Annotated in this window: 64 protein-coding genes, 5 tRNA genes and 1 pseudogene (1 of these 70 running past the window's edge); 20 read left to right on the top strand and 50 right to left on the bottom strand. The window is 27.2% G+C overall.

Features of this window, described 5'->3' with window-relative positions:
* Together BUA62_RS04185 and BUA62_RS04180 are read right to left on the bottom strand one after the other, a co-directional pair.
* Nucleotides 1–683: the 5' portion of a hypothetical protein gene (locus BUA62_RS04185; RefSeq protein WP_072863757.1), read on the bottom strand. It extends 184 nt beyond the left edge of the window; the window shows 683 of its 867 coding nt (coding positions 1–683); it begins with the start codon at nt 681–683; the stop codon falls past the left edge of the window.
* Nucleotides 684–695: 12 nt separating this feature from the next.
* On the bottom strand, nt 696–2,108 hold the full coding sequence (locus BUA62_RS04180) for an Rne/Rng family ribonuclease (protein ID WP_072863755.1): 1,413 nt from the start codon (nt 2,106–2,108) through the stop codon (nt 696–698).
* A 124-nt stretch (nt 2,109–2,232) separates the two neighbouring features.
* On the opposite strand from BUA62_RS04180, the gene BUA62_RS04175 reads away from it, so the two are divergent.
* The 15 genes and pseudogenes from BUA62_RS04175 (at nt 2,233) to BUA62_RS04105 (ending at nt 16,041) form a co-directional block, all read left to right on the top strand.
* On the top strand, nt 2,233–3,105 hold the full coding sequence (locus BUA62_RS04175) for a hypothetical protein (RefSeq protein ID WP_072863753.1): 873 nt from the start codon (nt 2,233–2,235) through the stop codon (nt 3,103–3,105).
* An 88-nt stretch (nt 3,106–3,193) separates the two neighbouring features.
* Nucleotides 3,194–3,853, top strand: coding sequence for a fructose-6-phosphate aldolase (fsa, locus tag BUA62_RS04170; RefSeq protein WP_072863751.1), 660 nt, complete (start codon nt 3,194–3,196; stop codon nt 3,851–3,853).
* A gap of 1 nt (nt 3,854) precedes the next feature.
* Nucleotides 3,855–4,769 (top strand): methyltransferase domain-containing protein, encoded by a 915-nt coding sequence (locus tag BUA62_RS04165; RefSeq protein ID WP_072863749.1) that lies wholly within the window; start codon nt 3,855–3,857, stop codon nt 4,767–4,769.
* A 13-nt stretch (nt 4,770–4,782) separates the two neighbouring features.
* Nucleotides 4,783–5,361, top strand: a complete 579-nt coding sequence (locus BUA62_RS04160; protein WP_072863747.1) for a hypothetical protein — start codon at nt 4,783–4,785, stop codon at nt 5,359–5,361.
* A 2-nt stretch (nt 5,362–5,363) separates the two neighbouring features.
* Complete coding sequence (locus BUA62_RS04155) at nt 5,364–6,185, top strand: hypothetical protein (protein ID WP_072863745.1); 822 nt, start codon at nt 5,364–5,366, stop codon at nt 6,183–6,185.
* On the top strand, nt 6,154–7,170 hold the full coding sequence (gene pheS / locus BUA62_RS04150) for a phenylalanine--tRNA ligase subunit alpha (RefSeq protein ID WP_143148320.1): 1,017 nt from the start codon (nt 6,154–6,156) through the stop codon (nt 7,168–7,170). The genes BUA62_RS04155 and pheS overlap by 32 nt, the downstream gene beginning before the upstream one ends.
* 13 nt (nt 7,171–7,183) lie before the next feature.
* On the top strand, nt 7,184–9,544 hold the full coding sequence (gene pheT, locus BUA62_RS04145; protein ID WP_072863740.1) for a phenylalanine--tRNA ligase subunit beta: 2,361 nt from the start codon (nt 7,184–7,186) through the stop codon (nt 9,542–9,544).
* Between the two features lie 62 nt (nt 9,545–9,606).
* Nucleotides 9,607–9,897, top strand: coding sequence for a flagellar biosynthesis anti-sigma factor FlgM (flgM, locus tag BUA62_RS04140; protein WP_072863738.1), 291 nt, complete (start codon nt 9,607–9,609; stop codon nt 9,895–9,897).
* Between the two features lies 1 nt (nt 9,898).
* Nucleotides 9,899–10,381 (top strand): flagellar export chaperone FlgN, encoded by a 483-nt coding sequence (flgN, locus tag BUA62_RS04135; protein WP_072863736.1) that lies wholly within the window; start codon nt 9,899–9,901, stop codon nt 10,379–10,381.
* 12 nt (nt 10,382–10,393) lie between these two features.
* Nucleotides 10,394–13,318, top strand: a complete 2,925-nt coding sequence (flgK, locus tag BUA62_RS04130) for a flagellar hook-associated protein FlgK (RefSeq protein WP_072863734.1) — start codon at nt 10,394–10,396, stop codon at nt 13,316–13,318.
* A gap of 5 nt (nt 13,319–13,323) precedes the next feature.
* Complete coding sequence (gene flgL, locus BUA62_RS04125; RefSeq protein ID WP_072863732.1) at nt 13,324–14,220, top strand: flagellar hook-associated protein FlgL; 897 nt, start codon at nt 13,324–13,326, stop codon at nt 14,218–14,220.
* Between the two features lie 14 nt (nt 14,221–14,234).
* A pseudogene (fliW, locus tag BUA62_RS11920) lies at nt 14,235–14,645 on the top strand (flagellar assembly protein FliW); the annotation flags it as partial.
* 72 nt (nt 14,646–14,717) lie between these two features.
* On the top strand, nt 14,718–15,215 hold the full coding sequence (gene fliW, locus BUA62_RS11915) for a flagellar assembly protein FliW (RefSeq protein WP_072863772.1): 498 nt from the start codon (nt 14,718–14,720) through the stop codon (nt 15,213–15,215).
* A gap of 2 nt (nt 15,216–15,217) precedes the next feature.
* Nucleotides 15,218–15,451 carry a carbon storage regulator gene (locus tag BUA62_RS04110; protein WP_072863729.1) on the top strand — a complete coding sequence of 78 codons (234 nt, stop codon included), beginning with the start codon at nt 15,218–15,220 and terminating at the stop codon, nt 15,449–15,451.
* A gap of 50 nt (nt 15,452–15,501) precedes the next feature.
* Nucleotides 15,502–16,041, top strand: coding sequence for a metal-dependent hydrolase (locus tag BUA62_RS04105; RefSeq protein ID WP_072863727.1), 540 nt, complete (start codon nt 15,502–15,504; stop codon nt 16,039–16,041).
* A gap of 22 nt (nt 16,042–16,063) precedes the next feature.
* Here the strand turns inward: BUA62_RS04105 and tsaB are convergent, their stop codons facing one another.
* From tsaB to rsmG, 8 genes are all read right to left on the bottom strand, one after another.
* The gene (gene tsaB / locus BUA62_RS04100; protein WP_072863725.1) at nt 16,064–16,741 is read right to left on the bottom strand and encodes a tRNA (adenosine(37)-N6)-threonylcarbamoyltransferase complex dimerization subunit type 1 TsaB; all 678 of its coding nucleotides are present in this window, start codon (nt 16,739–16,741) and stop codon (nt 16,064–16,066) included.
* A 27-nt stretch (nt 16,742–16,768) separates the two neighbouring features.
* Nucleotides 16,769–18,133, bottom strand: coding sequence for a tetratricopeptide repeat protein (locus BUA62_RS04095; RefSeq protein ID WP_072863723.1), 1,365 nt, complete (start codon nt 18,131–18,133; stop codon nt 16,769–16,771).
* A gap of 2 nt (nt 18,134–18,135) precedes the next feature.
* Entirely contained in the window at nt 18,136–19,149 is a 1,014-nt protein-coding gene (locus BUA62_RS04090) for an AI-2E family transporter (RefSeq protein WP_072863721.1), read from the bottom strand.
* A 1-nt stretch (nt 19,150) separates the two neighbouring features.
* Nucleotides 19,151–20,137, bottom strand: coding sequence for an asparaginase (locus tag BUA62_RS04085; protein ID WP_072863718.1), 987 nt, complete (start codon nt 20,135–20,137; stop codon nt 19,151–19,153).
* Nucleotides 20,138–20,187: 50 nt separating this feature from the next.
* Nucleotides 20,188–21,456, bottom strand: coding sequence for a transcription antitermination factor NusB (locus tag BUA62_RS04080; protein WP_072863716.1), 1,269 nt, complete (start codon nt 21,454–21,456; stop codon nt 20,188–20,190).
* 81 nt (nt 21,457–21,537) lie between these two features.
* Nucleotides 21,538–22,677 carry a type III PLP-dependent enzyme gene (locus BUA62_RS04075; RefSeq protein WP_072863714.1) on the bottom strand — a complete coding sequence of 380 codons (1,140 nt, stop codon included), beginning with the start codon at nt 22,675–22,677 and terminating at the stop codon, nt 21,538–21,540.
* A gap of 102 nt (nt 22,678–22,779) precedes the next feature.
* The gene (locus tag BUA62_RS04070) at nt 22,780–23,565 is read right to left on the bottom strand and encodes a lipoate--protein ligase family protein (RefSeq protein WP_072863712.1); all 786 of its coding nucleotides are present in this window, start codon (nt 23,563–23,565) and stop codon (nt 22,780–22,782) included.
* On the bottom strand, nt 23,565–24,269 hold the full coding sequence (rsmG, locus tag BUA62_RS04065; RefSeq protein WP_084670686.1) for a 16S rRNA (guanine(527)-N(7))-methyltransferase RsmG: 705 nt from the start codon (nt 24,267–24,269) through the stop codon (nt 23,565–23,567). The genes BUA62_RS04070 and rsmG overlap by 1 nt, the downstream gene beginning before the upstream one ends.
* A 35-nt stretch (nt 24,270–24,304) precedes the next feature.
* Here rsmG and BUA62_RS04060 point away from each other — a divergent pair.
* Nucleotides 24,305–24,393: transfer RNA gene (locus tag BUA62_RS04060), tRNA-Ser, on the top strand.
* Between the two features lie 36 nt (nt 24,394–24,429).
* Here the strand turns inward: BUA62_RS04060 and lepB are convergent.
* Genes lepB through ffh form a run of 8 tightly spaced genes read right to left on the bottom strand, consistent with a single transcriptional unit; the run spans nt 24,430 to nt 29,511 of the window.
* A complete protein-coding gene (lepB, locus tag BUA62_RS04055; RefSeq protein ID WP_072863709.1) occupies nt 24,430–25,365 on the bottom strand; it encodes a signal peptidase I in 936 nt (311 codons plus the stop codon).
* A gap of 2 nt (nt 25,366–25,367) precedes the next feature.
* On the bottom strand, nt 25,368–25,715 hold the full coding sequence (rplS, locus tag BUA62_RS04050; protein ID WP_072863707.1) for a 50S ribosomal protein L19: 348 nt from the start codon (nt 25,713–25,715) through the stop codon (nt 25,368–25,370).
* 34 nt (nt 25,716–25,749) lie between these two features.
* A complete protein-coding gene (locus BUA62_RS04045) occupies nt 25,750–26,313 on the bottom strand; it encodes an RNA methyltransferase (protein ID WP_072863705.1) in 564 nt (187 codons plus the stop codon).
* A complete protein-coding gene (gene trmD / locus BUA62_RS04040; RefSeq protein WP_072863768.1) occupies nt 26,303–27,049 on the bottom strand; it encodes a tRNA (guanosine(37)-N1)-methyltransferase TrmD in 747 nt (248 codons plus the stop codon). Before trmD ends, BUA62_RS04045 begins: the two co-directional genes overlap by 11 nt.
* Nucleotides 27,039–27,605: a ribosome maturation factor RimM gene (gene rimM / locus BUA62_RS04035; RefSeq protein WP_084670684.1), complete on the bottom strand. Its 567-nt coding sequence runs from the start codon at nt 27,603–27,605 to the stop codon at nt 27,039–27,041. The genes trmD and rimM overlap by 11 nt, the downstream gene beginning before the upstream one ends.
* Nucleotides 27,606–27,609: 4 nt before the next feature.
* A complete protein-coding gene (locus BUA62_RS04030) occupies nt 27,610–27,840 on the bottom strand; it encodes a KH domain-containing protein (protein ID WP_072863701.1) in 231 nt (76 codons plus the stop codon).
* 20 nt (nt 27,841–27,860) lie between these two features.
* Nucleotides 27,861–28,136: a 30S ribosomal protein S16 gene (gene rpsP / locus BUA62_RS04025; RefSeq protein ID WP_072863699.1), complete on the bottom strand. Its 276-nt coding sequence runs from the start codon at nt 28,134–28,136 to the stop codon at nt 27,861–27,863.
* 46 nt (nt 28,137–28,182) lie between these two features.
* Complete coding sequence (gene ffh, locus BUA62_RS04020) at nt 28,183–29,511, bottom strand: signal recognition particle protein (RefSeq protein WP_072863697.1); 1,329 nt, start codon at nt 29,509–29,511, stop codon at nt 28,183–28,185.
* A 318-nt stretch (nt 29,512–29,829) separates the two neighbouring features.
* On the opposite strand from ffh, the gene BUA62_RS04015 reads away from it, so the two are divergent.
* Nucleotides 29,830–30,249, top strand: coding sequence for a hypothetical protein (locus BUA62_RS04015; RefSeq protein ID WP_072863695.1), 420 nt, complete (start codon nt 29,830–29,832; stop codon nt 30,247–30,249).
* Here the strand turns inward: BUA62_RS04015 and BUA62_RS04010 are convergent.
* Complete coding sequence (locus tag BUA62_RS04010; protein ID WP_072863693.1) at nt 30,229–31,377, bottom strand: CD0519/CD1768 family membrane protein; 1,149 nt, start codon at nt 31,375–31,377, stop codon at nt 30,229–30,231. The genes BUA62_RS04015 and BUA62_RS04010 overlap by 21 nt on opposite strands.
* A 191-nt stretch (nt 31,378–31,568) precedes the next feature.
* Between BUA62_RS04010 and BUA62_RS04005 the strand changes: the two genes are divergently transcribed.
* Together BUA62_RS04005 and BUA62_RS04000 are read left to right on the top strand one after the other, a co-directional pair.
* A tRNA-Ser gene (locus tag BUA62_RS04005) sits at nt 31,569–31,658 on the top strand.
* Between the two features lie 31 nt (nt 31,659–31,689).
* On the top strand, nt 31,690–33,720 hold the full coding sequence (locus tag BUA62_RS04000) for an alpha-amylase family glycosyl hydrolase (protein WP_072863691.1): 2,031 nt from the start codon (nt 31,690–31,692) through the stop codon (nt 33,718–33,720).
* A 119-nt stretch (nt 33,721–33,839) separates the two neighbouring features.
* Here BUA62_RS04000 and BUA62_RS03995 read toward each other — a convergent pair whose 3' ends face one another.
* The 30 genes from BUA62_RS03995 to flgB all read right to left on the bottom strand — a co-directional run bounded on the left by BUA62_RS03995 (nt 33,840) and on the right by flgB (nt 55,401).
* Entirely contained in the window at nt 33,840–35,507 is a 1,668-nt protein-coding gene (locus tag BUA62_RS03995) for an AAA family ATPase (protein WP_072863689.1), read from the bottom strand.
* Between the two features lie 330 nt (nt 35,508–35,837).
* A tRNA-Phe gene (locus tag BUA62_RS03990) sits at nt 35,838–35,913 on the bottom strand.
* 10 nt (nt 35,914–35,923) lie between these two features.
* Nucleotides 35,924–35,999 (bottom strand) — tRNA-Val (locus tag BUA62_RS03985).
* Between the two features lie 15 nt (nt 36,000–36,014).
* Nucleotides 36,015–36,090, bottom strand: a tRNA-Glu gene (locus BUA62_RS03980).
* A gap of 69 nt (nt 36,091–36,159) precedes the next feature.
* Nucleotides 36,160–36,765, bottom strand: a complete 606-nt coding sequence (gene rdgB, locus BUA62_RS03975; protein WP_072863687.1) for an RdgB/HAM1 family non-canonical purine NTP pyrophosphatase — start codon at nt 36,763–36,765, stop codon at nt 36,160–36,162.
* The gene (gene rpe / locus BUA62_RS03970; RefSeq protein ID WP_072863685.1) at nt 36,762–37,421 is read right to left on the bottom strand and encodes a ribulose-phosphate 3-epimerase; all 660 of its coding nucleotides are present in this window, start codon (nt 37,419–37,421) and stop codon (nt 36,762–36,764) included. Before rpe ends, rdgB begins: the two co-directional genes overlap by 4 nt.
* Nucleotides 37,412–38,311, bottom strand: coding sequence for a ribosome small subunit-dependent GTPase A (gene rsgA / locus BUA62_RS03965; RefSeq protein ID WP_072863683.1), 900 nt, complete (start codon nt 38,309–38,311; stop codon nt 37,412–37,414). Before rsgA ends, rpe begins: the two co-directional genes overlap by 10 nt.
* Nucleotides 38,308–38,736 (bottom strand): PASTA domain-containing protein, encoded by a 429-nt coding sequence (locus BUA62_RS03960; protein ID WP_159429494.1) that lies wholly within the window; start codon nt 38,734–38,736, stop codon nt 38,308–38,310. Before BUA62_RS03960 ends, rsgA begins: the two co-directional genes overlap by 4 nt.
* A gap of 74 nt (nt 38,737–38,810) precedes the next feature.
* Nucleotides 38,811–39,851, bottom strand: coding sequence for a dual-specificity RNA methyltransferase RlmN (rlmN, locus tag BUA62_RS03955; RefSeq protein ID WP_072863766.1), 1,041 nt, complete (start codon nt 39,849–39,851; stop codon nt 38,811–38,813).
* A gap of 11 nt (nt 39,852–39,862) precedes the next feature.
* A complete protein-coding gene (locus tag BUA62_RS03950) occupies nt 39,863–40,669 on the bottom strand; it encodes a LipS1 family lipoyl synthase (protein WP_072863679.1) in 807 nt (268 codons plus the stop codon).
* Nucleotides 40,659–41,381 carry a ribonuclease III gene (rnc, locus tag BUA62_RS03945; protein WP_072863677.1) on the bottom strand — a complete coding sequence of 241 codons (723 nt, stop codon included), beginning with the start codon at nt 41,379–41,381 and terminating at the stop codon, nt 40,659–40,661. The genes BUA62_RS03950 and rnc overlap by 11 nt, the downstream gene beginning before the upstream one ends.
* A complete protein-coding gene (locus tag BUA62_RS03940) occupies nt 41,374–43,266 on the bottom strand; it encodes a transketolase (protein ID WP_072863674.1) in 1,893 nt (630 codons plus the stop codon). The genes rnc and BUA62_RS03940 overlap by 8 nt, the downstream gene beginning before the upstream one ends.
* Before the next feature lie 34 nt (nt 43,267–43,300).
* Entirely contained in the window at nt 43,301–43,522 is a 222-nt protein-coding gene (locus BUA62_RS03935) for a DUF2905 domain-containing protein (protein WP_143148319.1), read from the bottom strand.
* Between the two features lies 1 nt (nt 43,523).
* Nucleotides 43,524–44,357: a PSP1 domain-containing protein gene (locus BUA62_RS03930; RefSeq protein WP_072863672.1), complete on the bottom strand. Its 834-nt coding sequence runs from the start codon at nt 44,355–44,357 to the stop codon at nt 43,524–43,526.
* 3 nt (nt 44,358–44,360) lie between these two features.
* The gene (locus tag BUA62_RS03925) at nt 44,361–45,356 is read right to left on the bottom strand and encodes a hypothetical protein (protein WP_072863670.1); all 996 of its coding nucleotides are present in this window, start codon (nt 45,354–45,356) and stop codon (nt 44,361–44,363) included.
* A gap of 10 nt (nt 45,357–45,366) precedes the next feature.
* Nucleotides 45,367–45,828: a YaaR family protein gene (locus tag BUA62_RS03920; protein WP_072863668.1), complete on the bottom strand. Its 462-nt coding sequence runs from the start codon at nt 45,826–45,828 to the stop codon at nt 45,367–45,369.
* 181 nt (nt 45,829–46,009) lie between these two features.
* On the bottom strand, nt 46,010–46,660 hold the full coding sequence (jag, locus tag BUA62_RS03915; protein WP_072863666.1) for an RNA-binding cell elongation regulator Jag/EloR: 651 nt from the start codon (nt 46,658–46,660) through the stop codon (nt 46,010–46,012).
* A 21-nt stretch (nt 46,661–46,681) separates the two neighbouring features.
* A complete protein-coding gene (gene yidC, locus BUA62_RS03910; protein ID WP_072863664.1) occupies nt 46,682–48,025 on the bottom strand; it encodes a membrane protein insertase YidC in 1,344 nt (447 codons plus the stop codon).
* Entirely contained in the window at nt 48,022–48,285 is a 264-nt protein-coding gene (gene yidD, locus BUA62_RS03905) for a membrane protein insertion efficiency factor YidD (protein ID WP_072863662.1), read from the bottom strand. Before yidD ends, yidC begins: the two co-directional genes overlap by 4 nt.
* Nucleotides 48,282–48,632 carry a ribonuclease P protein component gene (gene rnpA, locus BUA62_RS03900; RefSeq protein WP_072863660.1) on the bottom strand — a complete coding sequence of 117 codons (351 nt, stop codon included), beginning with the start codon at nt 48,630–48,632 and terminating at the stop codon, nt 48,282–48,284. Before rnpA ends, yidD begins: the two co-directional genes overlap by 4 nt.
* A gap of 1 nt (nt 48,633) precedes the next feature.
* Entirely contained in the window at nt 48,634–48,768 is a 135-nt protein-coding gene (rpmH, locus tag BUA62_RS03895) for a 50S ribosomal protein L34 (RefSeq protein WP_072863658.1), read from the bottom strand.
* A 125-nt stretch (nt 48,769–48,893) separates the two neighbouring features.
* Nucleotides 48,894–50,567, bottom strand: coding sequence for an HD-GYP domain-containing protein (locus BUA62_RS03890; RefSeq protein ID WP_072863656.1), 1,674 nt, complete (start codon nt 50,565–50,567; stop codon nt 48,894–48,896).
* Nucleotides 50,560–51,276 carry a LysM peptidoglycan-binding domain-containing protein gene (locus tag BUA62_RS03885; RefSeq protein WP_072863654.1) on the bottom strand — a complete coding sequence of 239 codons (717 nt, stop codon included), beginning with the start codon at nt 51,274–51,276 and terminating at the stop codon, nt 50,560–50,562. The genes BUA62_RS03890 and BUA62_RS03885 overlap by 8 nt, the downstream gene beginning before the upstream one ends.
* 47 nt (nt 51,277–51,323) lie before the next feature.
* Nucleotides 51,324–52,058, bottom strand: coding sequence for a Nif3-like dinuclear metal center hexameric protein (locus BUA62_RS03880; protein WP_072863651.1), 735 nt, complete (start codon nt 52,056–52,058; stop codon nt 51,324–51,326).
* 106 nt (nt 52,059–52,164) lie between these two features.
* Nucleotides 52,165–53,268: an ABC transporter ATP-binding protein gene (locus BUA62_RS03875; RefSeq protein ID WP_072863649.1), complete on the bottom strand. Its 1,104-nt coding sequence runs from the start codon at nt 53,266–53,268 to the stop codon at nt 52,165–52,167.
* 17 nt (nt 53,269–53,285) lie between these two features.
* Nucleotides 53,286–53,549 (bottom strand): type II toxin-antitoxin system Phd/YefM family antitoxin, encoded by a 264-nt coding sequence (locus BUA62_RS03870; RefSeq protein ID WP_072863647.1) that lies wholly within the window; start codon nt 53,547–53,549, stop codon nt 53,286–53,288.
* Nucleotides 53,550–53,750: 201 nt separating this feature from the next.
* The gene (locus BUA62_RS11655; RefSeq protein ID WP_200782315.1) at nt 53,751–54,224 is read right to left on the bottom strand and encodes a cupin domain-containing protein; all 474 of its coding nucleotides are present in this window, start codon (nt 54,222–54,224) and stop codon (nt 53,751–53,753) included.
* Between the two features lie 20 nt (nt 54,225–54,244).
* Nucleotides 54,245–54,553: a flagellar hook-basal body complex protein FliE gene (gene fliE / locus BUA62_RS03860; protein ID WP_072863645.1), complete on the bottom strand. Its 309-nt coding sequence runs from the start codon at nt 54,551–54,553 to the stop codon at nt 54,245–54,247.
* A gap of 12 nt (nt 54,554–54,565) precedes the next feature.
* On the bottom strand, nt 54,566–54,991 hold the full coding sequence (gene flgC, locus BUA62_RS03855) for a flagellar basal body rod protein FlgC (protein WP_072863761.1): 426 nt from the start codon (nt 54,989–54,991) through the stop codon (nt 54,566–54,568).
* A 5-nt stretch (nt 54,992–54,996) separates the two neighbouring features.
* Complete coding sequence (gene flgB / locus BUA62_RS03850) at nt 54,997–55,401, bottom strand: flagellar basal body rod protein FlgB (protein WP_072863643.1); 405 nt, start codon at nt 55,399–55,401, stop codon at nt 54,997–54,999.
* 63 nt (nt 55,402–55,464) lie between these two features.
* On the opposite strand from flgB, the gene BUA62_RS03845 reads away from it, so the two are divergent.
* Nucleotides 55,465–56,484, top strand: a complete 1,020-nt coding sequence (locus BUA62_RS03845) for a polysaccharide pyruvyl transferase family protein (RefSeq protein WP_072863641.1) — start codon at nt 55,465–55,467, stop codon at nt 56,482–56,484.
* On the opposite strand, the gene BUA62_RS03840 is transcribed toward BUA62_RS03845, so the two are convergent.
* Nucleotides 56,468–57,520, bottom strand: coding sequence for a YncE family protein (locus tag BUA62_RS03840; RefSeq protein WP_072863639.1), 1,053 nt, complete (start codon nt 57,518–57,520; stop codon nt 56,468–56,470). The two genes, BUA62_RS03845 and BUA62_RS03840, sit on opposite strands and share 17 nt — an antisense overlap.
* Nucleotides 57,521–57,671 lie beyond the last annotated feature (151 nt).

Below are 57,671 nucleotides of genomic sequence, written 5' to 3'. Positions count from 1 at the left end.
TTTTCAGAAAAAGGTTCTATCTCCCAGGATTCTTCGGAAAAATTAAATTTAATTTTTCCATTTTCTAGGAAAGTTATTTTATAGATATAATGAATATTATCCTTTAAATTAACATGTTCATTGGTAAATATAAAATCTCCAAATATTTCTTTATCTTCTGGAATAATAAGACTTTCTTCAAAATCAAGGAATAAGAATTTCCCTATTAATTTAATATTTCTGGCTAAGGTATTGTTCCAGTTTTGAAGAATCAAATAAACACTTCTTACCTGATTATATATTTCAGATAATATATTTAATGAAAAATTATAATCAATTTTTTCAATATTTCTAAAATCTTTATATACACTTTCAATATCATTATTTATTATTTTTAACACACGTTTTGTTCCATAAGGTTGTCGAGCAAAAAAAAGATCTATATCGTTCTGAGAAAAATACTTATTAATTAAATCTAAAAATTCATCATTTCCCAAAAAATCAAAAATAACAGGATTAAGACCTAATTTCTTTAGATGCAAAGCAATTTTTGTTCCAATACCATTAATTTCCAATGAAATATTCGGAATTGAAAGGATAGATTTTATAAGAACTTCTATACCACCTATGATTAGTATATCCTGTTTTTTTTCAATTTCAAACATAGGAAGCATTTTTTCTCTTATTTGAAATTGTATTCTCATAGAATTCCCCCGTTATTTTCTATATCTTATATTATATGAATTAGGATCTGGCCAATTAAAGTCAATGTATAATTTAACATCAAAATTTTTCTCAATTTCGTTCTTTTTTTCTTTTGTAAAATAACCGGATAGGTTATGGTATACGCTGGCATAAACCTCTTTTATATTATGCTTCTTTTTCAAATCTTCTAAAGATTCTTCTAGTTCTTTAATAGCTCTTCTAAAAACAATTCTTGGAGAAGCAATTTTTCCAGTACCCTGACATATTGGGCACTGAGTAAACAATAAAGCATCAATGGAAGGAGTTGTCCTTTTCCTAGATAGTTCTAATAAACCTAATTTTGTAAATCCAGATATATATATTTTTGCTTTATCCTTTAAAGATTCTTCTCTGAAAATATTTATTATTTCCTCTTTATGATAATTATCTTTCATATCTATAAAATCTATTAAAATGATACCTGCAATGTTTCTGAGTCTTAATTGTCTGGCGATTTCTTTTGCAGCTTCCAAATTTGTCATAAAAGATGTAGATTCAACATCTTTTTCTAACACATTGCTCGCAGAATCCACATCAAAAACTGTTAAGGCTTCTGTTTTATCAATTGTAATTACACCCCCATTTGGGAGTTCTACTTTTCTTGAGAAAATATCGTCAAGTTGTTGATAAATATTTGCCCATGAAAATGCATCAATATCCACTTTTCTTATTTTTAAAGTGGGATATTGTTCTTTTAAGGTGCTGAATTCTTTAAATAAATCAATATCATCAGTGATTATTTCAGTTGTATTATTATCCAATTTTTCTCTTAATATATATTGAACAAAATTTTCGTCTTCAAATAATAATATAGGTTTATTATATGTCTTTGATTTTTTTAAAATAGTATTCCATATATTTTTTAGATTATAAAATTCGTTTTTAATTGTTTCAAACTCAACATTTTCACTGTTTGTTCTAAAAATTAAACCTTCTTCTTCTGTTTCAATTAAGATTTCACCGATTTCTCTTAATCGGTCCTTTTCATTAGATGAAAAGATTTTTTTAGATATGCCAATGCTATTTTCACCGTAAGGCATATAAACAATATATCTTCCAGGAATGTCAATTCTCATTGTTAATTGAGGACCTTTTCTGGTATTTCCGTCTTTTTTTACCTGAACAATAATAAAAGAACCTCTACGCAAAGAATTTGGATCCACAGTAGTATCTTTAAATCTCAAAAAACCATTTTTTTTAGTGCCAATATTAACAAAAAATGATTCTAAAGCAGGAACAACATTTTCAATCCTACCCAAAAAAATTTTTCCTGACAGTTTTCCGATTTCTAAATCTTCAAAAAATATTTCCATTAATTTATTATCTTCAAGCAAGGCAACTCGTATTTCTTCAGAATGTTTACTGAAAACTATGGATTTTTTCACAATATCACCTACAACAAATAGTTTTTTCAATATATTATATCACAAAGTATTTTGAAAACTAAAATTAAATATTTGAATCAAATAGACGATAAAATATAATAGAAAATCTCAAGGAGGGGATATAATGAAAAAAGGATTTTTAATTTTATTCTTATTAATAATACCATATATGATGTTTTCTGAAACATATTATGTTATAGGAAATATGGTTTATAAAGGAATGAATTATTCAAAAGATGAAGAATATAAAAATGAAATAGTTTCACCTGAAAAAGATATAAGTGAAATTTCAGATAAAAGAATAATCATTATAAAAGATGGAGTTAAAGATTCTTTAGAACAAATATATAATGAAAATGGAAATATAAGTATGGTAGATATGGCGGAAATAGAAATGTCAGGAAATATTAATTATGGAAAAAGTAAAATAAAATTATTTGAAAAATCACATACATTTTCATATTTTTTACCAAAAGATTATAGTTATTGGAAAATTGGAGGTAGAAGAGAAGACGAGAATTATATGAAATTGACTACTTTTGAAAATACAATATGGTATAGGATTCACAAAAAAGGGTATTCTGAAAATAATTTATATAAAGATTTTGAATTACCATATGGTGTAAATTCTTTTGTGGATTTTTCAGCGGAAATTGTTGGATTAGTAACTAAAAGTAAAGTGTTGCCAGAAAAAAGTTATAGTATAGCAGGGATTATATTTTCTTTTTTAAATGATAAAAAAGAAAGTGTTGATAAAATATCTTTTGTATGGAGTTCATCAGAGTATCCTTTTAAAGAATATGTATGGATAAATCCAATGCCGTTGAAAGATTCTAAGGATTTTCATATATCTTTTAATGTAAATGATATTGTTAATAATAAAAATGTTAAATACATAAGAGTTATTTTTTGGACTTTTGGAAGTGATAAGTACAAAACATTAACCGCTGATTTATGGATCAGAAATGTGGAATTAAAATTGAGTAAAGCTAAATGAGGTCATTTTGATCTCATTTTTTTTATATAAAAACAATATATTTTTGTGATATAATTATAATATAATAGAATTAGAGGAGGCGATATATATGAAGATATTTTTGGATACTGCAAATTTAGAAGAAATAAAAATTGCAAAGAATTGGGGAATTATAGATGGTGTAACAACAAACCCAACATTAGTTTCAAAAGAAGGAGATATAGATTTTGAAACAAGGGTAAAAGAGATCTGTGATGTGGTAAAGGGTCCAGTTAGTGCAGAAGTGGTTTCAATGGACTATGATAATATGGTAAAAGAAGCAAGACATTTAGCAACTTTGAGTGAATATGTTGTTGTGAAAATTCCAATGACTCAAGATGGAATTAAGGCTGTTAAAACACTATCTTCAGAAGGTATAAAAACAAATGTAACACTTGTTTTTAGCCCGTTACAGGCTTTGTTGGCAGCAAAAGCTGGAGCTACATATGTAAGTCCATTTATTGGAAGGATCGATGACATTGGAAATCAAGGATTAGAATTAATAAATGAAATTTTGCAAATTTATTATAATTATGACTTTGATACACAAATTATTGCAGCAAGTGTAAGACATCCGTATCATGTGGTAGAAGTAGCAAAATTAGGATGTGATGTAGCAACAATTCCTTTTGGTGTTTTAGAAAAATTATTTTTCCATCCTTTAACTGATAAAGGTATAAAAAGATTTAATGAAGATTGGAAAAAATATTTAGAATTAAAGAAAAAGTAAAATGTTGAAAAAATATCTTACAGAGATTATAAAAAGAAAAATCGATAATTTAAATGAAAAAATAATAAAAGCATTTGAAAAGGTTCCACGAGAAAATTTTGTTTTGAGTGGAATTTCTATTGATTCTATATATTCTGATCAAGCAATACCAACGTTTTACGGAAAAACCTTTCTTTCTACTTCAAGTCAACCATCATTAATGGCTTTGTTTTTTAAGGAATCTGGTTTAAATGAAGGATATAAAGTTTTAGATTTGGGAACTGGTACAGGGTATAATGCAGCGATTATGGCAGAAATAGTAGGAGAGAAAGGTCTTGTGATAACTACTGAACCAGAAAAAGATGTTTATAATATTGCGAAAGAAAATCTAAAAAACTATAAAAACATAGTTATATTGAATAGTGATGGATACTATGGTTTTGAAGAAGAGAAATTTGATGTAATACTTTCAACAGTAGCTGTTGATGGAATTCCCAGAATTTGGATTGAACAGTTAAAAGATAACGGTAAAGTCATAGTGCCTATAGTATTAGGAGATAGTTTAACAGATTATACGTTTATAATAGAAAAAAAAGATAAGGAGATTTTTGCAAAGTTTTTAATCCACACATCTTTTTTAAGAGCTTTAGGAAAATTATCATTCAAAAGTAAAATTAAAATAACAGATTATGATTTTAATATTGAAAAAAAATTAAATATTAATCCTAAATTATTTGAATTTTGTATTACTTATTTTAATCCCATTAATAATAATATTAGTGTGAATTCTGAATATGGCATTTATAAAGGTGGAATATTAAAATTTAAAGGAGAAAAATTATTAAATGTTATTGAAAATTTGAAGGATGTGGATTTATATAATTCACATTTTAAAGCGATTGAAATATATGATTATTTAAACTTTATACCTTCTTAATGGAGATGGTTTTATGTCTGATATTATGCTAAAAATATTTAATTCAAAAATAAATTTTCCAGATATTGAAATTTCTGTTGGTGAAAAAATTGGAATATATACGCAAAATCCAGATAAACTATTGAGCAATTTACTTAAAATAATAATTAAACCAAAAAAATATACAGAAGAATATATCTTAGAAGGCATGGATGCAGAAAACTTATCTTATTTTAGTAGGAGAATTTTCCATGTTGTATCTTCAGAATTATGGAATGAAAAAAATATTTTAAAAATAATAAAGAAAAAAACTGAAAATAGAAAAATAACTATAATTTCTGCAAAAGATATAAATATGGATGAAATATTGAAAGTTTCTTTAGAGATAGAAAAAAATTTATCCAAAGAAAATATTATGGTTATAACAAATTCAAAAGAATTTTTAGAGGCTGTGTGCGATAAAGTAATTGATGAAAATGGTAATTCAATGGTATTGGAAGAAGGAACTTTTATTAAACGGTTGGATAATATGGAAGAAATTGAAAATATAAACGAAGTCGAAGGAAAATATATACCCTTACTTTTGAAAAAAAGAGAATTAAATGTGAGGTAGTTATGATAATAAGAAAGATAAATATATATATAATATTGTTAATTGCATTTTCTGTTTTTTTATCTTTATCTCAAATAATTTTTAATTATATATTTCAAAAAGAACCATATTTATATTATGGTTCTTTCCCTATAGAAAGTGAAAATTTGAAATTTTCAAAAGAATTTCCAAAACAAGCAAAAGCTGTTTTAGTTTTAGAGGAAAATATATTAAAAATATATTTGCCAAAAGAGAGTAAATATTTTAATACGATTTTAAAAGATTTAAAGGTATTTTTATATGACACATCGATTAAATTAAATAAGATAGTAAAACCATACTTTATTGAAAAAAAAGATTTAAAAGCTCCAGATATATATAATTATTATTTAAAAATATTAGGGCTTGTATTTTTTTCTGTTATATTTTTTGGAGGTACTCTTTTTTCTGTTTTTGATAAAAATAATTTAACTTTATTTATATTGCATTATTATAAAAACTTTTTTCAGCGATTTTTAATTTTTTTGAGTGTTATATTATCTTTTATTTTTATAGCGTTTTCATTTTTAAAAGATATAAACTTTTTATATGTATATTTTGTTTATGCAATTGGAGCTGTATTTTTTAGATCAATATTTAACAAAATATATATAGATATTTTGAGTTATGCTGTTTTTATATCGGCAGCAATGTTTGTAAATGACCTCTTTATAGTACTTATGATTTTGATTTTAATGGCAATGTTTAATATAATATATAATTATATGTCGATTTTTTATACAAAAACAATTAGAATTAAGGAGGAAAATAAAATTGAACGAAATAAGAGAAAAAATTTTAAATGAATTAAAAGAAAAGGTTAATGAAGTAAAAAATATTCAAGAATTTCAGGTATTAAAGTCAAAATTTCTTGGTAAAAAAGGTGAAATTTCAAACTTAATGAAGCAAATTTCAAAAGTAGAGAAAGAGAAAAGAAAAGAATTTGGTGCTTTTGTGAATAATATAAAAAAAGAAGCTGAAGAGCTTTTAAATGAAGCTTTTGAAAATTTAAAATCAAAAATAAAAGAAGAAGAGGAAAAAAAGAATTGGGTAGATATAACATTGCCAGGAGCAAGAAGGAAAATAGGATATGAACATATATTAAAACAAACAATAAGAGAGGTTTATGAGATTTTTTCAAATATAGGTTATAAAATTGTGGAAGGTCCAGAAATAGAAACAACATGGCACAACTTTGATGCTTTAAACACTCCAGAATGGCATCCTGCAAGGGATATGCAAGACACTTTCTATATAAAGGATAATATCATATTAAGAACACATACATCCCCTGTTCAAGTAAGAACAATGTTAACTCATGAACCACCATTAGCAATAATTTCACCGGGAAGGGTTTATAGAAAAGATGAGCCAGATGCAACACATTCACCAGCATTTAATCAAATAGAAGGTTTATATATAGATAAAAATGTTACGGTTGGACATTTGAAAGCAACACTTGAAAAGTTTTTAACTATGTATTTTGGTGGTTCAAGAAAAGTATTATTAAGGCCAAGTTATTTTCCATTTGTTGAACCTGGTTATGAGGTAGATGTGGATTGTATGTTCTGTGGTGGAAAAGGTTGTAATGTATGTAAAGGTACAGGGTGGATAGAAATATTAGGTGCAGGATTAGTTCATCCTAATGTATTGAAAAACGTAGGTTATGATCCAGAAATATGGCAAGGGTTTGCCTTTGGTACAGGTGTTGAAAGAATAGCTATGTTAAAGCATGGAATTGCTGATATGAGAGAATTTTATAGAAATGATATGAGATTTTTAGGTTTATAAAGGAGGAGTAGGAGTGAATATATCAAGAAATTGGCTTTCTGAATATATAGATTTAAAAGTTTCAACAGAAGAATTAGTTGATAAAATTAAATTGCATTCAACAAATGTTGAAGGGGTTAAAAACCTTGGAGAAAATATTAAAGGTGTTATAGTAGGGAAAATTATAGAAATTAACGAACATCCAAATGCAGAAAAAATAGTTATATGTAAGGTGGATGTAGGAGATAAAGTATTGCAAATATTAACTGCAGATAAATCAGTAAGAGAGAATGATCTGGTACCAGTCGCTATAGATGGGGCTGTTTTGGCTGGTAATTTTAAAATAAAATCAAGAAAAATGAGAGGCATAATGTCTGAAGGTATGATGTGTTCATTAGAAGAGCTGGGATTGGAAGAAAAATCAGAATTTGTGTATAAAATTCCAGAAGAAATAAAATTAGGAACAGATTTCGTAGAATATTTAAAATTAAAAGATGATATTATAGATATAGAAATATTCCCTAATAGACCTGATTTGCTTTCTTATTTTGGTGTAGCAAAAGAGTTTATAGCTATAGACGTTGCAAAAAATTTTGAATATCCTGAGATATTAAATATAGAAAAAGGTGAAGGATTCCCGGTTTATATTGAATATGAAGGATGTAAAAGATATGCTGCTTTAGTAATGGAAAATGTTGAAATAAAATCATCACCTTCATGGTTAGTAAAAAAATTAGCTACTGCTGGTATTAGAAGTATAAATAATGTTGTAGACATAACAAATTATGTGCTATTAGAAACAGGACATCCTGTCCATGCTTTTGATATGGATTTAATAGGAAATAAGATTGTTGTTAGAAAGGCAATGAAGGGTGAAAAAGTAAAATTATTAGATGAAAAAGAATATGAGTTAAATGGGACAGAAACATTAATAACAGATGGAGAAAAGATATTAGCTCTCGGTGGAATAATGGGAGGACAGGATTCTGGGATTAATGAAAATACAAAAAAGGTGTTATTAGAAGTGGCGTATTTTGATCCTGTTAATATAAGGAAAAGTGCTCGATATCATAAAATATCTTCAGATTCTTCATATAGATTTGAAAGAGGGGTAGATCCAAACGATGTAGAATTAGTAATGTCGAGATTGGCCTATTTAATTCACAAATTAGCAAATGGAAAAGTTGCGTCTGTTATGACAGATGTATATCCTGAATATATAAAACCTAAAAAAGTATATATAAGAAATAAATACTTAAATGAAAGATTGGGAGTTTCTATTAAAACAGATGATGTAGAAAAAATATTAAATAGATTAGATTTTGAAAATAAAAAATTGGAAGAAAAGTTTGAGGTAACAATACCAACATCAAGACCAGATATAACAGATGAAATTGATTTGGTTGAAGAAATTGGAAGAATATATGGATATCATAACATACCATCAGTTTTACCTTTTAATAATATGATAGGAGGTATTTCTGATTATATAAAATTCAGAGAAAAAGTATCTGAAGTAATGAGATTAAATGGGTATAATGAAGCATTCACATTTGCTTTTATGGATAATTCAAGAATGTGGTTGAAAAAGGGTGAAATATTCTTAGAAAATCCAATATCTTCGGAACTTGCGACAATGAGACCACTTCTTGTATATGGAGTTTTGGAATCGGCCTCATATAATTTCAGAAATCAGAGCAGAAATATTAAATTATTTGAAATAGGAAAAAGTTTCTTGAAAGATGATACTTCAGAAACAGGTGTGAAAGAAATAGAAAAATTAGCTTTTGTTGGTATTGGTGAAGAAAATCCATATGATTATACAGATAAAAGAAATGTTAATTTTTATACATTTAAAGGAGCTTTAGATAATTTATTTGATTATTTTGGAATAACTGCAGAATATAAAAGATACAATGCAAAAGGTATGTCGCATTCGCAAAGTGCGATGATTATTGTAAATAACGAAGAAATAGGCTTTATAGGTAAAATAGATAAAGATATAGCAAAAGATATTTATGATATCAATCAACCAGTTTATATAGCTGAGATAAATATAGAAAAAATGTATGAAGCGAAAAAAGAAAGAAAGAAAAATGTGTCGTCATTTGAATTTCCTTCTATGAGAAGAGATTATTCAATGCTAATTAATGATAAAATAACGTTCTTTGATATAAAAAACATTATACAAAAAGTGGGTAAGAAATTAGTGGAAGAAATAAAAATATTTGATGTTTATAAAGGTAAAAATATCGAAGAAGGTAAAACAAGTATTACCATAACTGTAACATATAGAGCTAAAGATAGAACATTAACAGACGATGAAATAAATAGAATAGCAGAAAAAACAATTAAAAGATTGAAAGAAGAATTGGGAATACAGGTTAGAGTATAAAATTAATATCTGGCATTTTTTAGACGATAAATATAGTGATAAGTTTTTTGGAGGTGTTTAATATGGATATAAATAAATTGAATAGGGTATATCAGCAGTATATAAAAAATGAAACGTTAAAGAAAGAAAATAAAATAGGGAAAACCTCCAATGAAGAGAGAATAATAAAACAGGATATCTCTCCTGTAAAAGTTTCAGTTGATGGTTCATCAAAAAAATACATAGAAATGGCCAGGAATGAAATCCCTGAAGTCAGGGAAAACCTCGTGGAAGAGTTACGCCAGGCCATTGAACAGGGGTTATATAAAATAGATGCGGACAAAATAGCGGAGAAAATGCTTGGAGGTCTCTAAAATGTCAGATATTGATATAAAAAAAATAGTCCACGAGGAGTTAAATATCCTCGTGGATCTTTTTTATTATATGGAAAAATTAAAAAATGGTATTTTGAATAATGATGAAATAAAATCATTAAATTTTGTTGTATCAAAAATTAGTGAAAATGCTTTGAATTTGTCAAAAATTGAAAAACAGAGAATTGAAATCTTTAATAATTTTGCTTCACAAATGGCTTTAAAAAATACATTAAAGGATTTTATAAAATATTTTGATAAAAAAGATAAAGAGATAGCAAAAATACTTAAGGAAATATCAGAAAAGCTTATGGATATTTCTTCATTAAATAGCACTTTAAAAGAGTTATTAAAGGCGCGAATTGAATACAACGATATATTAATAAAGCTATTTATGGGTTCTGAGAACACTGTGCCAGTTTACAATAAAAATGGAATATACAACAAGACAATTGACCAAAGTAAAGCAAACTGGCAGGGTTGATGAGGTGATATAATGTCATTATTTAATACACTGAATACGGGAATTTCTGGAATATTTTCAAACAAAGTGGCAATGAATGCAGTATCTCAAAATATTGCCAATGTTAATAATTCCAACTATTCAAGAAGACAAGTGAATATCTCAACAAATGCCACTATTAATTATGGTGGGTTTGAATTAGGGACAGGTTCAAAAATTGAATCTATAGAAAGGGTTAGAGATCAATTTTTAGATGTTCAATATAGAAAATATAATAGTGATTATGGATATTGGAAAACAATGAATTCAAACCTTAATTATATACAATCGCTTTATGGTGAGCCATCAGAAGATGGTTTTAGAAGAGCATTTGATGAATTTTGGGGATCTGTTCATAAAATATTATCAGAACCAACTGTTCCGGAAAACAAAAGAGAATTAATATATAAAGCACAAGAACTTTCAAATAAAATGAGTAGTTTATTTTCAGATATAGAAAGTGTTAAAAACAATTTAAATAATGATGTTGAAAATATACTAAAAGATATAAATTCAAAGTTAAGTGAATTATCAAATCTAAATAGACAAATAAAAGAATTGAAAACTCAAAATATAGAAGCTAATGATTTACTGGATAAAAGAGATGCGATATTAGATGAGTTATCAGAGAAGTTAAATTTTACTGTGAAAGAAAAAAAAGATGGTCAAATAAGTATTATTTTAAAAAATCATGAAATATTAAATGGGGAAATATATAAAAAATTAAGCATTAAAGAGGTTAATGGGAAAAACTATGTTTTTGTAGATAATGGAATCATGAATATAAAAAACGGAAGTTTAGGTGCTACAATTGAATTAAGAGATAAGGTTATAAATGAGCAGTTAAATAGATTAAATGAATTAGCAGCCACATTTTATGATACATTAAATCTTATTCATGAAGAAGGTTATGATTTAACAGGTACAATAAGAGGAATGAACTTTTTTAATGAATTACAATCTGGAAACTTAGAAACAGATAAATTAAGAAGGATAGCAGGAAATATATTATTAAGTGGAGAACCTAAAAATTATGTTGATAGTTATATTAAGTTCAACCAAAATACAATAAATGATATAAAAGTTAATTTTGATATAGGCAGTGGAGAATTAATTAATATCGAAAATGGTTTTGAAGATAATAGTGATTATGTAGCAACGATAAATTCTGGAGAAACTCTAGATAATTTAAGTGTAGGCAGTAAATTTAGAGGAGATTTTAATTATAAATACAGTGTGCAAAATGGTGGATTATTAACCTTTGCAAACAAAGGTGGTTCCTCTTTAGATAATCGTTTAATAATAGATTTTAATAGAAATATATTTAAACAAATGGGAATACCTACAAAAGATATCGAAGCCTTAAAATGGACAGATATTCCATCAACATCAATGCAAGGAATAATGACTTTTAAAGGACCGGGTAATTATACAGAAACACTTAATTTGCAGGGGGTCACAACATTAAATGAAATAGCTCAGAGAATAAATGTTGATGCAGATGGCGATGGAAATAATGATGGTGGATTAAAGCTTGTTAGAGCCTTTGTCAGGAATAATGAATTATATATAGTACCAACAGATAAGGCTTATGGCGATATGAAAAATATAATTATTGATGATCCTAATGGGATGTTACACGAAATGAATTCTAACTCTGTAGATTTATCAGTTCTTGATACATCTCAAAATTCTTTAAAAAATTCTTTTGGATTATATGCATATAAAACAAAAATGTTTGATTTATCAGGATATTTACCCACTGACAATGTAGCTATAAAAATAAATTATAAAGATTCAACACCACAATATACAAGTACTATTCAAAAATCTTCCTTAAACGGTGTCACGATAGGATCCAATAGCGAATTTCAAATAGTGCAAAATGGTGAGGAATTTGAAATATTACCAGGTGCAGATGGAAATACATTTAGCTGGGAAAATATTGATAGTATTGAGATAAACGTAGGAAGTAGTAGTATAAAAATAGAAAACTTTTATTATGATGAAGATTCTGCAGCAAATAAATTGGTGAATCAAGGATGGGCAACAAATACACAAAGTGCGAAATTAACGCTAAAATCAGATGAGGATTTAAAATGGAGAATGAATTTTCTTGATTTTGGATCATTTATTTCAATACAGGGAAAAAAGATAAATATAGATTTTCATAGAGATACACTTGAGAGTTTAACAAAAAAAATAAATGAAACAAACACAGGAGTATTAGCATTTTATACGCCAGGTGGAAGGTTTGTTCTGAAAGCTGATAAAACAATAAACTATGACTTAAAAAATGCAGAAATCAAAGGTTCTGAAAAATTATTTGAATTGTTAGGGTTATGGAAGCATGAAGATAGTACGCAACCATACTCTGAAAATTTTACGTTATTAAATCCAGATTATGATTCGAATACACTAGAAAATAAATTAAAGTATGCGTCTAAATTTATTTTGTCTGATACAATAGACGTAGCTAAAAATTTAAAGGTTAAAGATTATTTGTTAAATAATCCTGATATGTTAGCCATGGATTTAGGCAAACGAATAGATTCTGACAATGATGGTGATATTGATACTATAATTCCTTCGGGTGAATATTCTTCAACTCTTTGGGAAGAAGGATATTTACTAAAAAGTACGAAATTATTTTCTGATGGGAAGCACGATTTTGAAGATTATATTTCCGATATGATTACAGAAGTTGGATTATCTGGTGAAAAAGCAAAAAGAATGGAGATAAATAGTGATAGCTTAAGAACAGAATATCTCAACCAAAGAGAAAGTGTAAAAGGAGTTTCATTAGATGAAGAAATGGCCAATATGATTAAATATCAACAAGCATTTAATGCTGCAGCAAAGGTAATTAATGTTGTTGATAGCATGCTCGATAGGATAATTAATGGATTGATGAGGTGATTGTTATGAGAATTACGCAAAGCATGATTGCAAATAATGCAATAAACAATATTAGGAATTCAATGCTAAGAAGAGAAGAATTAAGTGTGCAAATAACAACGGGAAAAAGAATTAATAAACCTTCGGATGATCCGTTGAATGCTGGAAAATCCAGTTATCTAATGAGTAGAAATAGATTGTTAAATGAGTATGTTGATAATATAAAAAATACAAGATCTGTGTTGGTTTATTATGATACAGCATTACAGGAAATGCAGAATGTTAATCGTCGGATAAAAGAGTTAACTGTTCAAGCGGCTAACGATACCCAAACAGTTGAAGACAGAAATAATATTGCTATTGAGCTTAAACAGCTAAAAGAGCATCTATATAAATTAGCAAATACACAAATTGGGGGTAAATATATTTTTGGTGGAGCGAAGACAGATTTGCCACCAGTAAGAAAAGAAAATGAATCAGTTGTTATTAACACTCCACAAGAAGCAAATATAAGAGCGAAACTTCCTCTTGAACACATTGATATTGAATATGGTGTAACAGTATACGACATTTTTAAAACAGATTCAGGCGAAACTGTGTTTGGAATATTAGATAGACTTATAAGTTCTGTTGAAAGTGGAAATAATGAAAATATAGAAAGAGATTTGGGTTCTTTGGATAGCATTTTAAATAAAGTAAATGCTAATTTGGCTCGGGTTGGAAGTGTAGATAATATGTTAGAATCTATGGAAAAAAGATTTGAGAAAGTAATAGATAATAATACAGATGTTATTAATGAATTAGTAGGTACCGATTTAACAAAAGCATTAAGTGATTTATCACTTGAACAAACGACTTTACAAGCAGCATTGAAGACAACTGCACAAATATTACCACAATCCCTTGTGGATTTTATTAGATAGGGAGGAGATTTGGAGTGGCATTAAGATTATATAAAACAAGGATAGGAGAAATTGAAGTAGAAGATAAAGAAATTATTATTTTTGAAGATGGGATACCAGGATTTGAGCACTTAAAAAGGTTTGTTATACTTACACTTGAAGAAACATATCCAATAATGTGGCTTTTATCATTAGAAGATGAACTTGTTTCACTACCAATAATAGAGCCTAAATTAATAAGAGTAGATTATCAGATAAAGGTTCCAGAAGAGATTGTAAGTAAATTGGGGATAAATGATGATAATGATGCAGCAGTCTTTACAATATTGACTATACCTCATGAAAATCCTGAAAATGCTACGGTTAATTTAAAAGCACCTCTAATCATCTCAAAAAAAACTAATAAAGGCATTCAGTATATTTTGGATGATGAAAGTTTATCTATAAAACATAATATAAGAGATGAGATAATAATAAGCCAACAGGTTCTTGAAAGGCAAATAAAACAAGTTTCTAAGATTTCTCAAAATAAAAGTAAATATAACACAAAATTTGGTGAATTAGAAATAGCAGATAACGAAATAATAATATTTGAAAGCGGAATACCAGGATTTGAAAATCTTAAAAAATTTTATATCCATTTTTCAAAAGAAACATTTCCCATACAATGGTTATTATCTTTAGAAAATCCAGAAATAACATTTCCAGTAATAGATCCTGTATTAGTGAGGGTTGATTACACATTTGACTTATCAAAAGATATTGTTGAATATTTAGAAATTAAAAAACCGGAGGACGTAAAAATATTTACAATAATGACAATTCCTCATGGTGATCCTGATAATATCACAGTAAATTTAAAAGCACCAATAATTATTTCTAAAGTGAACAACAAAGGTGTTCAGTTAATTTTAGAAAATGAAAATTATCATTTGAAACATAATGTAAAAGAAGAAATTTCGAGAAGCGATGAAATTATAAAAAAACAGGCACCTGATAAAGAAAGGGGTGCATAATTATGTTAGTACTATCCAGAAAGAATGATGAGGGAATAACTATAATGATTGATGACAAAATATTAAAAATAAAAGTTCTAAATATAGAAGGTAATGCAATCAAATTGGGATTTGAGGGGCCAAGAGAATTTAAGATATATAGAGAAGAAGTGTACGAAAGTATAATGAAAGAAAACATTTCTGCAACTAAAGTAAAAGACGTATCTCAAGTAAAAAAATTATTTAACAAAAAATAGCCCTTAGGGCTATTTTTTATCTTAAATAATTAATTGAAAGGAGAAATATTATGCCAAACTTTAAAACACATGTAATCACAGGAATATTATTTTATCCTACATATTTTCTACTATATTCCTTTATTTTAGATATAGCAAATAAGGCCTTTTACCCGGATGAATCAATAATTTTAATATCTTTTTTTCTTTTTGTGCTTGGTTCGGATTTGCCAGATGTGGATCATAAATTTTCTTTAATAAATAAGATTTTTAGAATATTATTAGTCGGAATAGGAATATATATAGTTTTTAAAATTAGAAGATACTTTGATTTTTTTTCGTTTTTCCCATTTAGATTATATATAATAAAAACATTATATATAATAATTGGAATAATTTTAGGGAGTTTAATTGGAATATTATTTAATTATATAACCAAGCATAGAGGTAAATGGCATAGCCCAATTACAGGTATAATAATTGGAATAATAATGTATATTTTAAAAACCAATAGTTATTATATTATTGATTATAATGCTCTATTTTTATCTTTGTCATTGACAATAGGATTTTTTGTTCATCTGTTTTTAGATTTTCATTTTAAAGGTTGAAATATTTAATTATAAATATCTTCTAATTATAAATATCTTCGTCAATTTTCATTTGTTTTTTTCTTTCAAAATTTTCAACAGCAAGAGGTTTTTGAAGATATAATATTTTCAAATCTTTTGCCAAGATAGCTTTATCTTTGTTGTTTTCAATATAATTGATAAATGAGTCTATAGAAAAATTTGATGATAAAATTTCATTATTAAGATTCAATTTTTCTTTAAAATATAAGCTTTCATCACCAAGTAAAAAAGAATTTTTAATGATTTCTTTTAATGAATCAATAGACACCAGAGCAGGAGGGAAAACAGTTTTACCTTTATCGAAAATATGAACATAAGCAGCATCAACGCGAGCCCTTTTTAAAATGGCTATTTTTTTATTTTTATGAATTCCATTATAGCTATTAAACAAAACCTCTGTAGAAATTACAGGAACAACATGTTTATTTTTTTTAAAAAGCAATCCCTGTAAAGACGCAATGGATATTCTAATTCCAGTAAAAGATCCAGGTCCTACAGAACATCCGAAGAAATCGATATTGTCTAAATCTATAGAGTTTTCTTTTAATATTTCATCTATTAATGCTATAATATAACTCCCTGAATTTTTTTCAAAGTTTTCTTTGTAATAAACAGAATTATTCTTTTTTAAAACTATTAAAAGTCCTTTATTTGAAGCATCTATACCAAGAATATTCAAAATATCACCACCTGAAAAATCATTTGTTTAATTTTGTTGAGATTGTTTTTTTTTATGAGCCATTTTATATGCCATCATAGCTTGCTCAACTTCATCTAATTCTTCGAGAATACGTGCCATTAATATATAAGTTTTATAATCATTAGGATCCTTTATTATCATCTTTTCTGTTATTTTTAAGGCGATTTTGTATAATTTTAGTTTCATATAAAATTCTACACTTTTATGTGAAAGAATAAAATATGGTATAAGGAAAATAAATATTAAAAATAAAATTAAAATAATAGCATAATATATCACTAATCCATTATTTTTTTCATTTTTTTCTGTTTTGGTTGCAATATTTGATTTAGATGCAACAGTTGATGTATCCTTTTTATTAATTACAGAATTTAAAATTGTTTGTTTTAATTCTATAAGTTCAGTTTTTAATGGTTCTTGAGAATCTTCTATTAACTTATCGATATTATCAGGTGGTTTTTTAAATATTATTTTATTTGAACTTTCAATTCTAATTCTTATAGTTTTTAATATTCCGGTTAATAGGGTATACAATGTATTTTTTTCAATATTTAAATTTAATGTTTGCTCAGTTATATTTAAAATATTTTGGGTAAAATTTTCTAAACTATTTAATTCAACAATATATATATTTGAAGATAATTCGCCAATTTGAGCTTTTAAATCGAAATATTTTTTTAATAATGAATATGTTTGTAACTCTTCAGTATTAATAATTCCTTCTCTTCTTAAAAAGTCGAGTAATTTAAATGCCCCAAGATAATTGTTTTCATCAAGGAAATAAGTAGAATTATTTAAAATGTTGTTTATTTCTGCTATTTTAGATTTAGGAACAAAAGTGACAACAAATTTTTCCATGTCTTTATCCAAAAAAACAGGAGATTTAATAGATTTATCTACAAATATTTGTAAAAACCCCTGGTATGTAAAAGGAGATATATATTTATTTAAACCATCTAATTTATAAAAATATTTATATGAATTTAATTCAATAATACCTGTTTCCAAAGTTCTTTTTATACTTAATGGGATTTTTGGGAAAATCTTTAATATTAATTGGGTTTCCTCTTCATTTAAATTTCCATTATATAAACCAAGAGAATTACAAAATTTATTGAAATTTTCTTGTATTAAAGAGTTAAGGAAAGGAGCATTTTTATAATTTTCATAAAAGTATTTTTTAGCAGATAAAATTTCTCCTAAGATACCAATAGATGGATCATTTGGGTTTTCTGAAATATATTTTACAAATTGAACCCATGCTTGATTTAATGTATTTGGCATTTTTGAAAGATTTTTAATATCTTCAATAGATGTGGAAAAATTTAAAATATTTATTAATAAAAAAAGAAAAAGAAGATATTTCTTCATTGTTAGCTCCTCTCAAGTTCGGGTTTAATATAAATTTGCCAGAATACTTTTATTATCATAGCAGTAGGGACAGCAATCAAAGCACCAGTAAGACTAATAATAGAGCCGAGGACTAATAGAGAAAATATAGTTATTACAGGATTTATTCTACCATAATCTTTCATAATAGCAATAAAAATAATAAAAGCAGCTCCGTGAATTATCGACATAATAACTAAAAATAATAACATTGTTGTTAAACCACTTGAAACACCAACAATTATCATAGGAATAAATTCTAAAATGACACCTATGACAGGTATAAAATTAGTGACAGCAGCCCAAAAACTTAATAATAATTGATATTTTATTCCCAAAAATGACATAGCTAAAAAAGCTGAAATACCAACAAATGCAGAAGCAAGTAATGTTGCAACAACATAATGTTCAATTTGATTAAAAGCTTCGTTATAAAATTCATTTGCAGATTTTCTCAAAGATTTTGGATAAAGATATTGAAGTTTCTCTTTAAAATAATCGAAATAAAAACTAAAATATATAGTTCCAATAGTTAAAAAGAATAAAAAAGTAAATGCTTTTTGACCATAAGTTGGAATTAATTCGATAAAGTTAGAAAGTAAATCTATTAACTTAGGTTGTAAGGAATTCATGAAATTTTCTATATTATCAACAATATTTTCAGGTTGGTTTTGTAATAAAACCTTCCATTGTGCTTTTTGAAAAAAATCATTGAGAAAAACAATAAAATTACTTATTTCTTTAATTACTGTAGGAATAAGCAGAACAAGTAAAAGATAAAGAAAAAATAAAGATCCAATCAAAGATATTACAACGGCTATTTTCATGGGAATTTTTAAGCGATTTAATCCTTTGGCAATTAAATTTATAGCTAAGACAAACCCCATTGTGAATATTATTATTGCGAAAACATCTTTTGATATAAATGCTATACTGACAAACAGGAAAAAATATAAGGAAGTAAATAAAGCTCCTTTAAGGTTAGCACTTAATTTCATTTTAATCAGCTCCATTAAATTCAAAATATTTTCTTAACTCTTCAATATTATTAGTTACCCCTAAAGCCACTGTTAATTTAATACGAGCTTTTTGCCCAGAAACCTCATTTCCCAAAATAGCTCCTTTGTTTTTTAGATCAGCTCCACCACCATGGTAACCGTACACCCCAAGAACTCTACCTTTAAAACACCTTGAAACAACTATAACGGGCAATGATTTTTCTTTTACAAGCCATTCAATTTTATCAGCAACTTTTGGAGGTACATTACCTCTTCCAAAACCTTCAACAACAACACCTTTAAAACCCAAATCTGGTAAAACATTTAAGATAGATCCATCATCACCAGTATAAGTTTTTATTAATGCAACTTTATCTTCAACATCTTTTGCATCAATATGCATTCTTAAAAGTGATTCTCTATAAAATATTATAGCATCTTCATCTACTATTCCTAATGGTCCATATCCAGGAGAATCGAAAGTGGCAACGTTGCTTGTATAAGTTTTAGTAACTTCCCGTGCAGAATGTATTTCATCATTTAAACATACAAGAATGCCTTTATTAATAGCTTTTTTAGAAGAAGCAACTCTTACTGATGAAATTAAATTTGCAGGGCCATCGGTACTTGGCTCATTCCAATTTCTCATAGCAGCAGTTAAAACAATAGGTTTTTTTTCATTTAAAACAAGATCTAAAAAATAGGCAGTTTCTTCAAGAGTGTCGGTTCCATGGGTTATAACAGCACCATCTATATCATTTCTTGATAAAATCTTTTTTATAAATCTTGAAAGTTTAAACATAACTTTAGGGGTCATATGTGGACTTGGAATATTTGTAAATTCAATCAATTCAGTTTCAGCAATATTTCTTAATTCTGGTATTTCATTTAAATGTTTATTTTTTTCTTCAGAGGGGACAACGCCTAATAATGGATCGTGTATCATAGCTATAGTTCCACCAGTTGTAATTATTGCAATTTTTCCCATGATTTACCCCTTTCTTTATGTATATAAATTAATATTTATTAAATTTAATTTTAGAGAAGACGAAGTTTTGCAACATAAAAAGGAATTAAAGAATTATCAGGATAAAAATAATAACCAAATCCATCATAGTAATATTTTATCCCATATTTTTCCAGATCAATTTTTTCAAATTGTATATTGGTATATTTTGAAGAGATATATTTCATATTTTCAGTATTTTCTTCTCTGGAAATTGTACAAGTTGAATAAACAATCTCACCATTTAATTTTATTAAATTATTAATTGCGTTTTCTAGTAGTTGTTTTTGAATATCCGCATAATTAGAAAAATCCTTTTTTGAAACCCTATGCATAACCTCCGGATGAATAGAAATTGTTCCCAATGAAGAACATGGTGCATCAATTAGTATTTTATCATATTTTCCCTCATTGTAGTCAACTCCGGAAAATAACTTTGTTTTGATTATATCAATTCCCATTCGCTTTGCATTTTTTTCAATTAATTCTAATCTATCAATATCAATGTCAAGAGCAATGATTTTCCCTTTATTTTCCATTATTTGAGCGATTTCTGTTGTTTTTCCACCTGGTGCTGCACACATATCTAAAACATCTTCGCCGGGAATAGGATCCAAAATTAAAGGAATAATTTGTGAACTTTCATGTTGAATATAAAAATATCCATTTTTATATAATTCAGTAATTTCAATAGGAGATTTTGGGTTTTCTACAATAATTCCAAAAGGGGAATGTTGTGTTTTTATAGTATTATAATCATTTAAATTTTTAATAAGATCGTCTATAGAAGTTTTTAATGAATTTATTCTTAAAGTTAAAGGGTTTACAGAATAACTTTTTTCCATAAATGATAAAGTATAATTTTTTGGAAAATGATCATTTAAATAATCATAGAGCCATTTTGGAGTAGAAAATTTTACCCATACAGGTTCTTCAAAATCATTCATTTTACTCAATAAAGTTTTAAGTGTAGCATTAATAAACCCTCTAACCTTTCTGTTTTTCGCTATTTTAACAGTTTCATTTACAGCAACATAAGGTTTAAAATCACTAAGAAGCTGATAAGCACCTAATCGCAACATCCATTTTGAAGCGGGAGTAATGCTTTTATAATTTTTAATGAGTTTCTTTAAATACCAGTCAATTTTAACTAAATTTCTAATTGTACCCCAGACAAGATTTTTCAATAAAGCCATGTCTTCGTTTGAATAAATTTCATTAAAATATTCAAAAGATTTTTGAGGGATATAATGTTTTTTCTCAAATTCTCTTAAAAGTAAATAAGCATCTCTTCTAATCATTTTTTCACCTCTTTTCTCATAATTATACCAGAGGTATATTACAAAAATAAAATGAGGTTTTTCAAAAAAACCTCATTAAAATTATCTTATTAATTCTTTTAATTCATCTATAGTATACACCTTTGGAGGTTCTATTCCATTAAAGTGAGCTGCATATTCAACAGTATAAGCTCCAGTATTTATGAAATAGACGATATCATTGTAATCAATGTTAGCGGGAAGCAGAATATCCTCATATATAGTATCAACACTATCACATGTGGGCCCCGCTATAGTGAAAACATCAGTTTTATCATAATTTTTTCCTTCAATCTGAATTTCGTATTGAAAATTTTCTATAGTTTCCATTAAACCATGAAAAACTCCAACATCAAGATAAATCCATTTTTTGGATCCTTTTCGGCTTTTTAAAATAACCTTTGATACTAGAATTCCAGCATCACCTACCATTGAACGTCCAGGTTCAGTAATAACCATCAAATTTTTATGTTTCCATAAATATTCTTGAATAGAATCATCTACAATTTCTCCAATTTCCTCTACAGTGGGTATAGGTTTAGTATGTTGAACAGGGATTCCACCACCAAGATTTAACATTTTTAATTCTATACCATTTTTTAATAGTTTATTAAAAACTACGCTGGATTCCAATATAGCTTCTTGCCATTTATATTTATTATATGATTGAGAGCCAACATGAAAACTTACACCAAAAGGTTTTAAACCATGCCTATTAGCCCAGTTTAAAATTGAAATAACATGATCAATATCTGTTCCGAATTTTCCAGACAATGGCCAATCACTATCTGAAGAACTGGTGGCAATTCTTGCATATACCTTTGAACCAGGGGCATTTCTAGCAACTTTTTCAACTTCCATTTCACTATCTACAGAAAAATATTCTATGCCAACTTCCCAGGCATATGCAATATCTTTTTCTTTCTTTATAGGATTACCAAAACTCATTTTTTTCGGGCTCACACCTAAAGATAATAATTTATTTATTTCTCCAACAGAAGCAACATCAAAAGAAGATCCTAAATCTCTTAAAACTTTTAAGATTTCAATATGGGAATTTGCTTTAACAGCATAAAAAATTTCAACGTTTTTCATCGATTCTTTTAATCTTAAATAATTTTTTTTAACCTGTTCGATATCTAATACTAAAAAAGGAGTTTCTATTTTTTTTGCAGCTTCTCTTATTAAATCATTAACTTCCATAATTTTCCCTCCAATTAATGATGTGTGATGAGAGAATATTAAAATATTAATGTTACTAATACAGTCATTAATGTTTAACAAAAAGAACTTTTTGTATTAAAATTAGGGATTTTTATCAATATCAAATTTTTCTATAAGTTTTTTTGTAAGTTCATATTCTGAGTTTGATAATTCTCCAATAAAAATTTCTTCATTAAAAATCTGTGAAAAACCAAATTTAAAAGCTTCAGCCATTTCTTCGAAAGAAATTTTTTTATTTAGTATAGATTTTATGTCAATGACTTTGTTTTTTAAATGGTTATAAAGCTTAATTTTTTTGTCTTCAATTAATTTAAACGAATTTACATAGTTTTCCAAAGGAAACTCATTTGGTATAGCGCCATGTTGTAAAATATAATAATCATTCCTATATTGCGCACTACCAATAAATTTTTTCTTTTCAATGGTAATTTCATAAATGGATGGTGAATCATAGCATGCAGGAGTATTTAAATGTTTGCTTTTATTTTTTTCAATATCGCAATAAATATTTAGAAATTCCATACTTTTTATTAAAGCTTCGGCTATAACCTTATAACTTCCAATAACATTTTTTGGAAGAAGATGATGATTAGTTGAGGCAGAAAATAAATATGTAATTTCGTTATTATGTAAAACGGCTCTTCCTCCGGTTGGCCTTCTAACAATATCGATATTATTATTTTTCAAAAAGTCAAAATCAATGTCTTCTAATTTTTGAAATCTCCCTAATGAAAGTGTTGGTAAAGTCCAACCGTATAATCTAATTGTTGTAGGTTGTACACCTTTTCCAACATGTTTAGCAATTGATAAATCACAAGCCATATTCCATGAACCCATATGATATGCATCTATTATAAGGCGTATCATTATATTCCTCCCAATGGTTTTTTTAAAGCCATACCAATTTTTCTTGGAAAACTAGAGGGTGTTTCACCTATCTTTTTTAATATTATAAAGTATCGTTCTTTTTCAAACACATTATAATGAAATTCTTCAATAATTTCAAAATATATTTTTTTAATAGCTTTTTCTAAGTACTTTTTTTCATCAGATATATATGTGGGACCTTTGTATAAGAATAGAAAACCACCAATTTTTAATAAAGGCGCTGCATATTCTAATAAAATATCACTTCTTGAAACAGCCTTAGCAGTTGCGTAATCATATGTTGAAATATTTTGTTTAGAAAAAATTTCAACTCGTTCATTAACAGTGTTAATATTTTTCAACTTTAATTCATTCGAAAAAAAATTAACAGCTTTAATCTTTTTTTCAATACTGTCTAACAATGTAAAATTTATAAAAGGAAATATTATAGATAATGGAATACCTGGAATACCACCACCTGTACCAATATCTAAAAAATTTGTATCATTTTTTAGATTAGTATACTTTAAAAAAGGATATATACTGTCTAAAACAAGATATTTTGCAGCTAACTCAAATTCTTTTATTGCTGTTAGGTTAACAGGGTAATTTATTATTAATTCAATAAAGTTATTCAGCTTATTATATGAACTTTCGTTCAAAGAAATTTCATAATTTTCAAGAAGTTTCAATAAAAAATTCATTGACAAGTACCTCCTAATATGGTATAATACTCCACGGAGACGTAGCCTAATTGGCTAAGGCGTCGGTCTTGAAAACCGATGGGGTTGACGCCCCGTGTGGGTTCGAGTCCCACCGTCTCCGCCAATATTTAAACCGCCCGAATTAAGGGCGGTTTTTGGTTTATTTTACAGATCCAAACCTATTATATGGCCAAATTCTTAAAAAAGGTCTTCCAATAATATTTTTTTCTGGAACTATTCCGAAATATCTACTATCAAAACTTTCTGTAGTATTGTCACCCATAAAAAAGTAAAACCCTTCTGGTAATACTACTTTCACTCTGTTATTTTCTTCAATAAAAATACTATTCAGATCCAGTTTTGCCAAATATTTTTCATAATATTTTGTATAATCTAAAGTTTTATTATAATATCTAAAAGCTCCTAGATCAAACATAGGTTTTCTAAGTTTATTATAAATTCTATAAATATCGCTACTGTACTTTTCTGGATAAGCCATAAATGTGTAATAATCTTTTGAAGCAAAAATACCATCAATATAATAATATTTATCTTCAAAACCCTCTGGTATTTTACCATTGACATATAACTGAGATACAGATTCTTTAACGCTTGTAGGCAATTTATCAATATCACCATAATAATCGATAATCTTTTGAAGCCAATAAGGGGTTTTAAAATCTTTATCTTTTTTAATTCTTTCCCATATTTTAGAATCTGGTATTAGTTCAATTGTATCACCAGGTGTTCCTACTAACCTTTTCACGTACTTTACATGACCATCAAACTCTTTTGGTGCAAACAAATCCATAAATTTATCAAAAGCACCAAGTTGCTTCTGTGCGGTTTTATCTATGAATGGAGTCCAAAATACGATTATATCCCCAACTTTTGGTTTTGTATAATCATACGTGATTTTTTCAATGAATAAACGATCCAACACCTGTATGGTAGGCACCATAGAAGGTGTTGGAACCATCATTGTTTCAAAAACAAAGAGTCTTATAATTGTTCCGAAAATTATGGCATAAACAAGAGCATTAATCCATTCATAAGTCTCTTTTTTTATTTTTGACTTTAAATTATTATTAGGCAATATCAGTCCCTTCTCTCCTTAATCTTGATCTTACCTTTTACATTTCTTAAATAGTAGAGTTTAGCTCTTCTTACTTTACCTTTTCTTATAATTTGAATTTTTTCAATAGATGGTGAATGGACAGGGAAAATTCTTTCAACGCCAATGCCATTAGCGCCTATTCTTCTAACTGTAAAAGTTTTACCTAAGCCACCACCTCTTATTTTTATAACAATACCTTCATAAGCCTGTACTCTTTCTCTACCACCTTCAACAACCTTTACATAAACTCTTACTGTATCACCAGGTCTGAATGCTGGAATGTCTTCTCTCATATATTCTTTTTCAATGGCTCTGATATATTGATCCATGTTAAACCCTCCTTGAGAATATTTTTATTATATATTATAATTCACCAAACAATCTATCTAACGCTATTGCAACAGCAGCCCTAACAGATAAGTGGTTAAATTCTGCGTTTCCTCTGATAGGTTCTAATTCATAATCACAAATTAATCTTGTTTCCTCAGGCATTCCCCAGCCTGTACCAAATAAAATTAAATGTGGTTCATCATTTTCAACAATAATTTTACTAATTTCCGAAAAACTCTTCGTTCTTTCCCTGATTTTAGCAGATGTGAAAATTAATTTTGGTTTTTTACCTTCCATTTTTTCAATATCTTCAATAACATCTTCAAGGTATGGCTTTAACCTGGTAATGGATAAAGCATCATATCTGTTTGGATTATATTCCTTACCAAAACCCTCTGTCCAATATTTCAACACATTCTTTACAATTTGTTGTTGAGCAGGAAGATTTGAGACTATATAAAAATTTTTAATATTATATGTTCTTGAAGATCTGGAAATATCATGAATATCCAAATTCGTTATTGCGGTTGATATAATTTGTCCCTCTCTACCTAATATTGGGTAATGTATTAAAGCAACATAAACATTATTTCTCATTTAGAATCAGCTCCCTGATTATATTGGCAATAACTTGTTTTTCAAATTCATCAAAATCATGTTTAACGAATAAATCTGGACGTTTTAATATAGTTTTTATAATACTTTCTTTTTTTCTAAATTCTTCAATTTTTTTATGATTTCCACTTAATAAAACTTCTGGGACCTTCATTCCACGATATTCACGAGGTTTTGTATAATGAGGATGATCTAGTAACTGATTATAAAATGAATCGTTTTTTACGCTATCAATATCTCCAACTACCCCTGGGACAAATCTGCAGATCGCATCGATCATCAACATCGCTGGTAACTCTCCACCAGTTACTACAAAATCACCAATAGATAATTCTTCATCAACAATATTCATAACTCTTTCATCTATTCCCTCATATCTTCCGCAAAAGAAAACAATATTTTCTTTTTTTGATAATCTTTCGGCATCATGAGTATTGAATTGCTTTCCCTGAGGAGAAGTTAATATTACATAGGGCTTTTTGCCTTTTGATTCCACATAATAATCATAAAATTCAAAAAAGGGTTCTGGTTTCATTACCATTCCAGGGCCACCGCCATATGCATATAAATCTGTGACTTTGTGTTTGTCTTTTGTATAATCCCTTAAATTATGTGCAGTAAAAGATATTATGTTGTTTTTAATAGCTCTTGATAAAACCCCAAAATTTGTAATAGAATCAAACATTTGAGGGAATATAGTAACGACGTCAATCTCTATCTTCGGATTCATCATCATACCATTCCAATCGTTTAACTATAATATCCTCTTCATTTTTATTGAACTTGATAATATTTTCTTTGATAAGAGGATAAAGAGATTCTGTTTTATTAAATTTATCTATTTTTTTTTCTATAATTAACACATCGTTTGCGCCTGTTTCCAAAATATCAATAATTTTACCAACATAAGTTCCATCATCATAATATACATTTTTTTCCAATAATTGAAAATAATAAAATTCTGAACCATCAAGTTCTGGAAGCATTTCTTGTGGAACATACACAACAAAATTCTTATAACGCTGTGCCGCAGAAATGGTTTCAACGCCAACAATTTTAATAATATAAACCTTATTTGCTTTTTTTATAGAATTAATTTTTGCATATAAAAATCTCTTAGTTTTTGAATTATAAAGCAAAACGTCTTTTAAATTATTAAAAATCCTTTTTTCATTTGTAAAAGGAAAAAGCTTAAGTTCTCCGTCTAATCCGTGAGTATTTGATATTTTTCCTATGGCAACTCTGTCTTTCAAGAGGTCATCTAACCTCTTCATTATATCACCTAATAACCTTTAAAAGGAATTTTGTATTTTCATCTTTTTTAGCTGCAGTAAGTAACGTATTTATTGATTTAATAGTCCTTCCATCTTTTCCAATAATTTGCCCAACATCTTGTGGGTCAACATGGATTTCAAAAACAACCTCAGCATCATTTTTATATTCTACTATATTTACTAATTCAGGATTTTTTACAATACCTTTAATTATATTTTCTAATAACTCTTTCATTTATTATATGCCTCCTGGCATTAAGCTTTTTTCTCAAATTTTATTTCGTGAACTCTTTTCATAACACCAGCTTTAGATAAAATGTCTCTTGCTGTGTCTGTTGGTTGAGCTCCTTTTAAAATCCATTCAACAGCTTTTTCAACATTAACCTTGAATGTATCATTTTCTCTTAGAGGATCATAGAAACCTAATGATTCTATGTATTTTCCACTTCTTTTTTCTCTTGAATCTACTACAACTATTCTGTAAAACGGTCTATGCCTTCTTCCCATTCTGTTTAGTCTTATTTTTACCATACTAATAAAACACCTCCTAAATTTTTTAGTTTTATCTTAATTTTTATTAAAATCCAAATGGTATTTTTCCGAATAATGACTTTTTGTTTTTCATTTTCTTAACCTGTTTCATCATTTTTTTCATTTGTTCATATGATTTAATTAATTTATTTATATCCTGTAAAGTAGTGCCACTACCTTTAGCAATTCTTTGTTTTCTTGAATAATTCAAAATACGAGGTTTTTTTCTTTCAGCTTTTGTCATAGAATTAATTATAGCTTCTATTTTTTTCAATTCTGCTTCACTTTTGTTTACATCTATTCCTTCAGTTGGAACGCCAGGTATCATTTCTAAAATTTTAGATAATGGTCCAAGTTTTCTTATTTGTTTAATTTGCTCTAAAAAATCATTAAAATCAAATTTACCTTCAAGAAATTTATTAGCAGATTCTTCAGCTTTTTCTTTATCTATCTCACTTTCAACCTTTTCAATTAAAGATAAAACATCGCCCATTCCTAAAATTCTACTAGCATATCTTTCAGGGTAAAATAGTTCAAGATCATCAACTTTCTCACCAACACCAACAAATTTTATGGGTTTTTGGGTAACTTGTCTTATGGATATAATCACACCACCACGGGCATCACCATCAAGTTTTGATATAATAAATCCATCTAATTCCAGTCTGTTATTAAATTCCTTTGCAGAATTCACGGCATCTTGACCAATCATTGCATCGACAACCATAAGTATTTCATCAGGTTGGGTTATTTTTTTGATTTCTTCCAATTCTTGCATCATATTTTCATCAATATGCAATCTTCCAGCAGTATCGAGAATAACTATGTCATGAACTAATTTCTCTGCATGGTCCATAGCTTCTTTAACAATATTAATTGCATTTTTTCTGTCACCAGTAAAAACAGGAACTTCAATTTGTTTCCCTAATTGCACAAGTTGATCAATAGCTGCTGGCCTATATGTATCAGCTGCTACAAGCAAAGGGGCTTTACCTTGTTTCTTGAAGTATTTAGCTAATTTTGCTGCATGAGTAGTTTTACCGCTTCCTTGCAAACCAACCAACATAATATAAGCAGGTCTTCTTGAGATATTTAATTTTGGTTTTTCATTTCCACCCATTAATTCAATTAGTTCGTCCCTAACTATTCTAATAAACTCTTGATCAGGTGTTAAACTTTCTAAAACTTCTTTTCCAAGAGCTTTTTCTTTAACTTTTTCAACAAATTCTTTAACAACCTTATAATTTACATCCGCTTCTAATAAAGACATTTTAACCGTTTTGACGGCATCTTTTATATTCTTTTCAGATAATTTTCCTTGCCCTTTTAAAGACTTAAATGCTTTGGATAACTTTTTTTGTATACTATCAAACACAATTACACCTCCGGTGAGGATAAACATTTACATAAATATAAAAAAATACAAATAAAACCCTTTCAGATTATAGCAAACAACATTTGGCTACAATCTGAACATACCTCTTGTTTTAATCAAGGTTTAATGAATTAACATAAAAATACAAGTCTAGTATACTATAAAAATTCTTTTTTTTCATGAATTATATTAAACAAAATGTGAGAAGGTGGAAAATTTAAAGTTACAATTTGATTACTGTAATAGAAAGAAAAATTTAATTCATTCTCAAAGAAGAATTTACAATAAGAAGGTGTATAATAAAATTGAGGTGATAATATGTTTTTTTTATTGTTGTTTTCTGTCTTTTTAGTATCAATTATTGTATCATGGATAATAGCAAAAATTTTTGATAAACCTATTGAGAAAATACTGGAAAAGATAATTAATGATCCAATAAGTTATGCATGGAAAAAATATTTAATTTTTGCAATTTATATTACAGGAATATCATCAGGTGTAAGAATATGGGATATAGAAAAGTATTTGGGATATTCGAATTTTAATCCAAAAGGGGAAATGATAGAAAGAACCATCTCTCTAACACCAGAAAGATGGATTCTTGAAATTTTAAGAGCAATTATTGAAGCATTACAGGGAATTTCAGTAATGTTATTGGTCTTTTTTATTTTTGCGTTAATTGCTTTCGTAATAATGAAAGTTATTGAAAATAAACATTCAGAAAAAAAGAATATATAATAAATGGGTTATAAATCCTGCAATGATGCCTGCAATTGTATGAGAAAGAATAGCTTTACTTGCTAATTTTCTTGCTTTTAAAGAATCCATCATTGCAATATGTGTAGATAAATATCCACTCCATGTCATTCCAATAGCAGTTAAAACAGCTATATCATTTGGATGTATGGAATTTGTTTCTATAAATTTGGGAATTAAAGCTAATGCTGCTCCAGTTGATCCTAAAGAAGTTAATGGAAATGCGATTAATTTTGGAGATTTAAAACCAAATAGAAAATTTAATATAAAGTCTAATTTTGATCCTATCCATTGCAAAACTGGGACACCTTCATAAGGTAGACCTTGATAACCAATTAAAGGATCTTTTGGACCGTTTGTAAACATCATAACTATAGTGCTTATAATTAATACACCTGGTATTATTGAAAGACCTAAATCAACACCAATTTTTCCACCTTCTAATAAACCATCAATTAATCTTGATAGAATACTGCCTTTTGTAGCATTCCAATATTCTATATCTACAGGATGATCAACATGTTTTATATCTTTGTAATATTTTTTTGTGTAATATGAAAAGATTCTGACACTGATAATACTACCAATAATAGCTCCGAAATTTCCGAGTAAAACAGGGAAGAATAGGTTTTCTCTCATAGCTGAAGATTGTGCAATCATAAATGTTGTAACAATTAATCCCATACCAAACGATGTTCCCAAATTACAGAGCAGAGGAATTTGCCATTTTTCAAAATATTTTGTAAATTGTTTATCCTGAGCTAAAGATAAAATAGCTGGATTATCTGATAAATATGTGGTCAATATACCTAGGGCAGAGGCACCAGGAAGATTATATAAAGGTTTCATTAGTTTGGAAAGAATTTTATTCAATAAAAAAACAACACCAAATTCTGATAATACATTTCCAAAAGCACTTGTTAAAACAGCAACAGCCATAATAAAAAATACAGTGTTTAATAATAAATCATGTGCTGTAGACATTAATGTTTTAAAAAAGTTGCTAACCCCCATATAATTCATTACAGGCAAAAATATTAGTGATGAAAGAATCAAAAAAAGAAGAGGTTCTATGATCTTATTTTTTTTAACAATTTCTTTTTCTTCCATGATATACCTCCATAATATTGAAATATCAAACAAAATATATTATAATAGATATGAAAAAAATTTCAAACATTAAATTAAGTGATTGTTGGTATTTGGAGCTAAATAATTATATTTTTGGACAACTATGACTTTAATTTTAATTAAAGCTTCAAAATTAAATAACTTACTTTTGTTAAAATAGAATTACAAACGGAGGCGTGTTCCGAATTGGCTAAGGAGCCGGTCTCGAAAACCGGTGAGAGGAAACTCTCGTGTGGGTTCGAGCCCCACCGCCTCCGCCATTTTTATATATTTCTGGTGGGAGGGTTTAAGGTGAAAAATTTAAAGGATGTATATGAGTTTTTAAAAAAAAATGTAGATAAGGGAAAAACAAACTATTCTATTCCTAAAAGATGGATGCCAGACGATTATGAAGGAACAGTAAGATTAAAAGGTCGAACATTTGTAGTAAACCCGTATGAATATTTCACAAAAATTATAGAAAAAATTTTAAAAAATTCTGATGAATCCAAAGATTATTCAAAACCGTTATCTTTCTCAACTAATGAAAAAACAACAGATTGGTTAAAAAGATCAATAATTTATAGTGCTCATGTAAGAATGACTGCAGCGTATAAACATGATGTAAATGCAGTGTATTTCAAACCTGATGATGACCTTGGATATAGAGAAAGTGGTACATTTTTAAAAATGATAGCCTTATTACCATATTTAAAACAATATAATGTAAATGCAATATATTTACTCCCTATAACCCAATCAAGCGATAAATTTAAAAAAGGTGAAGTAGGGTCCCCTTATGCAGTTAAAAGCTTTCATCATGTTGAAAAAGATTATCATGATCCCCTATTAGATGGATTTAATTCAGATCAGGAATTTTCAGCTTTTGTTGAAGCTGCTCATATGATGGGAATAAGAGTAATTTTAGACTTTATACCAAGGACAGCAGCTAGAGATAACAATTTGATTTTAGAGCATCCAGATTGGTTTTATTGGATTGATATAAATGAATTATCTTCTTATAAACCTCCAAAGATTGAAAATTTAGATTTTGAACAACCCTCAACGGAAAATTTACCAATATTGTACTCTAATCCAGAAGTGAAAAAACATTTAAAAAAATTCAGATGGTCTCCTAATATAACAAATCCTCAAAAATGGGAAAATTTTGTAAAAAAGAATAAAAATAATCCAGATTTTCTCGAAGAAATAGTAAAAGAATTTAAAGTTATAACTGTTCCAGGATTTTCAGATTGGATAAATGATCCGCAACCAACATGGGATGATGTAACGTTTTTAAGATTATTCTTAAGTCATCCTATGGAATCAGAAAAATACTTAGAAAATCCTGAAAAACAACCGCCGTATGTTTTATATGATGTTGTAAAATCTAGTAATTTTCCCGGAAAAGAGAAAAATGAAAAATTGTGGGAGATGATTGCAAATATTATGCCTTATTTCCAAAAAAATTATGGTATTGATGGTGCAAGATTAGATATGGGACATGCATTACCAAAAGAGTTAGAACATAGAATAATCTCAAATGCAAAGAATTATGATCCTTCATTTGCGATTATTGCTGAAGAGTTAGCTATGGATAATCATAAAAAGGTTAAATTGAGTGGTTATGATGCTATTTTAGGAAACACATGGTGGGCAGAACCAAGACATAAGGAAAGTTGGTTTATTAAGACAGTTAGAGATATTATGCCAAAATTAGAAGTTCCGTCTTTTGCAACATCTGAAACACCAGATTCTCCAAGAGCAGTAACGCGAGATGGTGAAGAATTATTTGCGAAATTATCCGCAGTTGTAAACACGTTTATGCCAAATGGAATAACGGTTATTAATTCAGGAAGTGAAATTTTTGAAAAACAACCTATGAATTTAGGGCTCGATTTTGAAAAACCAGAAGAGGAGAGATATAAGTATTTAAAACCTACAGATCAATTCTATGGTAAATTAGCATTTTTTGATTATTATGCTCTTCATTGGGATGTAGATAAACATATGGTGAGATTATTAGTTGCGCTTGGTAAAATAAAAAATACTTATAGCGATTTAATAAGTAATATTAGCAATTTCAGATATACTGAACATATGGATAAAGTGTTTTCTATGTTTTATTGGGATGGAAATAAGGGGTTACTAATTCCAGTAAATTTAAACTTTGATAAGGCTGTAAATTTTGGTTTTGATCTTGGATATCATACGTGGAGAGGTCATCATAAAATCGAATTATTATTGGAAAATTATAGAAGATGTGATTTTAAATGGGATGATGGAGCATGGCTTAATGTGAATTTAAATCCTGGTGAAACGAAAATATATCTTGTAGAATAACAAATGCCCTTTTAAAAGGGCGTTTGTTTTATTAAATTATAAATAAAGAATTAATAGCAGAAATTTATATATGGTAGTATAATATAAACTGTGTAAAAGAAAGGTATGGGATTTTCAATCTATTCTTTCACTATTATTTCCACATCTTTTTTATCAAAAGCAATAGCAACCTTTATTACTTTTCCTATTCCGTAACTCTTTATTTCTTTTTCATATTTCTTTTCTTCTATTTGTTTCATTCCAAGTTCTGCACTCTTTTTTAATTCCCCGTCTTTTTTATAATATTTTTTAAATTCAAATATTATTCCAGGTTTTGTTTTTTCTTTGGGGATTAATATTAAATCTGCTCTTCCATATCCCGCTTCTCTGTTGCTTTTTATTATATATTCTTCTTTTAATGCCATGCTCATTCCAAGGGTTAGTCCATGATAAAATCTTTCTGGTTCTTTTTCTGTTATATCAAAATAACTCAGTGTATTTTCAACAGCATCTTTAAATTCTTCTTTAAATTCTTCATAGTTTTTTTCTATCAGGTTTATTAGTAAGTTTTTATATCTTATCCCACTTTCTTTTAATATATTCACTACTGTCATTTCATAGAAATCTTGTGCTTCTTTGTTTGGTATTTTTAGTCTATATAATGCGCTGTTCCCTTCCCCTTTTTTGTCTTTCCATGTTAAATATCCCGTGAATAAGAACAATGTCCATACGCTTTCTTCAAGATTATCGTTTAAATCTCCATATACTAAGTTTTCGTTTATTGCGCTTTCTATTGTTCCACCTTTTATTAATTCATATATCTTCGTTTTTATTTCTGCCGTTCCTTTTCTTATTAATTCTTTTATTAATGTATTTCCACTGCTGTTTATCCAGTAGTTTTTTATTTTTTTCTCATCTACAAAATTTATTATTGAGTATGGATTATATACTTCTTTACCTCCAAAATTAAAGCCATTATACCATTCTATTATTTTTTCTTCTTCATATTCTATTCCATAGTATTTTAATATTTCTTCTAATTCTTCTTTTGTTACTCCAAATTTGTCATTATATAATTCATTGAGAACTGTAGAGACTTTTAAATTATTTACTCCTGTGAATATGCTTTCTTTTGCTACTCTTGTTATTCCTGTTAATACCGCTTTTTCTAAATATTCGTTGTCTTTTAATACATTGCCTAATACGTTTCCAATAAACGTTATGAAATTTTCATAGTACCCTTTTAAATATGATTGTTGTATTGGTGTGTCGTATTCGTCTATTAATAATATTGTTTTTTTGCCGTGATGTTTGTAGAGATATCTGGATAGATCCAATAGGCTGTTTTCATATAATGTGTTATTTCCTTTTCTTCCGAATATTAATTTTAAGTCTTCTTTTTCCCATTCATTTAGTTTTTCACTTTCTATTAAATATACGTATTCTCTGTATAAATCACTTATTTTTTTTCTTAATGTACTTATCATCTCTGTATAATTTTTTTCTTTTAAATCCTTAAATGTTATATATATCACTGGATATTTATTTAAATGTTTTTCTATTATCTCTTTTTCTTCATATATTTTTAAGTTTTCAAATAGATGTTTGTTGTCCTGATCGTTTTTGAAAAAGTATTTTAACATGCTCATGTTTAATGTTTTTCCAAACCTTCTTGGTCTGGTTATTAGAATTACTCTGCCCCCTGTTATTATTTCTTTTATTAACATGCTTTTATCTATATAGTATGCATTATCTTCTATTACTGTTTTGAAATCACTGTCTCCTATTGGTAGTCTTTTTAATTGCATCGTTTCTTCCTCCCTATGATATTGTTTTTTCCTTTATAATTTATTATATCATAATATATGGTCCAAAAAGTAAAGTAATCAAAACCTCGAAATTCACCTTTACACTTCCTCAAAAGAAATTGTTATAAAATTAACAAAATTCCTTTTACAAAAATTTCTGTACATTTATTAAAATCTCTTTATCTTTAAAAATTTTTCTTGCTGCATATTATATAATATACACAATCAACAAAAAACAAATTTCAATCTACTAACAATTACAATATGAGAAATATAGTCAGAAAAATTGATAGAATATAAAAAATCCCCGAAAGAATCGGGGATTTTTCGTGGTGGCCAGGGACAGAATCGAACTGTCGACACCTGGATTTTCAGTCCAGTGCTCTACCGACTGAGCTACCTGGCCGCTAATAAAATGGTGGGTGCTGCAGGGATCGAACCTACGACCTTCTGCTTGTAAGGCAGACGCTCTCCCAGCTGAGCTAAGCACCCACTCGTTTTTCATTCTGGCGCCCCCAACGGGATTTGAACCCGTGCCTTTGGCGTGAAAGGCCAATGTCCTAGGCCGCTAGACGATGGGGGCATCTTCGCAACCGAGTTATATAATATCAAAAATTTTAAAAAAAGTCAAGAAAACAAAAAGTTAAAAACTTTAAGAAATGATTTCTAATTTCGGAATATTGAGCAATATTGAAAAAAGCTTTTGGAATGCGCGTTTTCTATGGCTTATTCTATTTTTAATATCCTGACCAAGCTGCCCAAAGGTTAAAGTTTCACCTTCTGGAATAAAAATCGGATCATATCCAAACCCTGATTTACCAAGAATTGAGTAAGAAATTTTACCTTTGATTTCACCTTCAACAGAGAAAAGAATATTGTTTTTTGGATTATAATATGTTGCAGCACAAACAAATCTTGCAAGACGTTTTTCAAATGGAACATTTTCCATTTTTTTTAATATATGCTTCATTTTTTCTTTATAAGATTTATTTTCCATAAATCTTGCAGAATAAATTCCAGGGAATCCATTCAATATTTCTATTTCTAAGCCAGAATCATCAGCTATAACAGGTGCTCTTAAAATTTTTGCAGTTTCAATAGCTTTTTTTATAGAATTTTCGAGAAACGTTTTTCCATCTTCATTAACATCAAAGCTTTTTAAGATTTCAAACATTCCTTTAATTTCAAAATTTTTAGGTTTAATTTCGTTGATTTCTTTTAGTTTATGTTTATTGTTTGTAGCAAAATAGATAATCATATTTCCATACCAACCTCTTTTAATTTTTTTGCAGCTTCTGAAGGGTTTTTTTGGTGAAAAATCCCGGCTCCAACAACAAATTCCCTTGCTCCTGCTTGATATAAATTTTTAATATTTTTTAATCCTACGCCACCATCTACCTCTATTTTTACATTTAAATTTTTATTATCGATAATATTTTTCAATTTTTTGATTTTATTTAATGTTTCTGGAATAAATTTTTGCCCTGTGAATCCTGGATTAACGCTCATTATTAATACTCTATCAACAAATGGAAGAATTTCTTCTAATAAAAAAACAGGGGTATGTGGATTCAAAGAAATTCCAGCATCACATCCTAGCTCTTTTATTTTTATAATCGTTCTATGCAGGTGTGTAACTGCTTCATAATGTATGGTTATACCATTAATTCCCATTTTTGCATAATCTTCAATATATCTATCAGGATCAATAATCATTAAATGAGCGTCAAGATATTTATTGGTAATATTTCTAACAGATTTTATAATTGGTGTACCAAATGAGATATTTGGTACAAATAAACCATCCATTATATCTAAATGGATTCCATCAATATTATTTTCTACATTTTTAATATCTTTTCCTAATTTTGAAAAATCTGCAGCTAAAATTGAAGGATAAATTTTCATTTCCATCTTTTCCTCCTTGTTTTTTTAGTGAATTCTTCTATTTCGTTATATATTTTTAAATAGTTTCTATATCTTATTTCTGAAATTTCATTATTTTCAACAGCTTCTTTAACAGCACAATGAGGTTCATTTATATGAACACAATCATTAAACCCGCAATATATGGAATGTTCTTTTAATTCAACAAAATAATTTTGTAATTCATCAGGTTTGAATTTATACACATCAAATGCAGCAAACCCAGGAGTATCCGCAACAAAGCCACCAAAATCAAATTTTAATAATTCGGTATAAGTAGTAGTATGTTTTCCTCTTTGTGATTTTTCTGATATTTCACCAACTTTTAATTTTAATCCAGGATTTATAGCATTAAGTAAAGATGATTTTCCAACACCAGACATACCTGCAAACGTAGATATTTTATTTTTTAAATATGGTTTAATTTTTTCAATCCCTATATTTTTCTTTGCACTGGTTAAAACTACAGGATATAATGGAGAATATATATCTAAAAAATTTTTAATTTCATTTTTTTCTAAAAGATCAACTTTATTTAGAACTATTATACAATCAAGGTTATTTTTTTCAACCTGTATTAGAAATTTGTCAATAGTTAAATAATCCACTTTAGGACTTTTCAAACAAGTAACCAAAATAGTTTGGTCAACATTAGCGATCTTAGGCCTGTATAATAAATTTTTTCTTGGAAGAATATTTTCAATTTTTGCTGTATTATTCTCTATTGAATATTCAATATAATCACCAACAATAGGTGTGATTTTTTGTAATTTAAATTTACCGCGTAAAAAAGCGGTTATTTTTTCTCCATTTTCCAGGTCCATTAATTCTAAAGTATTTGAATGAAAACGTGTCACTATACCTTTTCTGATGTTCACTTATTCACCTCCGAAGACGAGACATCTAACTCGATTAGATCTCCTTTATTTATGATAGTTCCAGGTTTTGGATCCATATCTATAACTGTTTCAATTTCTGTCTCAGGAGTATATATTTTTTTTATTTTATAATTCAATCCATATGAAACTATAAATTGTTCGGCTACTTGTAAAGGTATCCCTATTAAATCCGGAACCTTAAGAGATTCTACATTTCCTAATTGGACAAAAACATGTCTTCCTTTTTTTACCTGTATTCCTGCTGATGGTTCTGTATATAATACTTTTTCTCCAATGCCTTGGATTATTGGAATTAAACCAATTTCTTTAAGAGCTTTTATTGCTATATCTTTGTTTTCACCTTTTAATTCAGGTATTGAAACATAAGAAGAACTGTTGACAAATATAAAAACAATCAACAGCAAAATTAATCCTCCAGATATTGCTCCCAATACAAACATCATAAAGTTGTACAAAATACGTTTTAAACTAATTTTTTTCATTTTAAAAATATACCCTTTTTTCTTAGTTTTAATTGACCACATGCAGCATCAATATCAGTACCTTTTTCAATTCTTAATGTAGCTTCAATATTTTTTTCTTTTAATTTATTTACAAAATTTGTTAAAAATCTTTTTGAAGGTCTTTCAAAACCAGCTGGATTCGGATTTACAGGAATTATGTTAACCATCACTTTCAAACCTTTTAATAAATTTGCTAGTTCTTCAGCATGTTTTTCTTCATCATTTAGTCCTTTTATAATAATATATTCTATCGTAACTCTGTTTTTTGTTTTTTCTTGATATATCTTGCATGATTGTATAACTTCTTCTATTGGATATTTTGCATTAATAGGCATAATTTTATCTCTTATATAATTATTTGGTGCATGTAATGAAACAGATAATCTAATGTCTAAGTCAAAGTTTGCTAGTTCTTCAATTTTATCAGCAATACCAGCAGTTGATATAGTAATTCTTCTTGCACCAAGTTTTTTCATTTTTTCATGATTCCAATTCTTGATGGCTTTTAAAACATTATCATAATTTAATAATGGTTCTCCCATTCCCATTAAAACTATGTTATTTATATTCACATCCTTTAATTTTTCTATAGCTAATACCTGTGCAACAATTTCACCACTGCTGAGATTTCTTTCAAATCCACTAGCCCCAGTAGAACAGAATTTACATTTTAAAGCACATCCTACTTGAGTTGAAATACATGCTGAAATTCTATTAGGATAAAATAATAATACAGATTCGATAGTTTTACCATCTTCTAATTTCCATAAAAATTTAGTAGTTCTATCTTTTTTAGATTCCTGAATGTCGATTGGTTCAGGAATATATATATAGAAATGTTCATCTAATAGTTCTCTTTGATTTTTAGAGATGTTTGTCATTTCATAAAAGTCGAAGATATGTTTTTTAAATATCCAATCCAGGACTTGATCTACTCTAAATTTTTGTAAATTTATTTTTTTGAATTCAACTATTAATTCTTCATAGCTAAAATTCAGAATATTTTTTTTAACCATTTCATTACCTCCTAAAATACGCAACATTCATAACTCCATGTTATGTCAAAATCTAATTTTTTTGCTAAATTAATAGTACTTTTAACTGGTTGAACTATCTTATCAGCAACAAACAATAATTTTTTTTGTATTTCTTTTCTATAGTAACCTCTTGGATGCATACATCCTAAAGTTAACTTTATATTTGGGAAATTATCTTTTGTATATTTGAAAATATTATATACTTCGTTTATATCAGGTGGATTTTTATTTTCAAAAAAAGAGCCTTTTGTTGGTATAAAAACTAAAAATATAATTTCATCTATATTATACTCTTTTATTTTTTTCAAAGCATCAAATTCATGTGTTATTTGTCCACCATTAAGACCAATTGTTATATGTGGCTTTATATTGAAATTTAATTTAAATAAATTATCAAAAGTATTCCACATTTCATCAAATTTATCGATACCATAGACATTTATCATGGTTTCTTTATTTCCAACTAAGTCAAATGAAATAGCATCGCTAATATTTTTTATTTTTTTCAATTCATTATAATTCATAAATCCAGTATGTAGATTATATTTAAACTTATATTTATCTTTATATTCTTTTAATTTTTCAATAAAATTATATACAGGAACCTTTATTTCGTTGTTCATTCCCCCACTTAATAAAAAGGAATTCATATTTGAAAGATTATCTATGTCATTTATTGTAGCCATATGTTCTAAATAATGCTTATTACAATGTTTACAATTTAAAGAGCAATAATTACCTGTTAATGAAATTGATCTGGTTTTTTCTATTTTAACAAAATGAATTTTATTTTCCATTTAATTCCTCCAGAAAATTTTCGCAAGCTTCTTTAGCAGCAAGTTGTTCAGCAACTTTTTTAGATTTACCGATACCTTTGCCGTATACTTTCCCGTTTATAACAGCCTCTATTACAAATGTTCTATTATGCGGTGGTCCATCCTGTCTAACTAATTTATATTCGGGACGTATTTTTAAATCTTTTTGTGTTAATTCTTGTAATCGAGTTTTGTAATCCAAAAATAATTTTCCTTCTATGGATTCTTTAATATAAGTTTTTAAATTTTTTAAAGCAAAAGATCTTGCTTTTTCAAATCCTAAAGACAAATATATAGCTCCTATGATAGCTTCAAATAAATCTGATATTATAGAATGTTTTTCTCTGCCACCAAATTTTTCTTCGTTTTTGCTTAATAAGATATAATCTCCTAAATTTAGTCGTTTAGCAGCATCAAATAAGATTAATTCACTTCCAACGGTCGCTCTTATTCTTGCCATATCACCTTCATTTAAATCAAAATTTTTGAATAGATGTTCGGCAATGATTAAATTTAATACTGAATCACCTAAAAATTCCAATCTTTCATTTGAATTTATTTTTCTCCCTTTAGAAGTATAGTCGTTTGAATAAGAAGAATGACAAAGAGCTTCAAAAAGAAGCCCTTCGTCGATATTATCAATACCAATAATTTTTTTTACTTCTTTAACAACTTCTTTTTCATGATCATTCATTTATTTTCTCCTTGATAATATTGTATAAAGATGTTTCATCCAATTTAAATATTTCAAACAATGATTCATTGTTTCCAGAAGGTGAATAGTTGTCAACGCCTAAAGATGTAACGGTTAAAGGACTTAATTTATTTTCAACAACAGATTTTGAAAATTCAACTAATAATCCGTTGTGCTTATTATGATCTTCATAAATAATTATATGGGAATCATTTATATATTCTTTTATTTTTGAAGCATTGAATTCTAAAGGTGCTGATACATTGATAACAGTAATATTTTTTCCTTCTTCTTTTAATTTATCTGCAACCTTTACTGCTTTATAAGCAACACTACCATGTGTTAAAATAGTTACTTTTTCTCCTTTTCTCAACACATCCATTTTACCATATTCAAATTCATAATTTTCACCAAAGAATGGTTTACCATTTTCATCTAAAATTACAGGTATTTTTGACCTTCCCATTGCTATAACGACGTTACCCAATATTGAAGCAGCATATCTAACAGCTTTGTCTGTTTGATTTGGATCAGCCGGAACAATTAATTTTGTATCAAAGAAACTTCTTACAATACCGATATAATTAATTTCATGATGAGTTTTTCCATCTTCTCCAATATCTATACCACAATGAGTAACAGCTGTTTTTAAGTTTGTATGATTTATATCATTCAATCTTTGTTGATTAAATGTTTCGTCAAGACCAAATACTCCAAAATCTGCAAAGAATGGAACAATTCCACAAACTGACATTGCACCTGCAATTGTTGCAGCATTATGTTCTTGAATACCTATTTGAACATATGTTTCTGGACTTGTTTTTTCAAATTTTTCTAATTTCACTGAAGGTTTTAAATCACAATCTATTGCGACTATAGGTACTTTTCCCTTATTAATTTTAGCTAAATCTGCAACGGCATTTCCAAAAGCTCCTCTATTATCAACTTTATCCTCTTTTGAATAAATTATAGGTTTTCCAGGATCTGCGGTAACCACATTATCTTTAAATTCTAATTTTTTTCTTAATAAAGGTAATTTTTTTCTCATTTCTTTATATTTTTCAATATCATTTTCTAAACCTAATTCTTTTAATGCTTTATCAGCTTCATTTTCTTTTAATGGGGAACCGTGATATTCATGTCTATTTTCCATGAAAGAAACGCCTTTTCCTATAATTGTTTTTGCAATAATAACTGTTGGTCCTAATTTATAATTTTTGGCTTCTTCAATAGCATTAAATAATTGTTCAAAATCATGACCATCAACTTCAATTATATTCCATCCTGCAGCTTCATATTCTTTTACAATGTCAACATATAAAACATCTCTAGCTCTTCCTGAAATCTGAATATCATTATAATCTACTAAAACAGTTAAGTTATTTAAATTTTCTTTTTTAGCCGTTCTTCTTGCTTCTGCGATTTGACCTTTTGGAGATTCACCATCACTATGCAAAACAAATACATGATAGTTTGCACCTGTTCTTTTTGAAGCCAAGGCCATACCAACACCAGCAGATAAACCTTGTCCTAAATTTCCAGTTGTCCACTCCACACCTGGGATACCTCTTGTTATATGTCCTTCGAAGATAGAACCGGCATGTCTAAATCCGGCAATTAATTCATCAACATTGAAAAAACCGAGTCTTGCTAAAGCGGAATAAACGCCAGGCGATGTATGCCCATGACTAATCACAACTCTATCTCTTTTAGGATCATAAGGGTTTTTTGGGTCTATATTTGCCAAATTAAATACACTTAAATACATATCGATAGAAGACATTGAACCTCCAGGGTGTCCGGATTTTGCAACTGTTGTCATTTTTATAATGTCACCTCTACAAATTTTAGCTAATTCTTTTAATTCATTTAATGAATTTTTCATCTAAACTCCTCCTTTATCATCATTATAAATTTTATTATAAAAATCGTTTTATAAACCAAAAAATTCCATTTAATATTATACTTATTAATATAGCAGAAGTCAAAGGAAAATAAAAAGTAAAGTTTTCCTTTTTAATTAAAATATCACCGGGTAATTTTCCAATTTTAAAAGGAATTTTATTTGAAAAATAAAATATAATACCTATAACTATTAAAATAATACCAAACAAAATTAAAAATTTTCCTATAAACTGCATATTAATCACCATACGGACAATTTTTCTTAAAATATTCAAAAGGGAGTTTTACCATTACTGGTTGATTATTTTCAATTATTTGTAATGTCACCTGTTTTAAAAATGCGTTTACTGTAATAACTCTTGCAGGCACATTTTCGTATTCTATGGTAGAACCTTCATTTGGGATACAGCGCAATACAGATTCATAAAAATCATTTTCATAAGCGAGACAGCACATTAAACGTCCACATCTCCCGGAAATTTTTGCAGTATTAATAAGCATTTGCTGTGTTTTTGCCATTTCCATTTTTATTGAATCGAATTTTCTTAAAAATCTTGAACAACAAGTAACCTGGCCACATAAACCGATAGCCCCTATCATTTTAACTTCATCTCTGATACCAATCTGTCGAAGTTCTATTCTAGCTTTAAATTCTTTAGCTAAATCTTTAACCAATTCTCTAAAATCTACTCTGGTATCAGAACCAAAGTATACTATAATTTTTGATTTATCAAAAACAAACCTTGCAGAAAGTATTCTCATTGGTAATCCTAAATTTTTAGCTTTTATTTCTGTAATTTCTTTAGCTTTTTTAGCCATTTTTTTATTTTCTTCATATATCTTTAAATCATCACTATTTAGTTTTCTTAAAATCGAAGTTACTTCATATCCAATTTCTTCAAAAGTTAATTCTTTGGGTCCTAAAACAACTTTTCCAACATCTAATCCCATATCTGTATTCACTAAAACTAAATCACCTATTTTTATATCTTCGCCATTACTAGCATAATATAGTATAGGAGAAAGTTTGGTTATTTCTACTCCATATACTAAAGCGTTTAAATTAATCATAATTTATTCCTCCTTATTTTTAAAAAAGGCCAACATAAACCGCAAAAACATAGTTTGAATAGTCAAATCAAAATTAAAATTTGAAACAGAACTTTTTAGAATATTTTCACACCATTGTGTATTTTCATATATTTTTTGGAAGTCTAATTCAAAATCAGCAAATCCAAAAAAATATACCATATTTAAAGAATAAAATTCTTTCCAATAAGTTGTTAAACTGTATATAAAAGCATCATGATATATAGATAAAAACATTTTCGAAAAAAACTTTATAGTTTTTAGTTTATCTTGGAGCTTATTTTTATACGACAATATTTTATCAATTATACTTTGAATTTCTATTAAATTTAGTTTTTCAAATCTTTTTATTATTTCAAAGAATGATTCATATTTTAAAATCTTATTTTCTACAAAATCATCATCTTCCATTAAATATTTAATAAGTTCATCAATATTTATATTAGAAAAATTTTTTATAGTATTCAGTATTTGTTCAGATTTTTTAGGATTGTTTAAAATATAATGAGCACATTCAAAATCGTTTTTTATAGAAAAAGATAAGTTTATATAGAATTCTGGAAATTTGTTTTTGATTTTATCGAGTAAGTCAGGATTTGGTAATAATATTTTATATAATCTACTTCTAATAGTAGGTAAGAGATTATGCCATCTGGATGTTGTGCTAATTATAATTGCAAAATTAGGAGGTTCTTCCAAAATTTTTAATGCTGCATTAGCTGCTTGGATATTCATTTTATCAATTTCATGAATAAAAATCATTTTATATTCAGAAAAATTTGGTTTGTATAACAAAAATTCTTGCATATCTCTAATATCAGAGATTTTAATATTGCCGTCTTTAGGAGTAATCTCAAATATATCATTAATATTTATATTCTTTTTTAAAGAATTCAATGTATTATATAGAATAAATTTATCCTGATTTACAAGGCAAATTGAGTTTCCTTTGAAATTATAGATTTTATCTAAAATTATCATTATCACCCCATTATTTATATAAATCAAGTAGAAGGCCATTAATAGAATCTATTTTTTTTGCATAAGCAAAAGCTCCAATTTCATTTTTTAATAATTCATCAGTAAGATTTTTAAGTTCCTTATTTATTTCTTCGGCAACAACAAAAAAGTTTTTTTCTTTAAAATTCATTTTTGAATTTAATTTATATAAATTTTTCTCTACTTTTTTGAGAAATGATTTCACACTTTTTTTATATTTTTCTAAGTTTTTTTCTATTGGAGATCTTTTGAATTCTGCACCATATTCTTCTATTTTTGCTAAGAGTTTATTAAGATCCTTTTTTATTAATTCTATTTCATTTAAGTCCATGACTTCAGAAAAAGAAGTTCTTTTTTTGGTGGAACTTTTGTGAATTTTAGACTTTTTTTTATTTTTAATTTTTTTTTCTTCTAATTTTTTAGATGAATTTCCTGATAATGGATTTATAAACATATGTCTCACCTCCGGTGAGAGAATAATAAGATTAATTTAATTATACTACAAAGAAATAAAAAAGAAAAATTCTTTTACCCCAGAACAAAAGTAAAATATTTAAAAATAAAATATTTAATTAAAGACCAATACAAAAAAAGAAAAAGGGATATCCCTTTTTCTTAAGTTATAATGAAAAATTTTAGGCTTTAATATGAGATTTTGTTAATTTTATTACAACTTTTCTATAAGGTTCTAATCCAATAGATTCTGTCATTATATGAGAATAATTTCTCCTTACATATTCGTGAACGATACGTCTTTCATATGAAAACATTGGGGCTAATTCTATTCGTTCATTTTCATCATTCAACCTTTTTATAGCATTATCAACTATTTCATATATTTTTTCTTTTTTCTTTCTTCTATATTCACCAACGTCTAAATTAACATCTATTTTTGTACTTGAAAGTCTATTAATATAAATAGATAAAATATGTTGCATAGCTCCAATTGTTCTGCCGTATTTTCCAATTAACTTTCCTAAACCATCACCTTCTAATCTAACCAGTATATTTTTTCCTTGAAAGTTAATAGAATAATCAAAATCACCATCAAAATGTTCTAAAAGTGAGCATAAAAATTCATTTAATCTGTTCATAAGGTATTTTTCATTTAAAAAGGCATTAATGATAGCAAGTTTGTTTCCAATACCTAAAAAACCTTTTTTTGGCTGTTGGATGACTTCAAATCCTATTTCTTCAGGAGAAGCATCATAATATTTTACCGCTTCATCAAATGCCAAGTCAATACTTTTTCCTTCAAACTGTTTTTCTCGAATCTTGATATTCATTTTGAGCACCTCCTAATGTGACTATTTTGAAGTTTTATAAGGTTTTGGTCCTAATCCTAAAAATTCTCTCATAGTTAATCCTTTTATATGATTCTTCTTATTTACATAAGCAGTGATAAAGATTTGCAAGACAGCATTAGTTACCCAATAAATGAAAATTCCAGTTGGTAAATTTATGAATAAGAATGGGAAAACGATCATCATAATAGATGTATTCCATGCTGTTTTTCTATCTGTGGCAGATTGTAAGGCATTGAATAAATAAGCTACGACACTTAATAAAACTAATACAATATTTTGTGAAAAACCGCCTTGAGATAAATCAGACCAGATTAAAAACTGTGGATTATAAGCAAAAGTTCCTTGATAATAATTAATTGCACCATATAAAATCCAGAATATTGGCAATTGAACAAAAGCGGTCAAACAACCACCAGCGGGATTGATTTTGTGTATTTTATATAATTCCATTAGAGCTTGTTGCTGCCTTTGAGGGTCTTTATATTTTTTCTTTATTTTTTCAATTTCTGGTTGCAATTTTCTCATTTCAATCATAGATTTTGTTTGCTTATGATATAACGGATATAAGATTAATCTTATAACCAAAGTAAAAATCATTATAGCCCAGCCAAAATTTCCTGTAAATCTATATAACCACCATAAAAACATAACAAATGCATAATTTATATACCATAACCAATTTATTGCACCTACGGATTTAGCTAATTCTTTTATTCTATCATATTTTTCTGGGAAAACTTGTTTAACAAAAACAAATTTTCTGGGACCCATATATGCTTTAAAAGTTTTATTCCCAGAAATTTGTATAGATTGATTTTCGATATTTATATTATCAGCATCAAAAATAAAAAGGGATTTTATAGGTTTGTTAAGATAAGAAATTAATAATTCATTATCTGTAGCAACAGTATTAGGATAAGAAATTGTTGGAATAATAACCTTTCCTGACAAATTCTTAAAAGAAACATCAAAATTATAATATGGATCGTTATAGAATTTATAACTTTTTATACCAGAGTTTTCAAAATAAAATTTTATTTCTATGAAATTATTTTCATAATCTTCTGAAATGTCAAAAGATACTGGCAAAATTTCATTTCCGTTATCATCATATAAATCAAAACTATCGTTATAATAACTATAAATTTTGGTAAATAAAGTATTACTTCTATCTTGTAATATTTCAAAGCTTCTCATGTGCCCTAAGTTGTCAAATGTAACTTTGTATAATCTCATTTGTAAATTAATCTCGGTTGCAGATGAAGTTATACTATAATCTGGAATTTGAGAGAAAACAAAAACTCCCAGGACAATAAGTCCTATAATTAAAAGTATTTTTTTCAATTTTTTACACCCCTTTGTTTATTTTTTGTTGTTGTAATAAAGACAAATTTTTCAGGTACAGGATCCATTCCGCCTTGGTGAAATGGATTGCATCTAAGAATCCTTAACATACCTAAATATAAACCTTTTAACACACCGAATTTTTCAATAGCTTCATAGGTATAAGTAGAACAAGTAGGATAATAAATACATTTTGATGGTTTGTACGGGGATATATGTTTTTTATAAAACTGAATTAATCCCAAAAATATTTTTTTCATTTTAAGCGCTCCGATATATTTAAAATAATATTCTTAATATCATCAAAAGACATATTATCAAAATCTTTTGAAAGTTTTTTTCTTGGTAAAAAAACAATATCATAATCTTGTGGAAAGAGACCTTTATTTCTTCGATATATTTCTCTAATGTATCTTTTTAATTTATTTCTCTTATAAGCTTTTCCGAATTTTCTTTTAATAGTAATGCCTATTCTGGTATAAGTAAGATTATTCTTAGTATATACGACTACAAAGTATTCATTTATATGTCTCTTTCCACAAGAAAAAACTTTATCAAAGTCATTTTTAAAATGGATGCGTTCTCTTTTTTTAAAGGTTTCCTTCATATTAAACAGCTAATCTTTTTCTTCCTTTAGCTCTTCTTCTTCTCAATACAGCTCTTCCACCTGGAGTTTTAGTTCTTGCTAAAAATCCATGTGTTCTTCTTCTTTTAGTTCTGGAAGGTTGGTATGTTCTTTTCATTAGAATTCCTCCTTTTTCAATTTTTTCTAAATACCTTCACCTATTATACCCTTAAAATATTTTTTATGTCAATAAGAAAGGTTACAATTATTTTTTTTTTAAGAAAAAATTCGGGACATCCCGAATTAATGTAACATTTTTAATTGTTCTTTCCTTAAATTTATTATTTGAATTAATTTTGTATACTCATCATCTGTGACTTCTCCAATTTTGAAATCACAATGATAATATCCACTAAAAATTTCTTCTTTATATATTATTTCACCTATAAGGTTTATTTTTAAATTCATTGCTTCAAAAGTTATTAAAATTTTCGAATCAACCATATTATTTACTTTGTCTTTTAAAGCATAAAATATAAGATTTTTATTTGATATGCTTTCAATATTAATTTTAAAAGCTTTTTCATTATCAAGTCTCCATACATATTTATTAACAAAAACGACTTTTTTTAAAGGTACCCCGACACCAATCAAATTCCACTTTACAGAAACACTCTCAGAATCTTCTATATTTTTATTAATTTTTAGAATATAACCTGTTTTATTTTTCCCTACAATTGTACACGTTTTATTAAATGAATTATTGTTAGAATAGTATTCAATAGATATATTATTTTCAAGTTGTAAAAGATCTTTTTCAATATTAAAGTTTTTTTCATCTATTTCAATAGTTTTTTGAGGTAAAAAGATATTGATAAAATCTTTTTTAGAATCTATAATTTTAGCTTTTAATTTTATTTCTTTTTTTTCAATATTGAAATTAATAAAAACATCATTGTATTTCATTAAAGTGTTTGGTAAAAGGCCACCATAAAAATCAGGGATTATTTTTACAACAGTTTTTACAATTTCTCCGTCTAATTTATTATTTTCAACCATTTTAAATAAAATTTTTGGAGCATCTTCAATTTTCATAGCTTTTCTCCATGGTCTGTTAGAGAGCAAAGCATCAGTAACTTCAGAAACGACTAATATTTTTGACAATAAAGAAAGATAATATTTATTTTTTTTAGAGTAACCACTACCATCTAAATATTCATGGTGATACTTTGCGATTTCCACATATTCAGAAAAATAATCGTTTCCTGCAAATAAAAATTCAAGATTATTAGTATGTTGTTTTATAATTTCTAATTCCACGGGAGTAAGTTTTTCAGACTTTTGTAATATTTCTTTTGGTATCCAAATTTCTCCCAAATCATGTATTAAAGCGGCATAGTATAATTTTTCAATATTTTTTTGATCCAATTTTAAATTTTCAGCAATAAGTACAGAAAGATCAGCTATTCGTAAAGAATGATAATAAGTATAAGCATCATGTGCTTTTAAAATTGAAAATAAAGAATTTATTGTTTGCTCAATGGAGTATTCTTTTAATACTTCATCTTTCATATCCAAAAGTATAGTTAAAAAACTTTTCAAATGTTCATAAAATAAGTCTTTTAAGGTATTAATATTGTCATATTTTGTATTTTTATCTAATAACACATAAATAAAACCAACAATATTATTTCGAAAGATAATATTTTGACCTATAGCAAAATGATTTCTTTTTCCATCGAAAAAGTGTTTATTAATAGATTCTTCATATAAAACAGAATCAAAATTATTAATAAGAAATTTATCTTCAACAGAAAAACACATAGAATTCATAGAAAGATCAAAATCCATATTTTCAGAATCAAAATATGACACAATTCTAAATAAATTATCGGAAATTTTAATTCCCAAAATCAATCTGAAATTTGAAATAGGCATTTCAGCTATTATTGAACTAATAGCCTCATACTTACTCATTTGCTTCACCCTTACTTATAAAGTTTTTTGAGGTACCGACAATTATGAACATATCATCTTTTAATAATTCTGGAGATTTAATATTATTAATTTTTAATAAATAGTCTATGGAAACACCAAAAATACGTGAAATGCTGTATAAAGTATCTCCACTTTTTACTTTATAGTAAATATAATTATCTTTTGGCATTTCTTCTTTGTAATATTTTTCAAATACAGAATTGTCTAAAGAATATATTTCTCTTGGCAAAGTGTCATTTATTATAAAAGAAAAATCTTGTAGATTTAAATTTGTACTTTCCTGGCTAATTTTTTTACCATGAAGTGAAACGTTTTTATATAGGATAATTATCGATATATTTGCTTCTTTAATTTCTTTAGAAAAAGTATTTATAATATGATTGGTGCTATAAATTTTAAAATTGTTATATTCATAATCATCATTTCTTTCTATTACGCCAATAACAAAGACTTCATTGTTTTTATATAAGTATTTTGTATATGGCATGTAATAAAACTTGCCGTTATATTCTAAGTTTGCCAATAAAAAAGGCATATTTTTATCAAAAAGTTCATTGCTAAATTCAACACCTAGAAAGGGTTTATATGATGGAATTTCATAGTATCCTTCATTGCTTTTAGAAAAGTTTATTGAAAAAGCTAAAAAAGACAAAATTAAAATTATGAGTGTAAATAATGATTTTTTCATGATTAGCCCTCCCTAATATTATCAAAAACAATTATATCATAAAATAATTAAATTTCATTATATGTATCAATGAAAATATTTTCAATGTTGAATTTATCTTTTAATAAATTAGAAATGGCTTTAACACCGAATATTTCGGTTGCATAATGACCAGCATTTATATAATTTATCCCCATTTCTGAAGCTATATCTCTAATATGTTCTTTCACTTCACCTGTTATAAAAGTATCTGCAACACCTTCCAAAGATTCGATTGCATAAGATGCTCCTCCTGATATTATAACTACATTTTTAACGTAATTTTTATTCTGATAAATTAATAAATCTCTTCTATTAAAAATTTTCTCAAGCATTCTTTTAAATTTTTCAAAAGGTATATCCTCATCAAAATTTCCTTTTACACCTATATCATAGCTTTCTATATTATTTAAATTTAATTTTTTAGCTATTTGAGCATTATTTCCATATATTAAATGTGCATCTAAAGGCAAATGATATCCCATAAGAGTGATATTATTTTTTATGACTTTTTCAATACGTTTTTTAAAATATCCTCGAATCTTAAAAAAGTCCTTACCAAAAATTCCGTGATGTACAAGAAGCATATCCGCATTATTTTCAATAGCTTCGTCTAAAAATTGTTTATTAAATGAAACACCTACAGCAATTTTTTTTACTTCATGTTTTCCTTCAATTTGTATTCCATTAAAGCAATAATCATTAAATTTATTGATATCTAATAAATCATTTAAAAATTTTTCTATTTCAAAAATATTTGCCATAAGCACACCTCCATATTAAGTATAACATAAAATTTTTAAAAAAGAATAATCCTTATGAAGATAAAACAAGAACTCCCTTTTAGCAAAGGGAGTTCTTGTTTTTATGTTATATAACTGCTAATTCAGTTTCTTTATCAAAAATATGCATTGTTTCCATTTCTAAGATCAATTCAACTTCACTGTCTTCCCTAGCAGTCGTAGTAGGATCAACTTTAGCAACAAATGCTTGACCACCAATATTAACATGTAATAAAGTTTCACTTCCTAAAGGTTCTGCAACATCAACAATTCCTTTAATAACATCATTTGTATGCTCACCTTTATATATTGATTTATCATGAATATTTTCTGGCCTAATTCCAAATACAACATCTTTATCTATATAAGATTCTAATTTTTCTTCGAATTCTTTTGGAACCTTTACTTTGAAACCTTCTGAAGCAACCCATAATCCGCCTTCACCTTTAACTATTTTCGCTTCTAAGAAATTCATAGGAGGAGTACCAATAAAACCAGCAACAAATTTATTTGTTGGTCTGAAATATACATCGAAAGGACTTCCAATTTGTTGAATAACTCCATCTTTCATAATAACAATTTTATCAGCCATAGTCATAGCTTCAACTTGGTCGTGAGTAACATATACTATTGTTGCGTTTAATCTATGATGTAATTTTTTTAATTCACTTCTCATTTGAACCCTTAATTTCGCATCTAAATTTGATAAAGGTTCGTCAAATAAAAATACTTTAGGATCCCTAACAATAGCTCTACCAACTGCAACCCTCTGTCTTTGACCACCTGATAATTGTTTAGGCTTTCTATCTAATAAATGTGCAATATCTAAAATTTTTGCTGCATTTTTTACCCTAGCATCAATTTCTTCTTTTGGGAATTTTCTTAATTTTAAACCAAAAGCCATATTATCATATACTGTCATATGAGGATAAAGAGCATAATTCTGGAAAACAAAAGCAATATCTCTATCCTTTGGTTCAACATCATTAACGATTTTGCCATCAATCACTAATTTTCCATCTGTTATTTCTTCTAATCCTGCAATCATTCTTAATGTTGTAGTTTTTCCGCATCCTGAAGGACCTAACAAAACACAAAATTCTTTATCTTCGATAGTAAAACTTGCATTTTTAACTGCATGAAATCCGTTAGGGTAAATTTTATCAATATTTTCCAATACAACTTGTGCCATTAAAAACACCTCCAATTTTATTCTTCTAAAATTTCAATTTCTTTAAATATATCTTTTATTTCATTATATTTAGAAGGATCACCTATTTCCATAAGATATAAATCTCTAATTTCATCAATAAAATTCATTAATTTTTTAAATTTGTCAAATCCTATTAGAACAAATTCAGGTTTTCCATTTTTTGTGATAACAACGAATTTCCTTTTCGATTCCTCTGTTACATAAGAAAATTTTGATTTGGCTTCAGCCACGCTGTAAAATTTCAAATTTTCAATATCCATAAAAATCCTCCTTGACTATAATTATAGTCATATTTTCTGTAAATAAAAAATACGATTATCTATAATTAAACAGTAAAAAACAAAACTACGAAGAATTACAATAATAATTCTTTGTTTTTTTAATTTTTATAATTATAATATTGAATCTTAATTTTCTAAATATATAACAATATAAAAATATAGACTGCCTATGATAGCAGTCTATATGGTTATTCCAAAATTATAATGTTTTTTAATAGGTTTAAGAATTTCCCATTTGCAAGAAAGCCCTTTTTTAAATTTAACTAAATTGCCTTTTTTAATTTTATAATTGTAATTTTTTGTATGAACAATAACTTCTCCATCTAAAATATAACACACTTCAGTATCTTCATAATACCAATCAAAAGTAGAAACTTCTTTTTCCCATATAGGCCAGTTTTTTACGTCTAATTTTTTTAATAAAACATCAGAAGGATTTTCTATGACTTTAACTTCAGGTTCGTTATCTAAAAGAGCATTCATAGGGTCTTTAAATTTAGATTCGGCACTTAATATAGTTTCACCCAATAATTGAAGATACTGTTCAACATCCTTTTTATCGAAATTATCATAAAGAAACAATTCCAGAGTTTCAAAATCTGACTCTGGATGTCTTTCAAAAAATTCATCAACGGCTTTAATTATATCTTCCATTTTTCACCCTCACTTCAGAATTAAATTTGCATTTTCATAATTTCTTTGTAAGCCTGAACAATTTTGTTTGTAACTTCTGTTGTTAGTTTTAATGACAAAGAAGCTTTTTCAGCAGAAATAATAACATTATGAATATTGTCAATCTTTCCTGCTGCGTAATCAGCACTCATTTGTTGAGAGATCTTTTGGGTTTTATTTACATCATCAATAGCATTTTTCAAAATATCTGCGAAATTCAAATTTTTTGATGATGTTTTATTGTTTTTTTGCGTCCTTGCTATATCATTAATTCCATTTATTCCTGAAACTCCCGGGATTTTTTCAATCATAACTTACACCTCCTAAGCTCCACGACCTATAGATAAAGCAGAATTAAACATTGTTTTTGCAGAATTAATAACTGCAACATTAGCTTCATAAGCTCTTTGTGCAGTAATTAAATCGACCATTTCTCTGAGAGGATTAACATTAGGATATTTAACATATCCATTTTCGTCAGCATCTGGATGACCAGGATCATATACCAATCTAAAAGGACTATTATCTTCTTCTAATTTTGAGACTCTTACACCAGATATTTGTTCATCTTTTTTAGATAATTCTTTATTCAAAACTTCTTTAAAAGTAACAACTTTTCTCCTATAAGGTCCGCCATTCTCAGTTCTTGTAGTATTTGCATTCGCAAGATTATTTGAGATTACTTCTGATCTAAATCTTTCTGCTGTCATTCCGCTTGCAGCGATATCCATTATTTTAAAAGCATTAATATTCATTATCTGATTCCTCCAATAACTGTTTTATAATCTGATAATCTATAGTTAATTAATCTGGTTAAAGCGTTATATTGTAAAGTGTTTTCCATCATTTTAACCATTTCAATATCAATATCAACATTGTTTCCATCTTCTCTTGTTGAACGTGATTTGTCTTCTATTATATCATATTTTACTTCATTAATAGAAGGTATGTTTTTTAAATGTTTTGAATTGTTTGTTTTTAATTTTATCTCATTAGAATTTCCTAAAGCTTTTCTTAATTCTTCTTCAAAAGAAATATCTTTTCTTTTATAACCTGGTGTGTTATAATTAGCTATATTATGAGAATAAATTTTTTGTCTTGCTTCAATAGCGTCTAAAGCTTTTGGTATAATATTCATTGTAAGATCTTTTACAAACATTTTATCCGCCTCCTGAGTTATAATTCTATATAATGGTAAAAAAAACCTAAGGAGTTGAAAAAAATGAAAAAAATCTTTCTTGTAGGATATTATGGTCATAATAATCTTGGAGACGAAATGTTGTTTGAATCAATGTTAGAAATGTTTAAAGAAATAAAATTTGAAGGAAAAATATATGTGATTTCAGATAAAACAAAGATTGAAAAAGAATATAAATTCAAGGTTTTTACAATAGATAAATATGATTTTCCAAAAATAATAAATACAATAAAAGATATTGATTTAATGATTTATGGTGGTGGAAATCTCTTACAAAGCGAGACATCTTTAAAAAGTTTTTTATATTATGATTTTTTATTTTCAATAGCTAAGCACTATAAAAAAAATATTTTGTTTGTTTCCCAGGGATTTGGTCATTTTAAACATAAATATGCATTAAAAAGATTAAAAAAAATTTTAAAATATAAACGATTATTTGGAATATTAAGAGATGAAACTAGTTATAGATATGCAAAAAGATATTCTGGAAATTTCGAATTGGGTACAGATATTGGAGTTATAAAATATAAAAACATAATATTTAAAAAAGATCCTCAAAAAATGCATATTTCGATAATCATAAAAAACAGAAGAAATTGGGCGAAAATACTATATATTTTAGAACAGATAAATGTAAAAAGAATAACACCTATAGTTTTAAATAAATCGCAAGATTCGATAATAGCATATGAATTCTTTGAAAAATATAAAGATGAAATAAATATTTCCTTTCCAGTTTCAGAAGAAAATAAAATTTTATATGAAATATTAAAATCTGAATTTGTTATTTCTGATAGACTACATGGTGGAATATTATCTTTATATCTGGGTGTTCCGGTAATTATGTATAAAAATCAAAAAAATTATAGAGTTTTTAAGACGATAAATAATGAATATAATTTATTTTTTAAAGACGAAGAAGATTTGATTGGTGCAATATCAAAAATATATGATTTTAAATTTAATAATATGCAAGAAAAGTTTGTAAATAATTTGAATGAAACACACGAAAAAACAGTAAATTTAATTAAAACCTTCTTATAATATTTAATACCTGACCATCTGTACTTAATACTAAAATAATATTATCTGTTGGCACTTCAATATCTATAGGATAATCATCGATTTTAAACCTTTCATAAACGTTAAAATTCTTATCAATTACAAAAAATTCGCCAGTTATATGAGATATGGCAAACAGAAAATCATTAGTAGTATTATATGCAAAATCAGTAATAGGGATATCCTTTAAAATAACTTTTATAGATTTATCTTTTAACGAATAAATATAGATTCCACCAAAAAGTGAATTTCCGATTATATTATTGTTGAATATTCCAATATTAGTTAAATATTTACCAAATTGAGCAATCTTTTTTTGATAATTATCCCAAAATTCATATATTCCTCCTTCAAAATATTCACCTAAATAGTATTTTCCGTTATACCTTTCAATATCAATTGGAAAAGAAATTCTTTTTAAATTCATAATAAACTTTTCATCGCTTAGCCTAAACAACAATTTATATGTAGTAAAAATATTGTTTTTTTCATTTTCATACATGGGAATTAAAACATCATTATCAATCAAAGATATGAAAGGACTTTTTACTGGAAATTCATAGAAAGCTTCTATTTTTAAAGATGTTTTATTTATAATATATAAACCATAAGGATTGGTAGTAGCAACATAAAATTTATCTTTTGAAAACTTCATATTTACAGGTTTAGCTTTTAACTTTAATTTTCTGCTAAGACTTCCCCACTTGTTAATAACTTTTAGAGAAGGATCTCCGTTATCTATGACATATAAATAATTATTTATATAATATCCTGCCATGGGTCTTGTAATAACTCCATTATCTACATATAAAGTGACATCACCATTAACATAATCAACAACTTTTACGGTACCGCTGTAATTGCAGATAGTTGCATAATTCCCATAGATATCAATGTGAAATGTTCTCTCTCCAACCTTTATTTTATCAACAACTTGAAAAGTATCTGGTGAAGAAAGAGAAATCAAAGAAAACAGGATAAAAATAATCAAAAGAATTTTTTGAAATATTTTAAGCATATATAACCTCCAGAAAATTATATTTTTTTCCTGACTTTGACAATTGTTTTTTTTAAAAAAAGAGATAACGCTGAAATATAGCGAAAAATATCAAATGTTAACTTTTTATAAAAAGCAAAATTAGCCACACACCACCCTCTTTTTAGCGTTT

This window comes from Marinitoga hydrogenitolerans DSM 16785 (genome assembly GCF_900129175.1).
GTDB lineage: Bacteria > Thermotogota > Thermotogae > Petrotogales > Petrotogaceae > Marinitoga > Marinitoga hydrogenitolerans.
Note: the sequence above shows the minus strand (reverse complement) of the source record. Positions and strands in the feature narration are given on the sequence as shown.

Coding starts and splice junctions, on each gene's coding strand:
- BUA62_RS03935 (WP_143148319.1), bottom strand. CDS start 43,522: ATGCAGTTTATAGGAAAATTTTTAATTTTGTTTGGTATTATTTTAATA.
- BUA62_RS03925 (WP_072863670.1), bottom strand. CDS start 45,356: ATGATAATTTTAGATAAAATCTATAATTTCAAAGGAAACTCAATTTGC.
- BUA62_RS04160 (WP_072863747.1), top strand. CDS start 4,783: ATGTCTGATATTATGCTAAAAATATTTAATTCAAAAATAAATTTTCCA.
- BUA62_RS03875 (WP_072863649.1), bottom strand. CDS start 53,268: ATGGCACAAGTTGTATTGGAAAATATTGATAAAATTTACCCTAACGGA.
- BUA62_RS04045 (WP_072863705.1), bottom strand. CDS start 26,313: ATGAGAAATAATGTTTATGTTGCTTTAATACATTACCCAATATTAGGT.
- BUA62_RS04070 (WP_072863712.1), bottom strand. CDS start 23,565: ATGATACGCCTTATAATAGATGCATATCATATGGGTTCATGGAATATG.
- BUA62_RS04080 (WP_072863716.1), bottom strand. CDS start 21,456: ATGATTAGAAGAGATGCTTATTTACTTTTAAGAGAATTTGAGAAAAAA.
- BUA62_RS03880 (WP_072863651.1), bottom strand. CDS start 52,058: ATGGCAAATATTTTTGAAATAGAAAAATTTTTAAATGATTTATTAGAT.
- rimM (WP_084670684.1), bottom strand. CDS start 27,605: ATGAAGAGGTTAGATGACCTCTTGAAAGACAGAGTTGCCATAGGAAAA.
- rpmH (WP_072863658.1), bottom strand. CDS start 48,768: ATGAAAAGAACATACCAACCTTCCAGAACTAAAAGAAGAAGAACACAT.
- rpsP (WP_072863699.1), bottom strand. CDS start 28,136: ATGGTAAAAATAAGACTAAACAGAATGGGAAGAAGGCATAGACCGTTT.
- BUA62_RS04165 (WP_072863749.1), top strand. CDS start 3,855: ATGTTGAAAAAATATCTTACAGAGATTATAAAAAGAAAAATCGATAAT.
- BUA62_RS04075 (WP_072863714.1), bottom strand. CDS start 22,677: ATGGAAGTTAATGATTTAATAAGAGAAGCTGCAAAAAAAATAGAAACT.
- BUA62_RS11655 (WP_200782315.1), bottom strand. CDS start 54,224: ATGGAAGATATAATTAAAGCCGTTGATGAATTTTTTGAAAGACATCCA.
- BUA62_RS03930 (WP_072863672.1), bottom strand. CDS start 44,357: ATGATTAATTTAAACGCTTTAGTATATGGAGTAGAAATAACCAAACTT.
- fliE (WP_072863645.1), bottom strand. CDS start 54,553: ATGATTGAAAAAATCCCGGGAGTTTCAGGAATAAATGGAATTAATGAT.
- BUA62_RS04090 (WP_072863721.1), bottom strand. CDS start 19,149: ATGAAATTAAGTGCTAACCTTAAAGGAGCTTTATTTACTTCCTTATAT.
- fsa (WP_072863751.1), top strand. CDS start 3,194: ATGAAGATATTTTTGGATACTGCAAATTTAGAAGAAATAAAAATTGCA.
- rpe (WP_072863685.1), bottom strand. CDS start 37,421: ATGGAAATGAAAATTTATCCTTCAATTTTAGCTGCAGATTTTTCAAAA.
- BUA62_RS03950 (WP_072863679.1), bottom strand. CDS start 40,669: ATGGAAAATAAAATTCATTTTGTTAAAATAGAAAAAACCAGATCAATT.
- jag (WP_072863666.1), bottom strand. CDS start 46,660: ATGAATATCAAGATTCGAGAAAAACAGTTTGAAGGAAAAAGTATTGAC.
- BUA62_RS03885 (WP_072863654.1), bottom strand. CDS start 51,276: ATGAAAAAATCATTATTTACACTCATAATTTTAATTTTGTCTTTTTTA.
- rnc (WP_072863677.1), bottom strand. CDS start 41,381: ATGAATGATCATGAAAAAGAAGTTGTTAAAGAAGTAAAAAAAATTATT.
- flgL (WP_072863732.1), top strand. CDS start 13,324: ATGAGAATTACGCAAAGCATGATTGCAAATAATGCAATAAACAATATT.
- rnpA (WP_072863660.1), bottom strand. CDS start 48,632: ATGAAGGAAACCTTTAAAAAAAGAGAACGCATCCATTTTAAAAATGAC.
- flgN (WP_072863736.1), top strand. CDS start 9,899: ATGTCAGATATTGATATAAAAAAAATAGTCCACGAGGAGTTAAATATC.
- BUA62_RS03840 (WP_072863639.1), bottom strand. CDS start 57,520: ATGCTTAAAATATTTCAAAAAATTCTTTTGATTATTTTTATCCTGTTT.
- rlmN (WP_072863766.1), bottom strand. CDS start 39,851: ATGGTTAAAAAAAATATTCTGAATTTTAGCTATGAAGAATTAATAGTT.
- BUA62_RS03995 (WP_072863689.1), bottom strand. CDS start 35,507: ATGCAATTAAAAAGACTACCAATAGGAGACAGTGATTTCAAAACAGTA.
- yidD (WP_072863662.1), bottom strand. CDS start 48,285: ATGAAAAAAATATTTTTGGGATTAATTCAGTTTTATAAAAAACATATA.
- BUA62_RS04175 (WP_072863753.1), top strand. CDS start 2,233: ATGAAAAAAGGATTTTTAATTTTATTCTTATTAATAATACCATATATG.
- rdgB (WP_072863687.1), bottom strand. CDS start 36,765: ATGATTATCTATTTTGCTACAAACAATAAACATAAACTAAAAGAAATC.
- rplS (WP_072863707.1), bottom strand. CDS start 25,715: ATGGATCAATATATCAGAGCCATTGAAAAAGAATATATGAGAGAAGAC.
- BUA62_RS04105 (WP_072863727.1), top strand. CDS start 15,502: ATGCCAAACTTTAAAACACATGTAATCACAGGAATATTATTTTATCCT.
- flgM (WP_072863738.1), top strand. CDS start 9,607: ATGGATATAAATAAATTGAATAGGGTATATCAGCAGTATATAAAAAAT.
- BUA62_RS03890 (WP_072863656.1), bottom strand. CDS start 50,567: ATGAGTAAGTATGAGGCTATTAGTTCAATAATAGCTGAAATGCCTATT.
- flgB (WP_072863643.1), bottom strand. CDS start 55,401: ATGTTTGTAAAAGATCTTACAATGAATATTATACCAAAAGCTTTAGAC.
- BUA62_RS04030 (WP_072863701.1), bottom strand. CDS start 27,840: ATGAAAGAGTTATTAGAAAATATAATTAAAGGTATTGTAAAAAATCCT.
- BUA62_RS03845 (WP_072863641.1), top strand. CDS start 55,465: ATGAAAAAAATCTTTCTTGTAGGATATTATGGTCATAATAATCTTGGA.
- BUA62_RS04110 (WP_072863729.1), top strand. CDS start 15,218: ATGTTAGTACTATCCAGAAAGAATGATGAGGGAATAACTATAATGATT.
- BUA62_RS03940 (WP_072863674.1), bottom strand. CDS start 43,266: ATGAAAAATTCATTAAATGAATTAAAAGAATTAGCTAAAATTTGTAGA.
- flgK (WP_072863734.1), top strand. CDS start 10,394: ATGTCATTATTTAATACACTGAATACGGGAATTTCTGGAATATTTTCA.
- BUA62_RS03870 (WP_072863647.1), bottom strand. CDS start 53,549: ATGGATATTGAAAATTTGAAATTTTACAGCGTGGCTGAAGCCAAATCA.
- BUA62_RS04010 (WP_072863693.1), bottom strand. CDS start 31,377: ATGGAAGAAAAAGAAATTGTTAAAAAAAATAAGATCATAGAACCTCTT.
- rsmG (WP_084670686.1), bottom strand. CDS start 24,269: ATGAATTTTTTATTGAAACTTCTTGAAAATTATGAAATTTCTTTGAAC.
- BUA62_RS04085 (WP_072863718.1), bottom strand. CDS start 20,137: ATGGGAAAAATTGCAATAATTACAACTGGTGGAACTATAGCTATGATA.
- BUA62_RS03920 (WP_072863668.1), bottom strand. CDS start 45,828: ATGTTTATAAATCCATTATCAGGAAATTCATCTAAAAAATTAGAAGAA.
- BUA62_RS04095 (WP_072863723.1), bottom strand. CDS start 18,133: ATGAAGAAATATCTTCTTTTTCTTTTTTTATTAATAAATATTTTAAAT.
- BUA62_RS04015 (WP_072863695.1), top strand. CDS start 29,830: ATGTTTTTTTTATTGTTGTTTTCTGTCTTTTTAGTATCAATTATTGTA.
- BUA62_RS04155 (WP_072863745.1), top strand. CDS start 5,364: ATGATAATAAGAAAGATAAATATATATATAATATTGTTAATTGCATTT.